At 69.5% G+C, this 55382-nt stretch carries 55 protein-coding genes and 2 riboswitches (1 of these 57 running past the window's edge); of the genes, 19 read left to right on the forward strand and 36 right to left on the reverse strand.

Annotated elements, in window-relative coordinates; translation table 11 throughout:
* Positions 1-168: 168 nt before the first annotated feature.
* A complete protein-coding gene (locus tag ACIBI9_RS24320; RefSeq protein ID WP_397224500.1) occupies positions 169-1200 on the forward strand; it encodes a DUF2293 domain-containing protein in 1032 nt (343 codons plus the stop codon).
* Positions 1197-1577 (forward strand): MmcQ/YjbR family DNA-binding protein, encoded by a 381-nt coding sequence (locus ACIBI9_RS24325; protein ID WP_397224502.1) that lies wholly within the window; start codon positions 1197-1199, stop codon positions 1575-1577. The genes ACIBI9_RS24320 and ACIBI9_RS24325 overlap by 4 nt, the downstream gene beginning before the upstream one ends.
* On the opposite strand, the gene kynU is transcribed toward ACIBI9_RS24325, so the two are convergent.
* Genes kynU through ACIBI9_RS24350 form a run of 5 tightly spaced genes read right to left on the reverse strand, consistent with a single transcriptional unit; the run spans position 1570 to position 6533 of the window.
* A complete protein-coding gene (gene kynU, locus ACIBI9_RS24330) occupies positions 1570-2781 on the reverse strand; it encodes a kynureninase (RefSeq protein WP_397224730.1) in 1212 nt (403 codons plus the stop codon). The genes ACIBI9_RS24325 and kynU overlap by 8 nt on opposite strands.
* Complete coding sequence (locus ACIBI9_RS24335) at positions 2782-3870, reverse strand: ABC transporter substrate-binding protein (protein ID WP_397224504.1); 1089 nt, start codon at positions 3868-3870, stop codon at positions 2782-2784. It lies immediately after the preceding gene.
* A gap of 35 nt (positions 3871-3905) precedes the next feature.
* Positions 3906-4337 carry a RidA family protein gene (locus ACIBI9_RS24340; RefSeq protein WP_397224506.1) on the reverse strand — a complete coding sequence of 144 codons (432 nt, stop codon included), beginning with the start codon at positions 4335-4337 and terminating at the stop codon, positions 3906-3908.
* A complete protein-coding gene (locus ACIBI9_RS24345) occupies positions 4334-5131 on the reverse strand; it encodes a 2-keto-4-pentenoate hydratase (RefSeq protein WP_397224508.1) in 798 nt (265 codons plus the stop codon). Before ACIBI9_RS24345 ends, ACIBI9_RS24340 begins: the two co-directional genes overlap by 4 nt.
* Positions 5124-6533 carry an aldehyde dehydrogenase family protein gene (locus ACIBI9_RS24350; RefSeq protein ID WP_397224510.1) on the reverse strand — a complete coding sequence of 470 codons (1410 nt, stop codon included), beginning with the start codon at positions 6531-6533 and terminating at the stop codon, positions 5124-5126. The genes ACIBI9_RS24345 and ACIBI9_RS24350 overlap by 8 nt, the downstream gene beginning before the upstream one ends.
* Before the next feature lie 124 nt (positions 6534-6657).
* Between ACIBI9_RS24350 and ACIBI9_RS24355 the strand changes: the two genes are divergently transcribed.
* The 3 genes from ACIBI9_RS24355 (at position 6658) to ACIBI9_RS24365 (ending at position 8859) form a co-directional block, all read left to right on the forward strand.
* On the forward strand, positions 6658-7371 hold the full coding sequence (locus ACIBI9_RS24355) for a dienelactone hydrolase family protein (protein ID WP_397224512.1): 714 nt from the start codon (positions 6658-6660) through the stop codon (positions 7369-7371).
* Between the two features lie 40 nt (positions 7372-7411).
* Entirely contained in the window at positions 7412-7954 is a 543-nt protein-coding gene (locus tag ACIBI9_RS24360; protein WP_397224513.1) for a VanZ family protein, read from the forward strand.
* A 152-nt stretch (positions 7955-8106) separates the two neighbouring features.
* Positions 8107-8859, forward strand: a complete 753-nt coding sequence (locus tag ACIBI9_RS24365) for a GntR family transcriptional regulator (RefSeq protein ID WP_397224514.1) — start codon at positions 8107-8109, stop codon at positions 8857-8859.
* A 44-nt stretch (positions 8860-8903) separates the two neighbouring features.
* Here ACIBI9_RS24365 and ACIBI9_RS24370 read toward each other — a convergent pair whose 3' ends face one another.
* The gene (locus ACIBI9_RS24370) at positions 8904-10457 is read right to left on the reverse strand and encodes a hypothetical protein (RefSeq protein WP_397224515.1); all 1554 of its coding nucleotides are present in this window, start codon (positions 10455-10457) and stop codon (positions 8904-8906) included.
* Positions 10458-10607: 150 nt separating this feature from the next.
* Between ACIBI9_RS24370 and ACIBI9_RS24375 the strand changes: the two genes are divergently transcribed.
* Positions 10608-11129, forward strand: coding sequence for a gamma carbonic anhydrase family protein (locus ACIBI9_RS24375; protein ID WP_397224517.1), 522 nt, complete (start codon positions 10608-10610; stop codon positions 11127-11129).
* On the opposite strand, the gene ACIBI9_RS24380 is transcribed toward ACIBI9_RS24375, so the two are convergent.
* Positions 11101-12003, reverse strand: a complete 903-nt coding sequence (locus ACIBI9_RS24380) for a hypothetical protein (protein ID WP_397224519.1) — start codon at positions 12001-12003, stop codon at positions 11101-11103. The genes ACIBI9_RS24375 and ACIBI9_RS24380 overlap by 29 nt on opposite strands.
* 53 nt (positions 12004-12056) lie before the next feature.
* Here ACIBI9_RS24380 and ACIBI9_RS24385 point away from each other — a divergent pair, with 53 nt between their 5' ends.
* Positions 12057-13382, forward strand: coding sequence for a hypothetical protein (locus ACIBI9_RS24385; protein ID WP_397224521.1), 1326 nt, complete (start codon positions 12057-12059; stop codon positions 13380-13382).
* Positions 13383-13865: 483 nt separating this feature from the next.
* On the opposite strand, the gene ACIBI9_RS24390 is transcribed toward ACIBI9_RS24385, so the two are convergent.
* The 7 genes from ACIBI9_RS24390 to ACIBI9_RS24420 all read right to left on the reverse strand — a co-directional run bounded on the left by ACIBI9_RS24390 (position 13866) and on the right by ACIBI9_RS24420 (position 20660).
* A complete protein-coding gene (locus ACIBI9_RS24390) occupies positions 13866-14147 on the reverse strand; it encodes a metal-sensitive transcriptional regulator (protein ID WP_138670633.1) in 282 nt (93 codons plus the stop codon).
* A gap of 42 nt (positions 14148-14189) precedes the next feature.
* A complete protein-coding gene (locus tag ACIBI9_RS24395; RefSeq protein WP_397224524.1) occupies positions 14190-15257 on the reverse strand; it encodes a glycosyltransferase in 1068 nt (355 codons plus the stop codon).
* A complete protein-coding gene (locus ACIBI9_RS24400; RefSeq protein ID WP_397224527.1) occupies positions 15254-16057 on the reverse strand; it encodes a hypothetical protein in 804 nt (267 codons plus the stop codon). Before ACIBI9_RS24400 ends, ACIBI9_RS24395 begins: the two co-directional genes overlap by 4 nt.
* A 147-nt stretch (positions 16058-16204) precedes the next feature.
* Positions 16205-18310: a (Fe-S)-binding protein gene (locus ACIBI9_RS24405; RefSeq protein ID WP_397224529.1), complete on the reverse strand. Its 2106-nt coding sequence runs from the start codon at positions 18308-18310 to the stop codon at positions 16205-16207.
* 139 nt (positions 18311-18449) lie between these two features.
* The gene (locus ACIBI9_RS24410) at positions 18450-19034 is read right to left on the reverse strand and encodes a TetR family transcriptional regulator (protein WP_397224532.1); all 585 of its coding nucleotides are present in this window, start codon (positions 19032-19034) and stop codon (positions 18450-18452) included.
* Positions 19035-19083: 49 nt separating this feature from the next.
* Positions 19084-19854, reverse strand: coding sequence for a class I SAM-dependent methyltransferase (locus ACIBI9_RS24415; RefSeq protein ID WP_397224534.1), 771 nt, complete (start codon positions 19852-19854; stop codon positions 19084-19086).
* The gene (locus tag ACIBI9_RS24420) at positions 19851-20660 is read right to left on the reverse strand and encodes a sugar phosphate isomerase/epimerase family protein (protein ID WP_397224536.1); all 810 of its coding nucleotides are present in this window, start codon (positions 20658-20660) and stop codon (positions 19851-19853) included. The genes ACIBI9_RS24415 and ACIBI9_RS24420 overlap by 4 nt, the downstream gene beginning before the upstream one ends.
* Positions 20661-20744: 84 nt before the next feature.
* On the opposite strand from ACIBI9_RS24420, the gene ACIBI9_RS24425 reads away from it, so the two are divergent.
* The 5 genes from ACIBI9_RS24425 (at position 20745) to disA (ending at position 24774) form a co-directional block, all read left to right on the forward strand.
* Positions 20745-21443, forward strand: coding sequence for a class I SAM-dependent methyltransferase (locus tag ACIBI9_RS24425; RefSeq protein WP_397224538.1), 699 nt, complete (start codon positions 20745-20747; stop codon positions 21441-21443).
* 75 nt (positions 21444-21518) lie between these two features.
* On the forward strand, positions 21519-21887 hold the full coding sequence (locus ACIBI9_RS24430; protein WP_350723717.1) for a MerR family transcriptional regulator: 369 nt from the start codon (positions 21519-21521) through the stop codon (positions 21885-21887).
* Positions 21888-21889: 2 nt separating this feature from the next.
* The gene (gene trxA, locus ACIBI9_RS24435) at positions 21890-22195 is read left to right on the forward strand and encodes a thioredoxin (protein WP_357738041.1); all 306 of its coding nucleotides are present in this window, start codon (positions 21890-21892) and stop codon (positions 22193-22195) included.
* 55 nt (positions 22196-22250) lie between these two features.
* Positions 22251-23657, forward strand: coding sequence for a DNA repair protein RadA (radA, locus tag ACIBI9_RS24440; RefSeq protein ID WP_397224541.1), 1407 nt, complete (start codon positions 22251-22253; stop codon positions 23655-23657).
* A gap of 40 nt (positions 23658-23697) precedes the next feature.
* Positions 23698-24774 (forward strand): DNA integrity scanning diadenylate cyclase DisA, encoded by a 1077-nt coding sequence (gene disA, locus ACIBI9_RS24445; RefSeq protein WP_397224543.1) that lies wholly within the window; start codon positions 23698-23700, stop codon positions 24772-24774.
* Between the two features lie 127 nt (positions 24775-24901).
* Here the strand turns inward: disA and ACIBI9_RS24450 are convergent, their stop codons facing one another.
* The 3 genes from ACIBI9_RS24450 to ACIBI9_RS24460 all read right to left on the reverse strand — a co-directional run bounded on the left by ACIBI9_RS24450 (position 24902) and on the right by ACIBI9_RS24460 (position 26673).
* Complete coding sequence (locus tag ACIBI9_RS24450) at positions 24902-25315, reverse strand: cytidine deaminase (protein ID WP_397224545.1); 414 nt, start codon at positions 25313-25315, stop codon at positions 24902-24904.
* A gap of 80 nt (positions 25316-25395) precedes the next feature.
* Complete coding sequence (locus tag ACIBI9_RS24455) at positions 25396-25911, reverse strand: hypothetical protein (RefSeq protein WP_397224547.1); 516 nt, start codon at positions 25909-25911, stop codon at positions 25396-25398.
* 87 nt (positions 25912-25998) lie between these two features.
* On the reverse strand, positions 25999-26673 hold the full coding sequence (locus ACIBI9_RS24460) for a hypothetical protein (protein ID WP_397224550.1): 675 nt from the start codon (positions 26671-26673) through the stop codon (positions 25999-26001).
* 79 nt (positions 26674-26752) lie between these two features.
* On the opposite strand from ACIBI9_RS24460, the gene ACIBI9_RS24465 reads away from it, so the two are divergent.
* Positions 26753-27634 carry an A/G-specific adenine glycosylase gene (locus ACIBI9_RS24465; protein ID WP_397224552.1) on the forward strand — a complete coding sequence of 294 codons (882 nt, stop codon included), beginning with the start codon at positions 26753-26755 and terminating at the stop codon, positions 27632-27634.
* On the opposite strand, the gene ACIBI9_RS24470 is transcribed toward ACIBI9_RS24465, so the two are convergent.
* Positions 27627-28043: a cupin domain-containing protein gene (locus ACIBI9_RS24470; protein WP_397224554.1), complete on the reverse strand. Its 417-nt coding sequence runs from the start codon at positions 28041-28043 to the stop codon at positions 27627-27629. The genes ACIBI9_RS24465 and ACIBI9_RS24470 overlap by 8 nt on opposite strands.
* A 60-nt stretch (positions 28044-28103) precedes the next feature.
* Between ACIBI9_RS24470 and ACIBI9_RS24475 the strand changes: the two genes are divergently transcribed.
* Positions 28104-28565 carry a MarR family winged helix-turn-helix transcriptional regulator gene (locus ACIBI9_RS24475; RefSeq protein WP_397224557.1) on the forward strand — a complete coding sequence of 154 codons (462 nt, stop codon included), beginning with the start codon at positions 28104-28106 and terminating at the stop codon, positions 28563-28565.
* A gap of 416 nt (positions 28566-28981) precedes the next feature.
* On the opposite strand, the gene ACIBI9_RS24480 is transcribed toward ACIBI9_RS24475, so the two are convergent.
* The 6 genes from ACIBI9_RS24480 to ACIBI9_RS24505 form a co-directional block, all read right to left on the reverse strand.
* Positions 28982-29920, reverse strand: a complete 939-nt coding sequence (locus ACIBI9_RS24480; RefSeq protein WP_397224559.1) for a sugar phosphate isomerase/epimerase family protein — start codon at positions 29918-29920, stop codon at positions 28982-28984.
* An 855-nt stretch (positions 29921-30775) separates the two neighbouring features.
* On the reverse strand, positions 30776-33277 hold the full coding sequence (locus ACIBI9_RS24485) for an ATP-dependent Clp protease ATP-binding subunit (RefSeq protein ID WP_366319174.1): 2502 nt from the start codon (positions 33275-33277) through the stop codon (positions 30776-30778).
* Positions 33278-34362: 1085 nt separating this feature from the next.
* Positions 34363-34695 carry an Lsr2 family protein gene (locus ACIBI9_RS24490; RefSeq protein ID WP_185069321.1) on the reverse strand — a complete coding sequence of 111 codons (333 nt, stop codon included), beginning with the start codon at positions 34693-34695 and terminating at the stop codon, positions 34363-34365.
* Positions 34696-35211: 516 nt separating this feature from the next.
* Positions 35212-35700, reverse strand: coding sequence for an RDD family protein (locus ACIBI9_RS24495; RefSeq protein ID WP_397224562.1), 489 nt, complete (start codon positions 35698-35700; stop codon positions 35212-35214).
* A gap of 110 nt (positions 35701-35810) precedes the next feature.
* On the reverse strand, positions 35811-37202 hold the full coding sequence (locus tag ACIBI9_RS24500; RefSeq protein WP_397224564.1) for an RDD family protein: 1392 nt from the start codon (positions 37200-37202) through the stop codon (positions 35811-35813).
* An 85-nt stretch (positions 37203-37287) separates the two neighbouring features.
* Positions 37288-37857, reverse strand: a complete 570-nt coding sequence (locus ACIBI9_RS24505) for an amino-acid N-acetyltransferase (protein ID WP_397224566.1) — start codon at positions 37855-37857, stop codon at positions 37288-37290.
* Between the two features lie 277 nt (positions 37858-38134).
* Positions 38135-38284, forward strand: a riboswitch (cyclic di-AMP (ydaO/yuaA leader).
* A gap of 95 nt (positions 38285-38379) precedes the next feature.
* On the opposite strand from ACIBI9_RS24505, the gene ACIBI9_RS24510 reads away from it, so the two are divergent.
* Positions 38380-39330 carry an NlpC/P60 family protein gene (locus ACIBI9_RS24510; RefSeq protein ID WP_397224568.1) on the forward strand — a complete coding sequence of 317 codons (951 nt, stop codon included), beginning with the start codon at positions 38380-38382 and terminating at the stop codon, positions 39328-39330.
* Positions 39331-39357: 27 nt separating this feature from the next.
* On the opposite strand, the gene ACIBI9_RS24515 is transcribed toward ACIBI9_RS24510, so the two are convergent.
* The 3 genes from ACIBI9_RS24515 to lysX form a co-directional block, all read right to left on the reverse strand.
* Complete coding sequence (locus ACIBI9_RS24515) at positions 39358-39570, reverse strand: LuxR C-terminal-related transcriptional regulator (protein ID WP_043615366.1); 213 nt, start codon at positions 39568-39570, stop codon at positions 39358-39360.
* A 642-nt stretch (positions 39571-40212) separates the two neighbouring features.
* Positions 40213-40614, reverse strand: a complete 402-nt coding sequence (locus ACIBI9_RS24520) for a winged helix-turn-helix transcriptional regulator (RefSeq protein WP_397224570.1) — start codon at positions 40612-40614, stop codon at positions 40213-40215.
* Positions 40615-40698: 84 nt separating this feature from the next.
* On the reverse strand, positions 40699-42180 hold the full coding sequence (gene lysX / locus ACIBI9_RS24525; protein ID WP_397224572.1) for a bifunctional lysylphosphatidylglycerol synthetase/lysine--tRNA ligase LysX: 1482 nt from the start codon (positions 42178-42180) through the stop codon (positions 40699-40701).
* Between the two features lie 146 nt (positions 42181-42326).
* Here lysX and ACIBI9_RS24530 point away from each other — a divergent pair, with 146 nt between their 5' ends.
* Positions 42327-42818, forward strand: coding sequence for a hypothetical protein (locus tag ACIBI9_RS24530; RefSeq protein WP_397224574.1), 492 nt, complete (start codon positions 42327-42329; stop codon positions 42816-42818).
* Between the two features lie 66 nt (positions 42819-42884).
* Here ACIBI9_RS24530 and ACIBI9_RS24535 read toward each other — a convergent pair whose 3' ends face one another.
* From ACIBI9_RS24535 to ACIBI9_RS24560, 6 genes are all read right to left on the reverse strand, one after another.
* Positions 42885-43667, reverse strand: a complete 783-nt coding sequence (locus ACIBI9_RS24535) for a type III pantothenate kinase (RefSeq protein ID WP_397224576.1) — start codon at positions 43665-43667, stop codon at positions 42885-42887.
* Between the two features lie 3 nt (positions 43668-43670).
* Positions 43671-46196, reverse strand: coding sequence for an L-aspartate oxidase (locus ACIBI9_RS24540; RefSeq protein ID WP_397224578.1), 2526 nt, complete (start codon positions 46194-46196; stop codon positions 43671-43673).
* Positions 46197-46259: 63 nt separating this feature from the next.
* A complete protein-coding gene (locus ACIBI9_RS24545; RefSeq protein WP_397224580.1) occupies positions 46260-46766 on the reverse strand; it encodes a DUF6624 domain-containing protein in 507 nt (168 codons plus the stop codon).
* A 19-nt stretch (positions 46767-46785) separates the two neighbouring features.
* Positions 46786-47622, reverse strand: a complete 837-nt coding sequence (gene panC / locus ACIBI9_RS24550) for a pantoate--beta-alanine ligase (protein WP_397224582.1) — start codon at positions 47620-47622, stop codon at positions 46786-46788.
* A gap of 22 nt (positions 47623-47644) precedes the next feature.
* A complete protein-coding gene (locus tag ACIBI9_RS24555; RefSeq protein WP_364833575.1) occupies positions 47645-48535 on the reverse strand; it encodes a DUF2520 domain-containing protein in 891 nt (296 codons plus the stop codon).
* 443 nt (positions 48536-48978) lie between these two features.
* On the reverse strand, positions 48979-49206 hold the full coding sequence (locus tag ACIBI9_RS24560; RefSeq protein WP_397224585.1) for a chaplin family protein: 228 nt from the start codon (positions 49204-49206) through the stop codon (positions 48979-48981).
* Between the two features lie 188 nt (positions 49207-49394).
* Between ACIBI9_RS24560 and ACIBI9_RS24565 the strand changes: the two genes are divergently transcribed.
* On the forward strand, positions 49395-50357 hold the full coding sequence (locus tag ACIBI9_RS24565) for an SAM-dependent methyltransferase (protein ID WP_397224587.1): 963 nt from the start codon (positions 49395-49397) through the stop codon (positions 50355-50357).
* Here ACIBI9_RS24565 and ACIBI9_RS24570 read toward each other — a convergent pair.
* Positions 50341-51534: a cytochrome P450 gene (locus ACIBI9_RS24570; RefSeq protein WP_397224589.1), complete on the reverse strand. Its 1194-nt coding sequence runs from the start codon at positions 51532-51534 to the stop codon at positions 50341-50343. The genes ACIBI9_RS24565 and ACIBI9_RS24570 overlap by 17 nt on opposite strands.
* A 9-nt stretch (positions 51535-51543) precedes the next feature.
* A complete protein-coding gene (locus ACIBI9_RS24575; protein WP_397224591.1) occupies positions 51544-52281 on the reverse strand; it encodes a TerC family protein in 738 nt (245 codons plus the stop codon).
* A gap of 112 nt (positions 52282-52393) precedes the next feature.
* A riboswitch (SAM riboswitch) is annotated at positions 52394-52509 on the forward strand.
* A 45-nt stretch (positions 52510-52554) separates the two neighbouring features.
* Between ACIBI9_RS24575 and ACIBI9_RS24580 the strand changes: the two genes are divergently transcribed.
* Positions 52555-53841: an aminotransferase class V-fold PLP-dependent enzyme gene (locus tag ACIBI9_RS24580; protein WP_397224593.1), complete on the forward strand. Its 1287-nt coding sequence runs from the start codon at positions 52555-52557 to the stop codon at positions 53839-53841.
* Here ACIBI9_RS24580 and ACIBI9_RS24585 read toward each other — a convergent pair.
* Positions 53838-54497, reverse strand: coding sequence for a DoxX family protein (locus ACIBI9_RS24585; RefSeq protein ID WP_397224595.1), 660 nt, complete (start codon positions 54495-54497; stop codon positions 53838-53840). The two genes, ACIBI9_RS24580 and ACIBI9_RS24585, sit on opposite strands and share 4 nt — an antisense overlap.
* 122 nt (positions 54498-54619) lie before the next feature.
* Between ACIBI9_RS24585 and ACIBI9_RS24590 the strand changes: the two genes are divergently transcribed.
* A protein-coding gene (locus ACIBI9_RS24590) for an NADH-quinone oxidoreductase subunit D (protein WP_397224597.1) crosses the window boundary here: on the forward strand, positions 54620-55382 show its 5' portion. It continues 383 nt past the right edge of the window; 763 of the gene's 1146 nt are visible here — the first part of the coding sequence; the start codon lies at positions 54620-54622; the stop codon falls past the right edge of the window.

The following is a 55382-nucleotide window of genomic DNA, read 5'->3' on the forward strand; positions in this document are numbered from 1 at the left end:
GCCTCACGGCCGGTGGTCCGAACGTGTTACTTGCCACAACGGGCAAAAGCAAAGCTGCCGGTCTCGCCATCTCACGACAAAGGCGCGGGAGACTTGAGCCGTGAGTGAGCGCAGCGAGCGAACCAATGGACACAGTGCAATGCGCACAGGGCCGACGAAGGAGGTCCTGTGAGCAAGCCCAACCTGGCACGCAGGGTCGCGGAGGCGGCCGAGATCGCGCTGACCACACGGAAGTACGTGACGTTCATCGACGTGGTGACGGGCCTGCGCTGGCTGCACTCCAGGCACGTGGACACCTGGCGGCAGGGCCGGGCAGGCACGCTGGCGGAGCTGGCGGCCGTCGACGAGGAGCGCCTGCTCACGACGGCCGGCCTGCTGCGGGAGTGGGCGCTGGCCAAGGGGCTCAGGCCGGTGGACACGCCGTACGTGGCCGGCACCCGCGACCACCGCGAGCTGCGCTTCACCTCCGGGCCCGGGCAGGAGCCGTTCCGCGTGCACTGGCTCTCGCCCGACCTCAGCGAGGCCAGGGTCCGCAAGCTGTCCGAGCCCAAGGTGCCCGACCTGGTGGCGGTGGCCCCGCTCGACGCCTGGACGTGCGCCTCCTGCGGCGACACCGGCCCCTACCTGATCATGGAGGAGGACCGGCCGCACTGCCTGACCTGCGCGGACATGGACCACCTGGTGTTCCTGCCGGCCGGCAACGCCGCGCTCAGCCGCCGCGCCAAGCAGGAGAGCGGCCTGTCGGCGGTGGTCGTGCGGTACAACCGGCGGCGCAAGGTCTACCAGCGCTTCGGCCTGCTGGTGGAGGAGGCCGCGCTGGCCGCCGCCGAGGAGCGGTGCCTGGCCGACGAGGAGGTACGCGAGCGCCGCCGCGAACGCGACCGCGTCCGCAGGGCCGAGCAGGACGTCGACTTCCAGGCCAGGATGGCGGCCGAGATCGCCAGGCTGTTCCCCGGCTGCCCCCGGGACCGGGCCCAGGAGATCGCCGAGCACGCCGCCCAGCGCGGCAGCGGCCGGGTGGGCAGGACGGCGGCGGCCAAGGCGCTCTCCGAAACTGTCATCACGCTGGCCGTCATCGCCTCCATCAGGCACCTCGACACCGACTACGACCGCCTGCTCATGTCCGGCGTGCCCAGGATGGAGGCCAGGGACAGGATCAGGGAAAGCATCGAGCGCAAACTGGAGGAGTTCCGCGGATGAGCGACTGGCACGACGTACGGGAAGAGCTGCGCGCCTTCGCACTCGGGCTGCCCGAGGCGCACGAGGACCACCCGTGGGGCGAGACCGTCATCAAGGCGAACAAGAAGGTCTTCCTCTTCCTCGGCATCGACGAGCAGACCGAGAAGTGGGACCCGATGTTCAGCGTGAAGCTGCTGTCGGAGGCGCACGGCCACGCGCTGACCGTGGAGGGGGCCGCGCCAACCGGCCACGGGCTCGGCAAGGCGGGGTGGGTGACGGTGCCGTTCCTGTCGGAGCTGCCCGAGACGGAGGTGCTGCTCGACTGGGTGGAGGAGAGCTACCGGGCCATCGCGCCCAAGCGGGCGGTCAAGCAGCTGGACGAGAACCCGGTCAGGTGACCGCGAGGCGCGTGGCGTACCGCTCGTCGCGCCACAGCTCCTTGCCCGTCGAGTCTGGCGCAAGCACTTCGAGCAGCGTGGCCGCCGCGTCGTGGACGTCGGCGTAGCCGATGTAGAGCGGCGCGAAGCCGAACCTGAGGACGTCCGGCGCGCGGAAGTCCCCGTGCACGCCCCGGTCGATCAGCGCGCGCATCACCGGGTAGCCGTGGGGGTGGCGGAAGCTCACCTGGCTGCCCCGGGCGGCGGCGTCGGCGGGCGAGACCAGCTCCAGCGCGTCGCCGACCAGGTCCACGAAGAGCGAGGTCAACGCCATGCTCTTGGCCCGCACCTGGTCCATCGGCACCCGCTCCCACACGTCGAGCGCCGCCTCCAGCGCCGCGAACGACAGCACGTGCGGGGTGCCCACCGCGAACCGCCGGACGCCCTCCGCCGGGCGGTAGTCGGCCTCGAACGCGAACGGCTCGGCGTGCCCGTGCCAGCCGGACAGCACGTTCTCGGCGGCGGCGTGGTGCCGCGGGTTGACGTAGAGGAAGGCGGGCGCGCCCGGCCCCGCGTTGAGGTACTTGTACGTGCACCCCACCGCGAAGTCGGCCCCCGAGACGTCCACGTCCATGGCCCCCACGCTGTGGCACACGTCCCAGACCATCAGCGCGCCGGCCTCGTGCACCCGGGCGGTGACCGACGGCACGTCGTGGCGGGCGCCGGTGCGGTAGTCGACCTCCGACAGCAGCACCACGGCCGCGTCGTCGAAGCGCCCCTGCGCGAAGTCGCGCACCTCGTAGCCGCCGAGCAGCCCGGCCAGCCCCTGGACCATGTAGTGGTCGGTGGGGAAGTTCCGGACGTCTGAGACGATCACCCGGCGGTCGGGACGCAGCCGCAGCGCCGCGGCCACCGCCTGGAAGACCGCGATCGAGGTGGTGTTGCCCACCACGACCTGCCCGGGGCCCGCGCCGATCAGCGGGGCCAGCCGGTCGCCCGCGGTCAGCGGCTGGGCGTACCAGCCGGCGTGGTTCCAGCCGCCGACGAGCTGCCTGCCCCATTCGTCCTCGACCGTCTGCCGCACCCGTTCGGCGGTGCGGCGGGGCAGCGCGCCGAGCGAGTTGCCGACGAGGTAGACGACCCCCTCCGGCAGCACGAACTCGTCCTTGAAAGCCCGCAGCGGGTCGTTCGCGTCGAGGGCGAGGCACTGGTCGCGGTCCACGATTCACTCCTGTTGCGGGGGGATGGTGGCGACTATCCGGTTCACGCCATTCTGGTACTCGCGGGCGTACCACTTCTGCACCGGGTTGTGGGTCGCGTCCAGCCGGAACGTCCCTCGCGGCCCGTCCAGCTCGCCCACCGCCGCCATTCCGCCGTTCGCGGATAATCCCCGGTCGATGAGCCGCATGGCGTCCCAGCCCTGGAGCGCGACCGAGGACGGGTTCCTGCCGGTCCTGGCCCGCCACCGGGCCACGAACGCGGCGTTGTCCGGGTTGTCCAGCGCGGGCGAGTACATGCCGACGGTGGTGACGCCCTCGGCCTCCCGGCCGACGGCTCGCAGCACGTCCTCGTCCGTGAGGTTCTGGCAGCCCAGTAACGCGATCTCGGAGGCGTGCTGCCGGTACCCCTTCAGGAACTCGACCGCCTCTCCCCCGGCGTAGAACGCGTACAGGAGCTTCGTCCCGGGCGGGATCTGGGCGAAGTACGGCTCCAGGTCCGTGACCCGGCCGTAGGGCGTCAGGATGCGTTTGAGGGGCTGCGCGCCGTATCCCTCGGCGAAGCCCCTGAGCGTTTCGACGCCCGCCGAGTAGTCGGAGGCCATGAGCACCACACCCTCCTTGCCGTACCGCTCGGCGGCGTACCGGCCGGCCGCGTAGCCGTGGGCGTGGTTGGTGTACGACACGCGGAAGACGTTCGGGCCGCCCAGCGCGTCGGCGCCCGCGTTGGCGATCACCACGGGAGTGCGGCCCGCCGCCTTGACCACCGACTCGGCGACGGGCGAGGAGATCAGCCCGGTGATCACGTTCACGCCCTCGTCCTCGATGAGCCGCCTGGCCTGCTTCTGGCCCTCCTCCGGGTTGCCGGCGTCGTCGGCCACGACCAGCCGGGCCGGCCGGTCGCCCAGGCGTCCCCCGTGGTCGTCCAGGTAGAGGCGCATGGCGGCCTCCATGTCGTCGCCGAGCGCGGCGTACACGCCGGTCTGCGAGATGATCGCGCCGACCTTGACCGGGGGATCGCCCTCGGCCAGCAGCGGCGCCGACCCGCCGCAACCGGCGGCCATCAGCACCACCAACCCCAGGACGGATACGCGCATGGCTCAGCCCGGGAACGCCTCTGCCGTACGGGGGGTCATGGCCGCTCCTGCGGACGGTAGGCGACGGCCTGCATCTCGATGAGCAGGTGGGGGTGCGGGAGCTGGTGCACCGCGACGGTGGCCCTTGTGGGCCCCTCCTCGTCGAAGAACTCGGCGTAGACCTCGTTGTAGCCCGTGAAGTCGTTCATGTTGACCAGATAGGCAGTGATTTGAACCAGGTCGCCGAGCGAGCCTCCGGCGGCCTTGAGGATGTCGCCGACGTTCTCGATGACCGCCCTGGTCTGAGCGCGGATGTCCAGGTTGGTCGCACCGTAGTCGTCCACTTCCACGCCCACGAAGGTGCCGTCGGTGCGCCGGCAGTTCGTGCCCGAGACGTACAGGAGGTCGCCTGCCCGCTTGACGTGCGGGAACCTGCCTCGGGGAGCGGCCTTGCCGGGCACCAGGAGCCCTTTGGTGCGTTCGATCACTTGGAGAACACCGCCCGGACGGAGCCCAGCCCCTCGATGCGCGCCTCGAACTCGTCCTCCGGGCCGGCGGGCACGACGGGGCCCAGCGCGCCGGTCAGCACCACGTCTCCGGCGCGCAGCGCGTAGTCGGTGCGGCCGAGCCGGGTGGCGAGCCAGACGGCGGCGTTGAGCGGGTTGCCCATGACCAGGTCGCCGGAGCCGGTCGAGACCTCCTCGCCGCGCCGGGTCATCGTCATCCGGACCGCCCGCAGGTCGAGCCCGGTCAGCGGGACGGGCGTGCTGCCCAGCACGAACGCGCCGGCCGAGGCGTTGTCCGCGACCGTGTCGGCCAGCGAGATGTCCCAGTCGGCGATCCGCGAGTCGGCGATCTCGATGGCGGGCAGCGCGAAGTCCACGGCCCTGAGCACATCGGCGGCCGTGAACGGCCCGCCGGCCAGGTCCTTGCCGAGCACCAGCGCGACCTCGGCCTCGGCCCGCGGCTGCAGGAAGGCGTCGACGGGCACGGGGAGCCCGTCGCAGTAGGACATGTCCGCGAAGAGCATGCCGAAGTCCGGCTGGTCGATGCCGAACTGCCGCTGCAGCACCACGTTGGTCACGCCGATCTTCCTGCCGACCAGCCGCCGCCCCGCTCCGAGCGCCCGCCGCGTGTTGATCTCCTGAATGGCGTACGCCTCGGCCACCGTGCTGACCAGGTCCCTGATCGGCGGGCACGGTTTGCCGGAACTCGCGGCATCGGCCAGCCGGTCGGCGACCTGGGACCGCGTGTCCACGGCCTCGGACCATTCGTCATGCATCGGGTTGCTCCAGTCTGATGGTGATCGTGGTGGGTTGAGAGTAGAAGTCGAGTGACTGGACGCCGCCCTCCCTGCCGATGCCCGACAGCTTCACGCCGCCGAACGGGGTGCGCAGGTCACGCAGATACCAAGTGTTCACCCAGACGAGCCCGGCCTCCAGCCGCTGCGCCACCCGGTGGGCGCGGTCGAGGTTACCCGTCCAGAGCGTGGCGGCCAGGCCGTACTCGCTGCCGTTGGCCAGATCGACCGCCTCGGCCTCGCTGTCGAAGGGCGCGACATGGCACACGGGGCCGAAGATCTCTTCTCTGTTGAACCTTGACCACTCCGACAAGCCTGCCACCACCGTCGGTTCCACGAAATATCCGGCATCGCGGTTGTCGCCGAACGCGGGGACGCCACCCCCCGTGAGCACCTTGGCTCCCTCCGAGCGGGCCAGGGCGTAGTAGGAGAGCACCTTCTCGCGGTGCTCCTTCGAGATCATGGGCTGCGGCTCGAATTCCTGCGCGCGGGCCGACAGCCGGGCGCAGAACTCCTCGAAGATCGACCGCTGCACGTAGACCCGCTCGGTGCACAGGCACACCTGCCCGCCGTTGGTGAAGACCGACTTCGCGGTCCCCTCGACGGCCCGGTCGAGCCGGCAGTCCTCGAAGATCAGCCCCGCGTTCTTGCCGCCCAGCTCGAACGAGATCGGCTTGACCCGGTCGGCCGCCGTGTTCATGATCGCGGTGCCGGTCCTGGTGGAGCCGGTGAACGTCACGGCGTCCACCCCCGGGTGCTCGACCAGGAGGTGGCCGGAGGAGCCGTACCCGAAGATGATGTTGACGACGCCCGCGGGCAGCCCGGTGTCGGCGCAGATCTCGGCGAAGACCGCCGCCGAGCCCGGCGTGTGCTCCGACGGCTTGACCACCACGGTGTTGCCGGCGACGAGGGCGGGCGCGAGCTTCCAGGTCATCAGCAGGAACGGCAGGTTCCACGGGACGATCACCGCGACCACGCCGAGCGGCCTGCGCACGGTGTAGCTGAGCACCCCGGACAGGTGGAAGGCGTCGTCCGGGCGCTGGGCGGCGATCTCGGCGAACGCGCGGAAGTTGGCGATGCCTCGCGGGACGTCGAGCGTGCGGGTCTGGTCGATCGGCTTGCCCGTGTCGGCGATCTCCGCGTCCACCAGGTCGTCGAAGCGGGACTCGATGCCCTCGGCCAGGCGCCGCATCCACCCGGCGCGCTCGCCGACGGGCATCGCCGCCCAGTCGCGGGCCGCCTCCCTGGCCGCGCGCACCGCCCGGTCCACGACTTCGGGGTCGGCCTCGTGCACCTGCCTGATCACCGCGCCCGTCACCGGGTCGTGGACGGGGAACGTCTTACCCGCGCCCACCGGCTCGCCACCGATGAAATGGGTCAGCACAACACTCTCCTCTTCTCCCCTGTATAGATCGCCGGGCGATGGGCGGACAACGGGTGCGTCGGGACCTTCCTGATCGCATCGTCTCCCCGGAACGCGGCCCGCGCTATGAGCGATGCTGTTGCACATGCGAACCAGAACCGATCAAGTGGCTGCCCACGACGGCAGCTTCGACGTCCGCCTGTGGTTCCCCGACGCCGGGACGGGCCCCGGCATCCTGCTCGTCCAGGAGATCTACGGGGTGGGGCCGTACATCGAGAAGGTCGCGCTGGACCTGGCCTCGCGCGGCTACGTGGTGGCCGCGCCGGACCTGTTCTGGCGCCTGCACCCCGGCTGGCTGGGCGAGCACACCCCCGAGGGCACGGCGGCCGCGATCGAGCTGGCCGGCGGGTTCGACTTCGCGCAGGGGGTGGCCGACTGCGCGCTCACGGTGGCCCACCTGGGCGAGTTGCCCGAGGTGGCGGGCGGGGTCGGCGCGGTCGGGTTCTGCCTGGGCGGCTCGATCGACTACATGCTGGCCACACAGGTGGAGCTGGCCGCGGTCCTGTCCTTCTACGGCTCCGCCGTGCCCGACTCGACCGGGCTCATGGAGCGCATCACCGCGCCGCTCCTGCTGGTCTTCGGCGGCAGCGACCCGTACATCCAGCGTGACCGGGTGGCCGTCGTCGAGCAGGCGGCGCAAGGCCGGCCGAACGTGGTCATGCACGTCGAGGAGGAGGCCGGGCACGCCTTCCACAACAGCGAGGCACCGATGTTCCACCACCCAGAGGCGGCCGCCCGCACCTGGGAGGTGGCGCTCACCTTCCTGTCCGAGCACCTCCCGGTGACCCTGTCCAGATAGACATCTTCCGGTACCCCTAGATCATCGCCATTATGGGCGGATGGCGCGGACGTGGGAATTGTGGGGAAACGTCATTATTGCTGGTACGTTTGCACTTCCCCTGGCCTTGCTAGCAATCTTGCTCCTCTCCCGTCACCGCGCTCGCGCCAGCCACCCGGCACCCCTGCGCACGTCGATCGCCGACGTCGGCATAGCGGTCGGCACGGCTCCGTGGATCTGGATGACCCTCACCCCGCGCAACGGTCAGACCGGAGTCAGTCCCGTCCCGTTCAAAGATCTCATCGACCTGGTCAGCGCGCCGTGGGAGGCGGTGTTGGTGCAGGTCGGAGGCAATCTGCTGGTGTTCGCCGCGCTCGGCGCGCTGCTCCCGGTGCGCAGCCGCGCGATGTCCTCTCTCCCGCGCGTTGCGGCGGTCGCGGCCGCATTTTCGGTCATCGTCGAGGTCCTGCAGTACGCCTTGCGACTAGGCCGTTTCTCCTCCGTCGACGATGTGCTCCTGAACACGGCAGGCGCCGTGATCTTCGCTTTGGTTACTCGGCGCTGGTGGGCCGATCGAGTACCGGCCGGGACCGTTCCACGATAACGGTCTGCTAAAACTCGCCGGAATTCACCACTCGGGCACGATCCGCTCAAAAGAAGGCCGCGACCAACCTTTCTATCTGTGCGATCGTGGACAAGACGGGGCAAGTTCTCTGGAGACGCCACAACCTGGTTGGTGACAGAGGGTGATCAAAGTTGTCTGAATCCCCGGTACCCCACGAGCCCCCTATCTATCGCCGCATCGCCGACGGCCTCCGCGCCCGGATCCTGTCCGGCGAACTGCGCGACGGGGACCGACTACCGGGCGAGAACGCGCTGATGGCCGAATACGCAATCGCACGAGCCACCGCCAGGCAGGCGCTTGCCGTACTGATCAACGAAGGGCTGGCGGTGCCCAAACGAGGCTCGGGGGTATACGTGCGGCTGTTCAAACCGATCCGCAGGCACGGCTCACGCCGCCTGTCGAGAGAGCAGTGGGGTCAGGGGCGGGCCATCTGGGACGCCGACACGCGTGGCCGGCCTTTCACCGTGGACCGGGTGGAAGTGGTGTTGGAGCGAGCCAGCGAGGAGGTGGCGGGCGTCCTCGAGAGCGGCGAGGTATGGGTACGTCGCCGCCGCTACTCGGTCGACACCAGGCCCGTGCAGCTGGCCACCTCGTATTTCCCGGCGCACCTGGTCGAAGGCAGCGCGATCACCCTCGCGGACACCGGACCGGGTGGCGTCTACGCCAGGCTGAGCGACCTGGGCGTCTCCCCCGCCCACTTCACCGAGGAGGTGCGGGCGCGGATGCCGTCACCCCGCGAGATCGCGCTGCTCGACCTGCCGGGGGGCACACCGGTGATCGTGATCGCCAGGACCGCCTACACCTCGGGCGGGCTGCCCGTCGAGCTCAACGAGATGGTGCTCGACTCCGCCGCGTACGTGCTCCAGTACGACTTCGATGCCTAGTTTGTCAAGGAAGGTGACCCTGTCCGGCACGATCATTGTGTTCTCTAGAGAAGTACCGCATCGTCGAAGGAGATGGAACCCTCGCCTGGGGCCGGGAAAGGCGAACAGCGATGTCCTTTGATCGGCATCTTGCCGAGATCGCCCGGGAGTATCCCCAATGGACCATCTGGCGGAGCGACGCGGGCCGCTGGTGGGCCACGAGACACCATCCGCTCAGCGCGGCGCAGCGCGATGCCGGATGTGCGATGACCATCGACGCGGACGACCCGGACGGCCTGCGCGGCCGGCTCCGGGACCAGGAGAGGCGGGCCGGTGGGCAGCACCCGCGGGCCGGCCCCGCACCTCCATGACGCCGGCCGTGGCGCGCCCCACGGCCGGCGCACAAGAGCAGCCCGGTGCCGTGTCCAGCGTCTCGGCGGCCCCGGCACCGGGCCACCAACAGGAGGGGCCACTGACGCGGAAGCCTCCGACCCGATCGGGGGCGGGGGCTTCCGCTCCGTGGACCGCCTGCACCGCCGGGCCGCGCACCCCTTCCCCAATCGCGCGGCCCCGCGGCTCTCACCGCCCGCTCGGCTGTGGGGCGGTCCCAGCCGGGGGGGGGCCCCCCCCCCCCCGGCCCCCCCCGGGGGGGGGGGCGGGGGGCCCAAGGCCACCCCGGCCAATTGGTTTTGGGGGTGGGTGGAGTAGCTCCCCACCACCACGGGGGTGTACTCCATAACAACCTCCTCGTCCACGATGACCCGCACGTCCTCCTGCGGCGAGACCGGGGCCGCGACCGCGTCGGGGACCAGCGGCCCGGCCGCCGACTCGGTGCGCATGAGGTCGCCGAGCACGGAGCTGATCTCGGTCAGCCGCCGCACGACCTCCGTGTGCGTGTTGGTCAGATATTCGACCCGCCGCCCCGTCTGCTCGTCGAGCGCGGCGGTGCGCTGCTGCGCGGAGGTCAGCATCGACTCCGAGTCGTTCCGCGCGCCCGTCACCAGCTGCTCGGCCTGCGCGTTGGCGGCCTGCATGATCTGCTCCGACTCCGACTGGGCGGCCGTGACCAGCCGCTCGGACTCGGCGCGCGAGTCGCGCAGCAGGTCCTCGGCCTCGGTGCGGGCGGCTGCGAGCTGCTCCTCCGCGTCCGAGCCCGCCTGGGCCAGCATCCGCTCCGCCGCCTGCGTGGCCTCGTTCACGCGCCGCTCCGCCTCCGCCTGGGCGGAGGTGAGGATCTTGTCGGCGGTCTCGCGGGACGACGTCAGCAGCCGGTCGGCCTCCGACTTGGCCGCGTCCCGCACGCTGGCGGCCTCGGCCACGGCGTCCTCCCGCTTGGCCGCGGCCTCCTCCTCGCCGAGCCGGAGGATCTGGGCGAGTCTCGGGCTCAGGTCGTCGTAGCTCTGCGGCGCCTCGACCATGCGCCGCCTGGCCTCCGCGAGCTCGATGCGGCCCTGCTCTGCCTGGTCGATGGCCCGGGCCAGCCGCTCTTCCAGATCCCTTACCTGGTTGCGGGTTCGGATCATGTAGTCGTGAACCTGACGGCGGTTGTAGCCGCGCATCACGACCTCGAAGGTGTCCTCTTGCATCAGATCGGGAATGCTCTCGTGCTGGTTCATCATGGGGGTTACCTAAGGGTGGTTTGCGTGAGGCGGGGGAAAATTGCGGGTTGTGAGGGTCTGACAACGAGACGTCAGGAAACGACTTTCCTGCCATCTGCCCACGTCCGCAACCGGAACGCCTCAGCCGGACGGGGAATTACGATGGCTCGGATGTACATCGCATCGTTGGATAACGGGGCAGTCCCGGACATACACCCTGAGGCCTTCATAGCCCCTGGCGCCGTCGTGGTCGGCAGAGTGCGAGTGGGCCGGGCGTCCAGCATCTGGTACGGCTCCGTTCTCCGAGGGGACGACGAGCGGATCGAGATCGGCGAGGAGTGCAACGTACAGGATCTGAGCTGCTTGCACGCCGATCCCGGCGAGCCGGCGATCCTGGAGGACCGGGTCAGCCTGGGCCACAAGGCCATGGTCCACGGCGCCCATGTGGAGACCGGCGCGCTGATCGGAATCGGCGCGATCGTGCTGGGCGGCGCCCGCATCGGTGCGGGCACCCTGGTGGCCGCCGGCGCGCTCGTCGGACCGGGCAAGAAGATCCCGTCCGGCGTGCTGGTGGCCGGTGTGCCCGGAAAAATCGTACGCGAACTCACCGACGACGACCGGGCGTCCTTCGCCCGCACGCCGGACAACTACATGGCCAAGGCGCTCAGGCACCGGCAGGCGTCATCGCTTTGATCAGGACCTCGTCCGACACCGAGGCGGTGTTGAGCGCGTCCGCGTACTCGGGCAGCTCGGGGCGTAAAAACCGGACGAAGTCGACGGTCAGCTTCAGGTCGGGCACGCCCTTGACCAGCTTGGCGTTGGCCTTGGTCGCGTCCTTCTTGAGCAGGTTGTAGCTGTCCCAGTCGGTGTAGGCGGTGATGCCCCACTGGAGCACGTCGGGGAGGTTGGACGGCCAGCGCCGGCCGACCTTCCACTTGCCGCCGTCCTCCCTGTAGAGCGCGACGAAGACGCGGCCCACCCGGCCGAGCGCCAGGTCCACCCAGCCGGTCTTGACGGCTAGCTCCTGAGGTTTGGAGCTGCCGTCCTGGGTGTACTTCACCTCGACCTTGCCGCTCTGTTCGGCCGTGCCGGTGGTGACCGACACCCAGTTGGGCTTGGCGTACGAGCCGGGCTGGCGGGCCATCAGGCCCCCGAGCGAGAACTTCCGCTTGGGCTGCCCGCCCTTCTTGCCCTCGACCTTGACCCTGGCGTACATGAGCACGTCGCCCGCCAGCTCCTGGTACACGAAGGGGCCGCGGAAGCCGTCGAACCAGGCCGAGGTCCTGGGCTCCAGATACAGGGAGCCCTTGACGGTCTTGTTGATGTCGAGCTTGCCGATCCGGTCGACGTCCTTCTCCGTCTCGCTCAGCTTGGTCCACATGGACATGTCCGTCGCGTTCTGGAACTCCGTGGACGCCTCGCCCACCTCACCGCCGGGCTCCGGCGCCGTGGCCTTGTCCAGTGTGAGCACCCCCGGCCCCGTCGGGGACGGCTGCGCCGTCGTGGCCGTACCGCAAGCGGAGAGCGCGCCGACCACCGCCAGCACCCCTGCAACCTTCGCCCTCATAACGGTCATTGTGCCGTGAAATGCCGGTGGATGATTTGGACGCTCCCAGTACGATGGCGCCCGTGCGACCCTGGGATGCGTTCACCTCCGCCGAGGCGGAGGTACGGGCGATGGTCGCGGACCCGCGCTGGCAAGGGCTTTCCGTCCCCGATCGGGCCCACGTACTGGCCGCCAGAATACTTGTGACCCCAGATGGCGACAGATGGCTCTTCGGGCTGCACGCGCGCTGGCATCTGCACGATCCGGCCGACGGCCGCTGGCACCTCGCGCCGCCTCCGAGGGGCACCCGGGCGCGCCAGGTGCAGCATCCCGCGGCTGTGCTGCCGGACGACGTGGTCCCGTACGGGGCCGACTTCCACGCCGAGCCCGGCTCCACCCAGGCGTTCATCGGCCCCGACGTCTCCGAGAGCCTCACCGAGCGGCTCAGGGTGCTGCTGCGGTCCAGCGGGCTCAAGTCGGAGCTGGAGTACCCGCTGACGGCGTTCGACGAGATCTTCGGCTCCGACGTGCCGAGCACGGTGGCGGCCGTCTGGGGCGCGATCATGTGGTGCGCGTACGCGCCCGCGTTCGACGGCAACGAGCGGCTGATCACGGTGTTCGGCGAGTATCTGCGCCGCCCGCTGCCCGGCGACGAGTGGGTGCGCTGGCTGCCCGCGCCGCCGCTGCTCGACCTCGCCACGCTCGTCGCCGAGCGACAGCGGGCGGGGCAGTCGCGGGCCGCGCTCAGGCTCGCCGCCACCATGGCGGACGCGGCCCAGATCCTGATGTCCGACACCCGCTTCAGGCCGCGGGCGCTCGCCCTGCTGACGATGGTCGAGCCCATGCTGCGCCGGCCGGGGCTCGACGACGCTCGCATGGACGCCGAGGCCCTGCGGGCGGCCTGGCTGGAGCGTTGCCCGCCGCGGCTGTGCCGGGCCCTGCTCGTCGAGAACGACCTGGAGGCGGACTTCTCGCACGCCGTCTACGACCTGGTGGAGGCGCTGGCCTTCATGCCCGACCCGCCCATGGCCGCCGCCACGTTCCTGGCCGACCTGTCGGACTCCAAGGGGCGGCTGCCGGCCCGGCTGGACCACCGGCTCAGGCGCGCGTACGAGGAGCTGGAGCGCGCCGGGCTGACCGGCACCTCAGCGAGCGAGTCGACCGAGCCGGACGGCTTCCCCGTGCCCGGTCAGGTGCTGACCAAGCCCGCGGCGGCGCTGGAGATCACGCCGCCGGACCGGGCGAGCACCGCGGCCGTGCTCGGGGCCGCGTACGCGACGGGGCTCGCGTGGGGCAGGCTGACGGGGGCCAAGGTGCCGGAGCGGGGACTGGCCGGGCAGACGGCGCTCGTGCGCAGACTCATCCACGAACGCGACGACAACCACACAGACCACACCTAAACCACAAATATCGTTATTTAACCCTTACTCCGCCTATATCGATCTAACGCTCAGGTAACAGGCAATTCTCCGAATTGTGATCTCTGATTCGGGAAATGATCGCCACGGGGCCCCGCGGTTCGGAAAGGAATGACTCCGATGGGCCATGTTGCCAGAAGGGTCTCCGCCGTAACCTCGTAGAGGGTGTGGGCTGCGGAAGGAAGGACGACGCGGTGGGGCACGATGACCTGGACTCTCGGGTCCATGACCGTGTCGCGTTGGACGAGATTGCGCTCTACGCCGAGGTGCTCACGGCCGTGGCTGTCAGCGAGCGGCGGCTGACCTTGGACGAACTCGACGACGCGCTCGGATTGCGGACTTCGGCGAGCCGCTGAAGGATCAACTCGATTACTAGCCCCGGAGACCTAGTTAGAAGGTTTCCGGGGTTTCCCATAACTAGTTAATCCCTCGGTACGACCTCCTTCTGAAGGAGGACCGCCGCGCCTATGAGCGGACGAGGCGCGCGATGGCCGCCGAGGCCTCCTTGACCTTCGCGTCGGCCTCCGGCCCGCCACTGTTGATCGCGTCCGCCACGCAGTGGGAGATGTGCTCCTCCAGCAGCCCCAGCGCCACCGCCTGGAGCGCCCGCGTGGCCGCGGAGACCTGGGTGAGCACGTCGATGCAGTAGGCGTCGTCATCGACCATGCGCTGCAGGCCCCTGATCTGACCCTCGATCCGCCTGAGACGCGTCAGATATGCCTGCTTGTCTCCGCTGTACCCATGCATGCTTCTAAGGTACCCGTAACGGGTGGGGGGTGCCCGGGTCGCTCAGCGGAGGTCGCCGATGAGCTTCTCCCACTGCTCGGCCACCTCGCCGGCCGCGTGGCGCACCGCGGTGTCCAGGGCCCCCGCCGCGAGCGAGCGCCGCCTGCGCTCGTCGTCGATCAGCGCCAGCAGGGCCGCCGCGAACAGCTCCAGGTCGCCCTCGGTCTCCGGCACCAGCACGCCGTTGTAGCCCGTCGCCACGAACTCCCTCGGCCCCCTGGCCCCGTCGAAGGCCACCACGGGCACGCCGCAGCCCATGGCCTCCAGCACCGACATGCCGAGGTCCTCGGTGAGCGAGGTGGTGGCCACGATCGACGCCTTGGCGAACTCGCCCGCCAGGTCGGGCGTCGTGCCCATGAAGTAGACGTGGTTGTGCAGGCTGAGCTCGCGGACCAGCGCGCGCAGCCGCCGCTCCTCCGGCCCGCCGCCGTACAGGCGCAGCCGCCAGTCGGGGCGCTTGTCCGCCACGATCGCGAACGCCTTGATCAGCCGGTCGTACGCCTTGACCGGCACCCACCGGCCGCCGGCGGCCACGATCCGGTTGTCCATCCGCGAGCGCGGCCACGGCCCGTCGGGCAGCGCGTCCAGCAGAGAGGTCACAGGGGGCCCGTCGGTGAGGAGCTTGCTCCACTCCTCCTGGGCCGACTCCGTGGCCGTCACGACAGCGTTCAGGCGCGGATAGAACCGTTTCACCGGCCCGGGGACGGCCGGCCTCCCCCACTCCCTGGCGATCTTCAGGGTCTCGCGGGGAGCGTGCCTCGCGGCCTGGACGCCGAGCCCCGGCCGCGTCGTGATCAGCACGTCGGACTTGAGGTTGCGCAGCAGCCGCCACAGCGCCACCTCGGCGCGCACCTGCCCGCGCGGGAACAGGTGCCTGACGCCCGGCCTGGCGTCGATCAGGCTGCGCATGGTCACCTTGGGCCCGACGGGGAAGAACGGCTTCTCCTTCTGCCGCCGGACGCTGATCACCTCGACGTCGTGCCGGTCGGACAGGGCGGTGGCGAGGTTCAGCGTGGCGCGGACGTCGCCTCTCATCGCGTACGCGGAGGCGAGGACCATGCTGACCTTCATCCGCCCACCTCGATCCGCAGCTCGTCGTCGGCGGTGTAGCAGGGTCTGATGGGGACGCCGTCGACCGTGGCCGAGGGATAGTGCAGCCGGCGTCTCTTGCCGTCGACGTCGTCGAGCCGCGAGCCCAGCTTGAGCGGCGTGGGCACGCCCTCGACCTCCAGGGCGGGCTCCCACGTGCCGGAGCTCGCCACGGCGTCGGGATCGGCGCCCACCACGTCCACGAGCGACACGGCGGCGTGGAAGCGCACGCCCTGCACGGTGGCGGTGGCCGACAGCCGCGCGTTGGTCTGTCTGCGGTCCAGTCTCAGCACGGCCTCATGGCGGGAGTCGTCGTCCTCGAGCCCGGTGTACGCCAGCAGGCCCATCACCTCGAAGCGCCCCTCCCTGAACCAGATCGAGCGGACCTCGGCCACCGGCTCGGCGTCGGAGATCTTCAGCGCCAGGAACCCGTTGCGCGTGCGGTACGAGCGGTAGGCGAGGGTCCGCCTGCACAGGGCGTACGCGTCGAGGTGGTCGAGCGAGAAGCCCGGATCCACGCTGCGCAGCCGGCTGCGCTTGCCCTCGCGACGCAGGTAGGCGTCCCAGCGCCCGGCGCTGAGCTCCAGCGGCGCGAGCGAGACCGCGACCGTGGCCTCGCGCGCCCGGGCGCCCGGCGTGCCGAGCCGCACGTCGCGTTCCACCCCCGTGGTGCGATGCCTGAGCACGAGTTCGGTGCCGTCTTCCAGTGGTGCGTCGATGGCGAGCCGGAGGGCGAGGACGTCGGCCAGAGTGACTTCGGCGTCCGTGACGACGACGCCCATCACGAGCCCCCTCCCCGTCGAATAGAGCCATGCGACGTTGAGGTTACCGTGATTTTCCCGTTATGTGGATGCTGGATTTCGTGCACTTGACCCGCTGACGTGCGGAACTCCTCCACAGGGGCTGTGAAGGAGTCCGACAATAGGCGGTCAGGAAGCGCCCTTGACCGATTTGATCAACAGCTGGGCCACGTCCACGACTTCGAGCGACTCCTTGGCCTCGCCGTTGTTCTTCTTCTCGTTGATCGCGTCGCCGAGCATCACCATGCAGAACGGGCAGGCGGTGGAGACGGTGTCGGGGTTGGTGGTCAGCGCCTCGTCCACGCGTTCGGTGTTGATGCGCTTGCCGATGCGCTCCTCCATCCACATGCGCGCGCCGCCGGCGCCGCAGCAGAACCCGCGGTCCTTGTGGCGGTGCATCTCCTGGGTCTGCACGCCCGGCACCTTGGACATGATGTCGCGGGGCTGGGAGTAGACCTTGTTGTGGCGGCCCAGGAAGCACGGGTCGTGGTAGGTGATCTTCTCCTCGATCGGGGTGATCGGGGTGAGCAGGCCCTCGTCCACCAGCTTCGACAGCAGCTGCGTGTGGTGCACCACCTCGTACGTGCCGCCGAGCTGCGGATATTCGTTGGCCAGGGTGTTGAAGCAGTGGGGGCAGGTGGCGACGATCTTCTTGACGCCGGCCTCGTTGAGGGTCTCGATGTTCTGCTGGGCGAGCATGTTGAACAGGTATTCCATGCCCAGGCGGCGGGCCGGGTCACCGGTGCACGCCTCCATCGGGCCGAGCACCGCGAACTTCACGCCCGCGATGTGCAGCAGCTCCGCCACGGCCTTGGTGGTCTTCTTGGCCCGGTCTTCGAGCGCGCCCGCGCAGCCCACCCAGAACAGGTATTCGGCGTCCTCGGGCATCTTGTCCTCGACGACCTCGACCTCGAAGTCGAGCTCCTCGATCCAGTCGGCCCGCTTCATCTCGGACATGCCCCACGGGTTGCCCTTGTTCTCCAGGTTCTTCACCATCACCCCCGCCTCGGACGGGAACGACGACTCCACCATCACCTGGTAGCGGCGCATGTCGAGGATGTGGTCGATGTGCTCGATGTCCACCGGGCACTGCTCGACGCAGGCGCCGCAGTTGGTGCACGACCAGAGCACGTCGGGGTGGATCACGCCGTCCTCGCCGACCAGCGGCTTCTCGAGCAACGCGAGCACGTCGGTGTCCTTGTGCTCGACGCCCTGCTGGGCGGCCAGCAGGTACGGGGCCACCTTGAAGGCGTGGTCACGCTGGTCGAGGATGAGCATCTTCGGCGAGAGCGGCTTGTCGGTGTTCCACGCCGGGCACTGCGACTGGCAGCGGCCGCACTCCGTGCAGGAGTAGAAGTCCAGGAAGCCCTTCCACGTGGTGTCGGCGATCTTGCCGCGACCGAGCTTCTCCGGGTCGAGGTCCTCGTCCTCGAAGTCGACGACCTTGCCGGCCACCCGCATCTCCGGCGCGCCGCCGAGGCCGTCGGGGCGGCGCGAGAAGAGCACGTTGAGGGGCGCGGTGAAGATGTGCAGGTGCTTGGAGTTGACCACGATGACCAGGAACACCAGCATGAAGCCGATGTGCAGCAGCAACGCGATCTCCTCCAGCAGCGCGCTGTCCGGCAGCACGTCGCCGAGCGCGAGCGAGACGAACGCGCCGGAAGAATAGGGGAAGTTGCCGTTGGCCGCCGACGCGCCCCTGGCCAGGAACAACGTCCAGATGATGTTGAAGATCATGAACAGGACGAGCCACGCGCCGCCGAGGTGGGAACCGGAGAAGCGGGAGCGGCGGCCGAGCTTGTCAGGGGAGTTCTTGATCCGGATAACCGCGAAGGCGATCAGGCCGAGCACGCAGGCGACCGCGATGAAGTCCTGCAGGAAGCCGAGCACGGCCCAGGTGCCGATCAGCGGGATGTGGAAGTCGGGCGTGCCGGTGATCGCGCCCTGGATGATCGCGCCGTACGCCTCGATGTAGACGGTCAGCAGGATGAAGAACGCCCACATGACGAAGAAGTGCGCGACGCCGGACGGCGTCCACTTCAGCAGCTTCTTCTGCCCGAACACCTCGACCAGCTGGGCCTTCATCTCGTCGGCCGCATGGGTCTTGGCGTAATCGATCCGCTCGGGCGCGGGCGGCCCCACGGTCGCCAGCTTGAACAGGAACAGCGCCCTGCGGCCGGCGACGGCCACCGCGAGGACGGTCATCACGAGCCCGATGATGGCTACCCAGAGCACAGGGTCCTCCCACAGAACGACGTTGGCTGTCAGCGTACGGTCACCCGTCGCACAGACCGCTACCCACATCCTACCGGCGAGTAACATTTCCGGCGTACGCGACATACCCTATGGTCATCGCCTTGCGCAGAACAATGCTCTAGCCGGTGAAGTACCTCTGGATGGTCGGCGCGAGCACCTCCACGAGCTCGTCGTGACTTGCGCTCGCCATCGGCTCCAGCTTGATCACGTAACGGGCCATGACCATGCCGAACATCTGCGCGAACGCCGCCTCGATCCGCAGGTGCGGCACCTTCATCCGGTCGGCCACCTGGTAGAGGAGCGCGTTCGTGAAGAACTCGCGGACCATCGTGACCGCCTGCTCGTTCGTCATGGCCGAGCGGATCAGCGCCAGCATCGGCTCGCGTGTCTCCGGCGAGGCGGTGACCTGCAGGATCAGGCGTGCGAGCCGCTCGCCGACCTCCTCGCGCGGGCCCTCGACCAGCACCCGGACGATGTTCTCAGGAGAGAACGGCAGCTGCATGGCCGCCGCGAACATGCCATCCTTCGTCTCGAAGTAGTGGTGCACGAGGGCGGGGTCGACCTTGGCCTCGCGGGCGATGCCGCGCACGGTGGCCTTGTCGAACCCCTTCTCCGCGAACACCTTCCTGGCCGCCGCGAGGATCTCCCCCCGAGTGTCAGCCGACCCGGGCCGACGCCCCGGCCGCTTCTTGTCCGTGCTCATGGCCTCCGCTCCGCAGAGGCGGCTCGGTCGCTGGGGAGCCGCCCGAGCGTCACCTACCCACCGCCAGGTAGACCCGCATGGGGACGGAGAGCACGCCTTCGGGGAACTCCCTGCGCAGCTCGCCGCGCTGCCGCTCGACCAGCTCGTCGGTGACCTCCGGCGGCAGGGCCGCCATGTAGGAGTGGGAGCGCAGGTCGAGCAGGAAGTCCTCGATGCCGACCAGCCGGGTCCAGGGGATCCAGCGCTCCTCGATCACCTCGAAGGCGGCGGCGATGGGCGGCGCCGACCACTGCTCGACCGCCGGCCCGTAGTAGGACGGCACCGCCTCCGCCAGGCGGGCCTCGTAGGCGGCCAGCCAGTCGGCCTGGGCCGCGTGATTGAAGTTCCAGCAGCCCACGATGGCACCCTGGGGCCGCAGCACCCGCCGGGCCTCGGCGATCGACGCCACGGGGTCGAGCCAGTGCCACGACTGCGCGTACGTCACCAGGTCGGCCACGCCGTCGGCCAGCGGCAGCGCGTTGCCGTCGGCCAGCACGGCCGCGACGGAGGGCGTCCCGCTCTCCGACCGGGAGACCAGGCGGGCCAGCATCTCCGCGCCCGGGTCGACCGCGATGACGTGGGAGCCGCGGGCCCTGAGCGCGCGCGTCATGATGCCGGTGCCCGCGCCGACGTCCACCGTGGTGGCGCCGTCGAGGTCGACGCCGGTCACCTCGGCCAGGGCGCGGTACATCTCGTCGGGATAGTGCGGCCGGCCCGCGTCGTACGCGTCGGCCACCCGCTCGAACATCCTGCCCAGACCCCTGATCGGCCCTATGTTCATGAGGTCGCCGCCAGGTGCAGCCGGGCGAACGCCAGTCCCTCCGCCAGGTCGTCGATCCGCTCGGTGCGGCTGGCCGCCTTGCGGGTGTTGATCTCCAGCACCACCAGCCCCGTGTAGCCGGTGTTGGCCAGGCGCTCCAGCATCGGGGCGCACGGCTGGTTGCCCCTGCCGGGCACGAGGTGCTCGTCCTTGTTGGTCACCCCTAGGCCGTCGGCCAGGTGGAGGTGGGCCAGCCGGTCGCCGAGCTTGACGGCCATCTCCATGGCGTCGGAGCCGGACACGGCCGTGTGCGACAGGTCGAGCGTGACCTGCGGGAAGTCGTAGTCGATCGGGTTCCAGTCGGGCGAGTAAGGCACCACGTCGTTGCCCCTGGCCTTCAGGGGGAACATGTTCTCGACGGCGAACGTGACGTCGGTCTCGTCACGCATCCTGGCCAGCCCCGTCTCGAACTCGCGGGCATAGTCGCGCTGCCAGCGGAACGGCGGGTGGACCACGACCGTCGCGGCGCCCAGCCGTTCGGCGGCCTTCTGCGCCTTCACCAGTTTGGCCCAGGGATCACGGCCCCAGACGCGCTGGGTGACCAGCAGGCAGGGCGCGTGGATGGCCAGCACGGGGACCTGATAGTGGTCGGACAGCCGCTCGATCACGTCGATGTCCTGACTCACGGGGTCTGCGCCCACCATGATCTCGACACCGTCGTAACCCAGGCGCGCGGCCAGCTCGAACGCGTCGGGAGTGCGTTCCGGATATACCGAAGCAGTGGACAATGCGATCTTCGCATTGGGCACGCGGATGACATCAGCCACGCTGCCAGCCTAAGCCGGTGGAGCCGTTCTGGCGCGAAAGCCCCTTTGGTGAGCCGCGTCCGGCGGCTGGCTTAACTTTGGGGCATGCCACGGATAGCGAAAGGTGCGATCCCGAGCCCGAACATCTGGAACACGCCCCAGATCTACGAGCTGGAGAACCGCGCCGTCGACCCCCAAGGCGCGGCCGACGCGGCGATGCGCGCCCTGCGCCCCTGGAACGGCGCCACCGTGCTCGACATCGGCTGCGGCACCGGGTTCCACCTGCCCGCGCTGGCGTCCGAGGCCGCGCAGGTGGTCGGCGTGGAGCCGCACGGCGACCTGGCCGCGCTCGCCGTGCGCCGCTGCGCCGCGCTGGGCAACGTGGCCGTCCACGCCGCCGCGGCCCAGGACCTGCCGCTGCCCGACGCGAGCGTGGACGTGGCCATCGCGCGCTGGGCGTACTTCTTCGGCCCCGGCTGCGAGCCGGGCCTGCGCGAGCTGACCCGCGTGGTACGTCGTGGCGGCGCGGCCTTCGTCCTCGACCTCGACGCCACGCGGGGGGCGTTCGGCCGCTGGTTCTCGCGTACGGTGCCGACGTACTCCGTCAGGGAGGTCGAGTCGTTCTGGGACCGCCAGGGCTGGCAGCGGCGGCCTCTGGACCTCAGGATGGTCTTCGAGCGGCGGGCGGACCTGGAGGCGGTGCTGCGCATCGAGTTCACGCCCGAGGTGGCCGAGCAGGCCATCGCCGAGACGCCCGGCCTGGAGCTCCCCTATCCGAACGTGCTGCGCTGGCGCTACTACTGAGTTGATGGCCTCAGTCCAGGCGGCGGCGCTTTCTCGCTTGACATTGACGTCGGTGTCAACGTTTACCGTGAAGGCATGCGCATCGGAGAGCTGGCGGAACGAACGGGGGTGAGCACCCGCTCACTTCGCTATTACGAGCAGCACGGCCTGCTCAGAGCCCGTCGCGGGTCCAACGGCTACCGTGACTACAGCGAGGACGACGTCAGGCTGGTGTCCGAGATCCGGGCGCTGCTCAGCATCGGGTTCACGCTGGAGGACACCCGGCCGTTCATCGACTGCCTGCGCCGGGGGCACAGCTCGGGAGGCTCGTGCGCGGAGTCGGTCGAGGTCTACGAGCGCAAGCTCAACGAGATCGACGAGGAGATCCGCGTCCTGCTCGCCCGCCGTGCCGAGGTCGCCGCCCAGCTCGCGCAATCTTGCCCAGGTTGCTTCGTAAGGGGATAGACATGATCACGCTGACCACCGAGAACTTCGAGGAGCAGGTGCTCAAGAGCGACAAGCCGGTGCTGGTCGAGTTCTGGGCGGAGTGGTGCGGGCCGTGCCGCATGGTGGCGCCGGTGCTGGACCAGATCGAGGCGGAGCACGGGCTGACCATCGGCAAGCTCAACACCGACGAAAATCCCGAGACCATGGCCCGCTACGGCGTGATGGGCATCCCGACGATGCTGCTGTTCGAGAACGGCGAGCCGGTCAAGCAGATCGTCGGCGCCAAGCCCAAGCGCATGCTGGTCTCCGAGCTCGGCCTGGCGTAGCGCCGGGGCCCGCGCCTGTCGAGGATTGTCGGCGCGTCCCGCTAGCCTGCTCGACATGGCCAAGACTGCCCAGAAGCCCGGATACCGCTGCGCCGAGTGCGGGTGGCGCACCACCAAGTGGGTGGGCAGGTGCGGCGAGTGCCAGGCGTGGGGCACGGTCGAGGAGGAGGGCTCGCGCGCCGGCGCCAATGTCGTCCAGGCCGGCGCCATCACCTCGCCCGCGGTGCCGATCGGGCAGGTCAAGGCCGAGGTGGCGGCCGCGCGCACGACCGGCGTCGGCGAGCTCGACCGGGTGCTCGGCGGCGGCCTGGTGCCGGGGGCGGTGGTGCTGCTCGCGGGCGAGCCGGGCATCGGCAAGTCCACGCTCCTGCTCGAGGCCGCGGCCCGCATCGCCGAGCGCGAGACCGTCCTCTACGTGACGGGCGAGGAGTCGGCGGCCCAGGTGCGGCTGCGGGCCGACCGCATCGGCGCGATCCGCGACCGCCTCTTCCTCGCGGCCGAGACCGAGCTGTCGGCCCTGATCGCCCACGTGGAGAAGGTCGAGCCCACGCTGCTCGTGGTCGACTCGGTGCAGACGATCGGCTCGGCGCAGGCCACCGGCGTGCCCGGCGGGGTGACGCAGGTGCGCGAGGTGGCCGCCAACCTGGTCCGCCTGGCCAAGGAGCGCAACATGGCCACCGTGCTGGTCGGCCATGTCACCAAGGAGGGCTCGATCGCGGGCCCGCGCACGCTGGAGCACCTGGTCGACGTCGTGCTCAACTTCGAGGGCGACCGCCACTCCAGGCTGCGCATGGTGCGCGCGATCAAAAACCGGTTCGGGCCGACCGACGAGGTCGGCTGCTTCGACCTGCACGAGCGCGGCATCGAGGGCATCACCGACCCGAGCGGCCTGTTCGTCTCGCGGCGCAGCGAGCCGGTGGCCGGCACCTGCGTCACCGTCACGGTCGAGGGCACCCGCCCGCTTCCCGCCGAGGTCCAGGCGCTGGTCGCCCGCACCGAGGCGCAGCAGCCCAGACGCACGTCGTCGGGCCTCGACACCTACCGCGTCCAGATGATCCTCGCGGTGCTGGAGCGCCGGCTCAACGCCCGGCTGGGCGGCTGCGACGTGTTCACCGCGACCGTGGGCGGCATCAAGCTGGCCGACCCGGCCGTCGACCTGTCGGTCATGCTCGCCGTCGCGAGCGCCGCCGGCGACAAGCCGCTGCCGCCGGGCCTGGTGGCGCTCGGCGAGGTGGGCCTGGCCGGCGAGCTGCGCCCGGTCAAGGACGTACGCAGGAGGCTGACGGAGGCGGCCAGGCTCGGTTTCAAGCGGGCCCTCGTGCCGACCGGATCGCTCGAAGAAGCCGGCCGCAAGCGTAACGGACAGCGTGCTCTGGTGCCTGTGGGGCCGGTGGCGTTCGCACCGGGGTTCGAGGTGGTGCAGGCGGAGAACGTCTGGGACGCCCTGACGCACGTGACCTAGCGCGGCTAAGCTGAGCGTGACCGATCGACACGGGGGTCAGGTGGATAGGAGTCTGGACGACCGCCGTCGCGAGGCCTTGGCCGCGGTGGCCCCGGGCACGCCTCTGCGCGACGGCCTGGAGCGGATCCTGCGCGGGCAGACCGGCGGGCTGATCGTGCTCGGCTACAACACGGTCGTCGAGGAGCTGTGCAGCGGCGGTTTCGAGCTCGACGTCGACTTCTCCGCCACCAGGCTGCGCGAGCTGGCCAAGATGGACGGCGCCATCGTGCTGAGCGGCGACCACAAGATCGTACGCGCCGCCGTGCACCTGGTGCCCGACCCGTCCATCCCCACCGACGAGTCCGGCACCCGCCACCGCACCGCCCAGCGCGTGGCCCGGCAGACCGGCCTGCCCATCATCGCCATCAGCAAGTCGATGCGCATCATCGCCCTCTACCTCGACGGCATCCGCTACGTGCTGGAGGAGTCGGCGGCCATCCTCTCCAAGGCCAACCAGGCCCTGGCCACCCTAGAGCGCTACAAGCACCGCCTCGACGAGGTCTCCGGCACCCTGTCGGCGCTGGAGATCGAGGACCTGGTCACGGTCAGAGACGTGTCCGCGGTGGCCCAGCGGCTGGAGATGGTCCGCCGGATCTCCGACGAGATCAAGGGCTACGTGGTGGAGCTGGGCACGGACGGCCGCCTGCTCTCCCTGCAGCTGGACGAGCTGGTAGCGGGGGTCGACTCGGAGCGGGAACTGGTCATCCGCGACTACCTCCCCGCCCCCTCGGGCCGCCGCCAGCGCCGCCTGGTCGAGGCGGTGCACGACCTCGACAAGCTGTCGGGCAGCGAGCTGCTCGACCTCTCGGCCGTCGCCCACGTCCTGGGCCACACCGGCGCCGACAAACTGGAAAGCCCGGTCAGCCCCCGCGGCTTCCGCCTCCTCGCCAAGGTCCCCCGCCTCCCGGCCACGGTGGTCGACCGCCTGGTCAACCATTTCGGCGGCCTGCAGAAGCTGCTGGCGGCGAGCATCGACGACCTGCAGGCGGTTGGCGGGGTCGGCGAGTCACGCGCCCGCAGCGTCCGCGAGGGCCTCTCCCGCCTCGCCGAATCCTCCATCCTGGAGCGCTACGTCTAGCATTACGGGGACGCTACGAAGCAGCGACAGGACGGCCTTCTCGCGCATCCACGCCTGGGAGGTCGGGGCCTGGTGCCGCACGCCCTGTTGTCGACTGACGGTGTCAGCCCGTGCTGAGTGGCGCGGTCTACTCGGCGTCGAGCTGGTGGTCGGCCCAGACGTAGCTTTCGGGTAGCAAATCGGTGATGAGGACCGTTCGGATGCGGTCGTCTTTGCCGACGATGACCTTGAGGGCGGGGAAGTAGTCGAGAAGGACCTGACGGCAGCGGCCGCATGGGGGGACGATGCCTCGGTCGCGGTCGCCCACGGCGACGATCGTGTCCAGCTCGTAGGCGCCCTGGGCGGCTGCCGTGCCGATGAGGACCAGCTCGGCGCAGGGTCCTCCCGTGAAGTGGTAGGCGTTCATCGCGGTGACGATCCGGCCGTCCCTGGCACGGGCTGCGGCTGCCATGGTGTGGTTGTCACCCCGGCAGCGCGTGCGGGCCACGTGCGCCGCGGCCTGGATGAGTTCGTGGTCGACGTGGTGGGTCTGCGTGGTCATCTTCTCTGCCTTCGTCAGATGTCAGGCGACGTCGACAAGAGCGACGAGGGCGCGTCGGGTCAGTTACATCTGACGTGGCCCTAGTTGACTCTGAGGCAATCCTGCTTGGCCACCACGAGGCTCATCTCGACCACTTCGCCCTTGCGCTCGTTGAAGAGGTAGTACGCCTTCTTGTTGCCGGGCACGGTGGCGGCGGGGTAGCCGCCCGGGCCGCGCCGCAGCTTGCGGTAGGAGGCCTTGAGCTGGGCGCTGGTGGAGCCTATACCGATGCCCTGAGGGGTCCTGGCGCCGGGGGGCGCGACGATCACGACCACGCCGAGCTTCTTCGAGATGTACATCCCCACGCGGTACTCGGGGTACGGGTTCTCCTTGAGGTCCCACGTCGTGCACCTGGCGGAGTCTCCGTCGGGCTTGTGCACGATCCTCCCGGTCGCCTTCGCCTTCGCGGCGGTCATCCCGAGCCTCAGGTTGCCGTACCCGAACGGCCCGAAGGCCGGCTTGCGCTCGGCGGCGACGGACGCGGACGCGACACCGACCGGCAGCAAGCCCGCGGCCAGCACCGCCACCAGAACCGAACGGCCGATCGTCTGCCTCATAACGACTCCTCCATGATCACATGACCGGCTCACTCTACTGTGAGTCCGGATCATGAGTGGAGAAATCACGACATATGTGCAGGCCCCTCAGCGGAGGTGGAAGACGCCCTTGACGGTGCGGAGCTGGCCCATGCGCACGGTGGCCACGTACGTGCCGGGCAGCGCGGTGGCCGGCGTCGAACGGCAGTCGGCGCTGGAGCGGCGCCGGTCCCACACCAGGGAACGGACGTACGGCACCCCGCGATGCAGTTCCTTGACCTCCGAGCCCGCCCCGCTGACGCAGTCGGCGGTCGACCAGATGCGGTCGGCCCCCGAGGTGATGCGGATCTCCATGGCGCGCGGTCCCACGTCGGCGGTGCACATCACGGAGCCCGTGTTCACCAGGGTGACCATGAACGTGGGCCGGCTGTCGCCCGTGTAGATCGGCTCCCTGCCGCCCTGCATGCTCAGCACCAGGTCCTGCTCGGTGCACGGGTCGCCGGGGTGCCTGGGGAGCGCCGCGGGGGTCGGCCTGGGGGTGGACGAGGACGGGGACGGGCTGGCAGTGCCCATCGCGAGCGTACGCAGCCCCGCCAGCAGGGGATCGACGGCGGGTGTCGCACTCGGTGAAGACTTCGCGCTGGACGTGCGTTCCGGCCCGCTGCCCCCGCTGGAACACGCCCACGCCACGACGGCCACCACGACGAGCACCGCCACCAGCACGCTCATCCGGCGCCGCCAGTAGACGTCACCGCCGTCGCCGCGCATAGTATCCGGATCCATAGGCACAGGATGGTAGCCATGCGGCTACAACGAGTGACGACACGCCGAGGGGTCGTCTTCTCCGAATACGCTTGACCGCGTGGTTGAGCCGAACCTCCTGCACGCCCCCGTTCTGGACTGGTACGAGGACAACGCCCGAGACCTCCCGTGGCGCACCCCCGACGCGACCCCGTGGGGCGTGCTGGTGAGCGAGATCATGCTCCAGCAGACCCCGGTCGTCCGCGTCCTGCCCATCTGGCACGAGTGGATGGACCGCTGGCCCACCCCCGCGGCGCTGGCCGCCGAGCAGCCGGGAGAGGCCGTACGCCACTGGGGGCGGCTCGGCTACCCGCGCCGGGCGCTGCGCCTGCACGCCTGCGCCAAGGCCATCACCGAGGAGCACGGCGGCGAGGTGCCGTCCGACCACGAGACCCTGCTGTCCCTGCCCGGCATCGGCGAATACACCGCCGCCGCGGTCGCCAGCTTCGCGTACGGCGGCCGCCACGCCGTTCTGGACACCAATGTCCGGCGGGTCTTCGCCAGGGCGGTACGCGCGGAGGAATACCCTCCCACGGCCACCTCAGCGGCCGAGCGGCGGCTGGCGGAGGCCCTGCTGCCTGAGCTGGGCGCGGCCCGCTGGGGCGTGGCCGTGATGGAACTGGGCGCCCTCGTCTGCACGGCCCGCGCCCCGCGCTGCGCCGACTGCCCGATCACCCACGTGTGCGCCTGGCGCCTTGCGGGCAAGCCGCCGCACGCCGGCCCCGCACGCAAGGGCCAGACGTACGCGGGCACCGACCGGCAGTGCCGGGGCCGCCTGCTGGAGGTGCTGCGGAAGGCCCACGGCCCCGTCCCCAAGGCGGCCCTGGACGTGGTGTGGGACGACGCCGTCCAGCGCGAGCGCGCCCTCGACGGCCTGATCGCCGACGGCCTGGCCGAGCACCTGGACGACGGCACCTACCGCCTCCCCCACGCGACTACCTGACCCAGAGCGGCACGATGCGCTCCAAGTCCTTGGGCGCCAGGTCGCAGGCGTCCGGCTCCGACACCCCGCTCGGGTTGTAGGCCCGCGCCCCGGCGGGGGCGGCCACGATGGACACGAACCCGCGCTCCGGGTCCGCGAACATCTGGCGGCTCACGTCCGCCGGCAGCACCATGGTGTCCCCCGGGCCCACCTCGACCCGCTCGCCACCCAGCTCGACGACGGCGGACCCTTCGAGCCAGGTCCACACCAGCTCGACGTCGAACGCGTGCACCGGCCCGACCATGCCCGGATTGGCGTCCACCCGCCACATGGCCTGCCCTGCCCCGCCCTGGGTCGGAGAGGCGAGCGTGGTCATGACGCCATTGGGCGTCTCGGTCTTGCGGGAATCGGCGGCCATGACAACAGACATCGATGAACTCCTTTAAGATGGGCAACTACGTTGTCTATATAGTTAACCAGGTTGTCTATCATGTCAAGCCCAGGCTTCGAACTTCCGCTGCGCCTCCTGCTGGCGTTCAGGGTGCTGATCGACGAGCTCCACGCCGAGCTCGCCCGGCAGGGGCATCCGGACCTACGGCCCATGCACGGATTCGTCATGCAGGCGATCGGCCCGGGCACCACGGCCGTCGAGCTGGGCCGCACGCTCGGGGTGTCCAAACAGGCGGCGGGCAAGACCATCGACACCCTGGAACGCATCGGCTACGTGGAACGAACCGCCGATCCCCACGACACCAGACGCAAGATCGTCCGGCTCACGCCGTACGGGATGGACGCCCTCAACCGGTCGGCCCGCATCTTCGACACGCTGCGCGACCGCTGGGCCGCCGAACTCGGCGAGGACCGCCTGCAGGCCCTGGAGTCGGACCTGCGCAGGATGACCCCGGCCAACCTCTGGCGCCTCGACATCCCGGGCTGGTTCGGCGGCCTGTGACGAACCCGTCCCTGCAGCCCACCGACACGCGCCGGTCGGACAGCCCTGCGACGACACTTGCCCTTACCGGCTCGACAGCCGCCGGACGGGCCCTGCCCTAGCCATTCAGCATCCCTGAGGGCGGGGCTGAGGCGAGCGCCGCCCAGGCGAAGGGGGCTCAGACGGCGGATATTCAGGCGCGGCGCTGAGACGGCTGGCCCCTTGGCGAGCGGCCGCCCAGACGGACGGCGCTGGGACGAGCTGCGCCCAGAGAGCCGGCGCTCGGGCGGGCAGCACCCAGACGGGCGCCACTAAGCCCGGGCAGTCCTAAGCCCGAGTGGTGCTCAGTCCGGGCAGTCCTAAGCCCGGGCCCGTGCTCAGCCCGAGCGGTGCTCAGCCCGAGCGGTGCTCAGCCCGGGCGGTGCTCAGCCCGGCTGTCAGGCGGCCAGCTGGAGGCCCAGGCTGGTCAGGTTCGTACGGGCCCAGGCCAGCTCTTCGGCCAGCAGCGACACCAGCGCCCCTGGCCCCTTGGCCCGCCCCGGCACGGTCAGGTTGTGCGTCTCGACCTCGATGTGCGCACTGCCGCTCACCGCGCCCGACAGCATGGCCGTCAGCGTGTCGTGCAGTACGGCCCCCGTGCTCGGCGTCTCCCCCGTGTGGTTGTGCACGTGCCCCAGCTTGACCACCGGCGCACCGGCCTCGGCCAGCCCCTTCAGGGCCGCGCCCGGCTCCTCGGCCCCGCAGGCGAGGTGGCAGGCGTCCAGGCACACACCCAGGTGCTCGGAGTCGATGCCGCCCACCCGCTCAAGGGCCTGCTCGGTGGTCTCCAGCACGCACCCGGGCCAGGGCTCGAACCCGACCCTGATCGTCTTCCCCGTCACGCTGTAGATGCCGCGCAGCTCGCGCGCCAGGCGCTCCAGCCGCCGGGTGGCGATCGTGTGCAGGTCGGCGGGCCAGTCGCGGCGCCATCCGATCGGGATCGTCGAGATGCTCCCGAACCGCACGTCCTCCGGCAGCAGGAACGCCAGGATCTTGGCCAGGGCCATGGTGTAGCGATAACGCTCGGGCTTGGCCCAGTCGGGGCCGGGGACCTCCTGGTTGCGGCCGCCGGTGCCATTGAGGCTCACGACCTCCAGGCCGCGCTCCTCCAGGGAGCGGCGCAGCCGTACGAGCTCGATACGGTCGGCCGTGAGGTGGTCGGCGACGCTCGGCGAGAGCCACAACCCGATGCCCATCCGCTCCACGCCCAGCCGCTTGCGCACCGGGACCGCGTAGCGGGTCAGGTGGGCGATCAGGTTCTCCAGGTCCTCGGCAGGGTGGATGCCTGCGTTGTAGGCGAGGTGAACGAGCGTTCCGTCATTGTGACGCAGGCGCATCGGTTTCCTCCACGGCTTGCTCTTTGTGTTCCGTCGCCCGCCTTGGACGATGCTGACCCTTGAGAGCATGGCTGCTCGTTCGAGGGTCGCGCGTCCGCCCAGAGTTGATTTCGCGCTACTCCCCAGGGAGCAGGCCTCAGCCTAGGAACACGATCTTGTGATTCGCTTGGATGCGACTTGGCGATGCTCTACGCAGTGTAGTACTACTCGCGGTGGCGGCACACCCGGTACCCCAACAATTACGCAACGACCGAGTGGAACCCCCTCCCGACCGCCGACCGGGCCTGAGGCCCCCAGGGAGAAACGGACCTGACCCAACCCCCTCCCGCCCGCCGACCAGGGCTGAGGTCCCCAGGGAGAAACGGGTCTGACCGAGCCGCCTCCCGCCCGCCGACCGGGGCTGCTGAGGTGTCCAAGGAAAAGGGCCTGTCCAACGCCGCCACGGCAACCGTGGAGGACCAGAGAGACCAGGCGGGCCAAGGTGCCGGTCGCCCACACCCAGCGTCGAGGAGCGGCATCGGCGTCGCTCGAGCGGCGGGGTGCGTGATGGGGCAAGGGCCGGGGTGGTGGGCACCACCCCAGCGGCGGGGCGGGGATGGGCGAGGGCCCAAAGTCGGCACTCCCAGGCGTGGGAGCGTGACGAGCCGAGGGCCGCAGCCAGCATCGCCCCACAGGCGTGGAGCGTGACGGGACGACAGCCACAGCCAACACCACCCCACACGCGTGGAGCGCGACGGGACGACAGCTACGGTCGTCAGCGCCCCAGAAGCGTGGGGCGCCCCAGCTGCGTGCAGCGCAGGGGTGGAAATGGAAAACCCCCGTGTGAGGGATTCACACGGGGGTTTCCGGGATCCGTCAGTGCTGGATCGGGGCCGCGATGGCGGCGGCCGAGTCGGGGACCTTGGAGGCGGACTCGCCCTTGAAGATGAACTTGGCGTTGTCGCCTTCACCCTCGATGGTCACCTTGACGACCTGCCCCGGCCGGAGCTCGCCGTACAGGATCTTCTCCGACAGCGAGTCCTCGAGCTCGCGCTGGATCGTACGGCGGAGCGGACGGGCGCCCATGACCGGGTCGTAGCCCCGGTCGGCCAGCAGCTGCTTGGCCTCGGGCGAGACGTCGAGCCCCATGTCGCGGTCCTTGAGCCGAGCGTCCACCTGGGCGAGCATCAGATCCACGATCTGGATGATCTCCTTCGGCGTGAGCTGGTGGAAGACCACGATGTCGTCGACACGGTTGAGGAACTCGGGCCGGAAGTGCTGCTTGAGCTCCTCCTGCACCTTGGCCTTCATCCGGTCGTAGTTGGAGTCGGCGTCATTCGACTTCGCGAACCCGACCCCGATGCCCTTGGAGATGTCGCGGGTGCCGAGGTTGGTGGTCATGATGATGACCGTGTTCTTGAAGTCGACCACGCGGCCCTGGGCGTCGGTCAGGCGACCGTCTTCCAGGATCTGCAGCAGCGAGTTGAAGATGTCGGGGTGGGCCTTCTCGATCTCGTCGAAGAGGACCACGGAGAACGGCTTGCGCCGCACCTTCTCGGTGAGCTGACCGCCCTCCTCGTAGCCGACGTAGCCGGGAGGCGAGCCGAACAGCCTGGAGACGGTGTGCTTCTCCATGAACTCCGACATGTCCAGGCTGATCAGAGCGTCTTCGTCGCCGAAGAGGAACTCCGCCAGAGCCTTGGACAGCTCGGTCTTACCGACACCGGAGGGACCCGCGAAGATGAACGAGCCACCGGGACGGCGCGGGTCCTTCAGACCGGCGCGGGTGCGCCGGATGGAGCGCGACAGGCCCTTGATGGCGTCGTCCTGGCCGATGATCCGCTTGTGGAGCTCGTCCTCCATGCGGAGCAGGCGCTGCGACTCCTCCTCGGTCAGCTTGAAGACCGGGATGCCGGTGGCGGTCGCCAGGACCTCGGCGATGAGCTCCTGAGTGACCTCGGCCACGACGTCCATGTCGCCGGCCTTCCACTCCTTCTCCCGCCGCTCGCGCTTGAGCTGGAGCTGCTTCTCCTGGTCACGGAGGGCAGCGGCCTTCTCGAAGTCCTGCGCGTCGATCGCGGACTCCTTGTCGCGACGGACGTTGGCGATCTTCTCGTCGTATTCGCGCAGATCCGGCGGAGCGGTCATCCTGCGGATGCGCATCCGGGAACCGGCCTCGTCGATGAGGTCGATGGCCTTGTCGGGAAGGTAGCGGTCGCTGATGTAGCGGTCGGCCAGCTGCGCGGCGGCCACCAGCGCGTCGTCGGTGATGGATACGCGGTGGTGCGCCTCGTAGCGGTCGCGCAGACCCTTGAGGATCTCGATCGTGTGGCTGAGCGAGGGCTCGGCCACCTGGATCGGCTGGAACCGGCGCTCCAGCGCGGCGTCCTTTTCGAGGTACTTGCGGTACTCGTCGAGCGTGGTCGCGCCGATCGTCTGCAGCTCGCCGCGCGCCAGCATGGGCTTGAGGATGCTGGCCGCGTCGATCGCGCCCTCCGCGGCGCCCGCGCCGACGAGCGTGTGCAGCTCGTCGATGAACAGGATGATGTCGCCGCGCGTGCGGATCTCCTTGAGCACCTTCTTCAGGCGCTCCTCGAAGTCACCGCGGTAGCGGGAGCCGGCGACCAGGGCGCCGAGGTCAAGCGTGTAGAGCTGCTTGTCCTTCAGCGTCTCGGGCACCTCGCCCCTGACGATCTTCTGCGACAGGCCCTCGACGACGGCGGTCTTGCCGACGCCGGGCTCGCCGATGAGAACCGGGTTGTTCTTGGTCCTCCGGGAGAGGACCTGCATGACCCGCTCGATCTCCTTCTCGCGGCCGATGACCGGATCCAGCTTGCCCTCGCGGGCCGCCTGGGTCAGGTTGCGGCCGAACTGGTCGAGCACCAGGGAGGTCGACGGGGCCGACTCCTGCGGGCCGCCTGCCGCGGCCGGCTCCTTGCCCTGGTAACCGTGGAGCAACTGGATGACCTGCTGCCGGACACGGTTGAGATCAGCTCCAAGCTTGACCAGCACCTGGGCGGCCACACCCTCACCCTCGCGGATGAGCCCGAGCAGGATGTGCTCGGTGCCGATGTAGTTGTGGCCCAGCTGCAAAGCCTCACGGAGCGACAGCTCGAGGACCTTCTTGGCCCGCGGGGTGAACGGAATGTGCCCCGACGGAGCCGACTGGCCCTGGCCGATGATCTCCTCGACCTGCTGGCGCACACCCTCAAGGCTGATCCCGAGGCTCTCCAGAGCCTTGGCGGCCACGCCCTCACCTTCGTGGATCAAACCAAGAAGTATGTGCTCAGTGCCGATGTAGTTGTGGTTGAGCATCCTGGCCTCTTCTTGGGCCAAGACGACAACACGCCTCGCTCGGTCGGTGAACCTCTCGAACATCTCGTCGCTCCTCACAGAGCGGTCAGTCAGGTCCGGTAAATCCGGGCCCGTCATCCCGCATGCTAGCCCTGGCTCGGCGAACCGTGCCCACTGCCACTGACACGCTCTATAGCAGAGACGTTCCCCGAGAGCAGGGCGTTCACCCTCCATCCAACTACTGTTCGGGGGTGACGTGTTCCCGATACGCCGCAAGCGAACGATGTTTAGGACGCTTCGCGGAAGCGTCAAAAAATTGCCCCCTGCGGCGCACGCGGTACACACGGATCGGCCATCGGACGCGCCGGGGCGGAGTCAGCGTTGGGGCGCCACTTCGCCCGCACATCTCAGATGCCGCGTCCGTATCGTTACGTAATCATCCTACGGAGGGGAGGGCCGCCGTCCAAACCGCCGCTCTACGCCCTGAGCACAACGCGGCACGAGCGGCACACCAAGGGAATCTTGCATCCGGTCAGCCCGGTTACCAACTTCATCTCGCATGATGAGACCCCGCCTCGCTCAGCGCGCGGGATTCGCGGCACTTCTGCGCAGTTGAGAAGGCACGGCATTGTGTGTAGATGCCGGGGAACGGGGATTGTCCGAGCCCTGCTCGGGTTCGCGGGTTTTGCCCGCCGGCGGGGATCCCGGCGCCCGCGGTATTGCCCGCCGCCGCACATCCCGCCCGTCACCGCTTTACCTTGCAGCCGGTCGCGGGTTTACGCTCGGTGAGATCACCCGTATACAACCGGCGGCGCCCGTAGATCGCTTCCGGGCTATACGGCGCCGGGTTTTCCGTCATGGCGCGTTCCATGAGCGCGTGGGGTCACTCGTGACGTACGCACGCGAGCGTACGTTGAATGAGGTATGGCCGCCCCACCCGGCTTTCGGCGCGCGACTGCGGCACCGTCACATATGTGGACGAGCGCCGGTGAAACAGCGCCGCGGGCGAAGCCGAACCCGCAGCCAAAACGCCCGCATATGTGCACACGGAAGATCACAGTCCGGGCGTCCGGCTTTCGAGTTCCGGGCCCGGATAACGATCATGCGCTTATGGCGGCCGCCGGGGTCCTAGGCGAACGGCATAAGCGCATGGTCGATCGTCGGCTTGCTCAGTGGGCCGCTTCGTACTTCTCCACGACCGTGGAGGCGATCCGCCCGCGCTCGCTGACCGGCAGGCCGTGAGCCTTGGCCCACTGCCGGATCTCCGAGCTCTTCTCGCGGCTCATCGCCCTGCTGCCGCCGCGACCGCGGCGACGCGTGGTGACGGCGCCTGCCCTGCGCGCATGCTGCACGAAAGGCGTGAGCGCGTCCCTCAGCTTCTTCGCGTTAAGGTCGCTGAGGTCAATCTCATAGGACGAGCCGTCAATAGCGAAGCTGACCGTCTCATTGGCCTCGCCCCCATCGAGGTCATCGATGAGAATCTCCTGGATCTGCTTGGCCATCTACGCAATCCTTTCGCGGAGCATTGTTTCATTCGCCTGCCCAAACATATACCCGGAAAGGCGCGGAGACAATTCAGCGCAGCGGGGATTCGGCTGACTGGCCGATCAGTTCTGCCGCTCGGCCTGATCCTCGCGGTTTCGGCGGCCTCCCAGGGCCTCGGATCGGACCAACTTCACTACGCCAAAGATGAAGGCACCACCGACCACCGCCGGGGGGATGAGCGCTGACAATACGTCTGTTAGGGCTTCCATTCGTCCTCGCCTCCACGGCTTGCGGGGTTTCCGGGGCGCATTATGCGGATGGGAGCGCGCCCAGGAGGGGCGTTGCGGCCCTCACGACGCGCTAGGTGACTGCCGTTGGCACCTGACCATAGCGGCGCTCAGATGCCCTGCGCCTCGCAGGGCACCAACATCCGGCAACCCGGATGCCCCATAGCCTAATGCCAGTCTCTCCAGGCTCCTTACCGGATCAAGAGAAAATTTTTGGAATTGGCGTCCTGCCAGGCACGGGATGGGTCAGCGAAGATCTTTTACCACGCGTGTTCCGGCCAGCCTGTCGTGCGGCCCGCGTTCCAGGGGCTTGTCGATCAGGATGAGCAGCCCCACGCAGAACAGGAGCATTCCGGCGACCAGATTCACCACGGGAATGCCCATCAGCATGACCGGGCCCGGATAGACCAGGGACCGTTTGAGCAGCGCCCTGGAGGCGACGTGGGGCGGCGCCAGGCGAATCCCCATGATCGCCTTGCCGAACGTCCTGCCGCGCCGGTAATGGGCCCACCAGTCGTAGCCCGTATAAGCCAGCCCCGCCGCCAGCCACGCGAACACACCGGGCAGCCGGCCGTCCAACGCCTCCAGCATCCCGACAGTTCGGAAGATGCCCCACAGCGCGATGAACAGAATGTAATAGAGCACCCCGAAGACGAACGCCTCAATCGCCCGGGCGGCGAGCCGTTCCCACCATTCCGCGGGCGGCGCGTCCGCCTGCGGCGGCGACCCGGCCATAACCCCCACCTCGCGTCATCAGCGGCTCAGGTTCCCCATTTTGGTACGGCCCGTGCACACAAAACAGGGGCCGACGCGAAGCCGGCCCCTGCTTTTACCTGACGCTTGGACTACTTGATCTTCACCACCACGGTGTTCGCGAACTTGTCCGCGAACGTCTGCTGCAGCGGCTTGTCCCACAGCTGCGAGGCGCCGTTGACGCCCACGGCGGCGTAGGCGAGCAGCGTGCCGATGAAGCTCAGCGGGAGGGCACCGAGCACGTAGCCGCCCCAGGTGACGCCGGCGCGCTTGAGCGCCGCGTCGGTCGCCAGGCCGCCCGGCGGCAGGCCCTGGCCCACAGGGACGACCTTGATGCCCATGACCATCTTGCCGACGGTCTGGCCCTTCGCCTTCAGCAGGAAGAAGTCATAACCGACCCATATGGCGGTCACGATGATCGTCGCCAGGATGGCCACGATCACGCTCGAGAAGACACCGCTGCTGGCGCCGCTGCTCGAGACGTAGCTGGCCACGAAGATCGCCGTCATGATGGCGGTGATGACCATGTTCACGATGAAGAGGATGACACCGTCGATGAGCCTGGCCACCAGGCGCTGCCACCACTCCGCCAGGGGGGCCGGAGCGCCGGGCGGCTGCACGCCCACGGGACCGGGCTGGCCGTAGGCCTGACCGTAGCCGGGCTGGCCGTACTGCTGCGCCTGGCCGTAGCCCTGCTGCCCGTACTGCTGCTGGCCGTACTGCTGGTCGCCGTAGCCCTGCTGGGCGTAGCCGGGCTGGGACTGCTGCTGCTGTCCGTAGCCCTGCTGGCCGTACTGCTGCTGGCCGTAGTCGGGCTGCGACTGGGGCTGCTGCCCGTACTGCTGGCCGTAGTCCGGCTGGGACTGCGGCTGCTGGCCGTACTGCTGCTGGCCGTAGTCCGGCTGCGACTGGGGTTGCTGGCCGTACTGCTGGCCCGAGGGCTGCTGCTGGCCGTAGCCCTGCTGCCCGTAACCAGGCTGGGACTGGGCCTGCTGGCCGTAGCCGGGCTGCGACTGCTGCTGCTGCCCGTACTGCTGGCCATAGCCCTGCTGGCCCGACTGTGGCTGCTGGCCGTAGCCCTGCTGCTGCCCGTACTGCTGACCGTAGTCAGGCTGGGACTGCTGCTGCTGGCCGTAGTCCGGCTGGGACTGGGGTTGCTGGCCGTACTGGGGCTGCTGGCCGTAGCCCTGCTGGGCCTGCTGGCCGTAGCCGGGCTGGGACTGCTGCTGCTGTCCGTACTGGGGTTGCTGGCCGTACTGCTGCTGGCCGTACTGGGGTTGCTGACCGTACTGCTGTTGCTGACCGTACTGGGGCTGCTGGCCATAGCCCTGCTGCCCATAGGCGTCGTCCGCCCGGTAGCCGATCACAGTCGCGTCCGGGTCGGGCTCGCCGGGGTGGCGGCCCTGGTTCTGCTGCCCGTAATAGGGAGGCGCAGAGTTGTCGCCGGATTCGTCCTGTGGATACGGCGGCTGTCCGGTGCTCACCGTGTCACCTCGCTTCGAGTGCGCATGTGGCACGTGTCAGGACACATGCCTGTGCTGCCCAACGTATCGACATAGGTATCAACAATCACCTTTCCATCTGGTCAAGGTCCACGTCACCCGATGTCAGGTGGAGCAGCATGCGGGTGTTTCCCAGCGTGTTCGGCTTGACGTGTTCAAGATCCAAAAACTCCGCCACACCCTCGTCGTACGAGGCCAGCAGTTCGGCGTAGACCTCGGGCGAGACCGGTGTGCCCTGAATCGGGCGGAACCCGAGCCGCGCGAAGAAGTCGACCTCAAAAGTCAGACAGAATACACGTCGCAGACCCAAATCCTTAGCCTGCTGGATGAGCGCGGAGACGATCCGGTAGCCGACGCCCATCCCCCGGCACTCGGGATCCACCGCCACCGTGCGGACCTCGGCGAGGTCCTCCCAGAGCACGTGGAGCGCGCCGCAGCCGACGACCTGCCCGCCTCGCTCGGCCACCCAGAACTCCTGTACGTCCTCGTACAGGGTCACCGTGGCCTTCTCAAGGAGCCGCGGCCCCGCCCCCGCGTAGGTGTCGACCAGGCGCCTGACCATGCGCACGTCGGGCGTGCGGGCACGCCGGACCACCACCGCGGTCTCGGGCACTGTCAGCTCGGCCACCTGCTCCATGGTTCTCCAGGGTACAGATCTCATTACGGCTCAGCCCTAACTCCCATGTCTCGGCCCATCTTGTTACATCTCGTGGTCAGATCGGCACGGGGTGGGCGCGGCCAGCTCGCGCCCGCCGAAAGCGCGGACAAATGGGGCATAGGGCCTGTTCTGCACGGGTGCCCACGAGATCACCTTGTGACCCTTCGGTTGTGAAACCTCTACAGACTTGGCAGTTCTGGTTGAGCACGAACCCGGAGTGCATTAGTGTCCAGCGACAATGTTCCCCGCGTGTCGCGCGGGAGACACGCCCAATTCTCGCAAGGGAAGCCGGGGAACCGCCGGTGGCGACCTCCGACGCCACCACTGGGGTGAATCCGAGTCTCTCGGTAGGGCTGCTCCGGCCCGAACCCGTCAGCTAACCCGGTAGGCGTCGACGAGAGGAGCTGGTTGGTGAAGCCCACGCTCAGCGGTGGGGGGAAGTCGGCGGGCAAGCACGCCCGCCCTCCGGAACGGGCTCGGCGACCGCGCCGCTTCGGTGTGGTGAGTCTCACAGTCGCCGCGCTGCTGTTCGCCATCCCCGTCGGTTCGGCGTCCGCGGATCCCGAACCCACGCTGAAAGAGCTCGCCGACCAGGCCACGAAGCTGCACACCGACATCGAGACGCTGACCGAGCAGTACAACGGCCAGCGGGAGAAGCTCAAGACCGCCAAGAAGGCCGCTGAGTCCGCGCAGAAGACGTTGACGAGCAGCGAGTCGGATCTGGCCGCCAAGCGCGCGAAGGCCGTCGCGCTGGCCCAGAACGCCTACATCACCGGTGGCCTGAAGACCCTCGCCTTCGCCACCTCCGACGACCCCGAGGGCTTCCTCAACCGCGCCGCGACCTCGTACGCGCTGCAGACCGAGCAGGGCGAGGAGATCAACCAGCTCACCAAGGCGATGGACACGGCCACCCGCGCCAAGGAGAGCGCCACGGCCCGCATCGACGAGGTCCAGAAGCTCGTCACCGAGCTCGACACCAAGCGCGACAAGATCACGAAGCTGGTGGCGAAGGTCGAGAGCAGCCTGTTCAGGCGGGCCCTGGGCGAGGCCGGACGCCCCGGCACGCGTGCCGTGCGCGTCAACCTGCCGATCCCGGGCTCGGGGAAGGCCGCGGAGGCCGCGCGCTGGGCGCTCACGCAGCAGCTCAAGCCGTACGTCTGGGGCGCCGAGGGCCCCGGCTCCTACGACTGCTCCGGGCTCGTCATGGCCGCGTTCCAGCGGGTGGGCATCTCGCTGCCGCACTACACCGGCGACCAGTGGACGGCCGGCCGGCACATCTCGCGCGAGGAACTCCGGCCGGGCGATCTGGTGTTCTTCTACAGCGACCTGCACCACGTGGGCATCTACATCGGCGGGGGCATGATGGTGCACGCCCCGCAGACGGGTGACGTCGTACGGATCGCGTCGATCGCGAGGCGGCCGTTCGCCGGCGCGGTGCGCATCGCCGACTGAGCGCGGCACCCCGGCGGTCCGCCGCGGCTAGATCAGCTGGCGGCGGGCTGCCCAGGCCACGGCCTCGATCGCCGTGGCCACGCCTATGCGATCGCAGATGCCCCGCAGCCTTCGGCGTACCGTGCGCCCGCTGATATCCAGCCGCCGCCCTACCCGATCGACCGTGACTCCCTTGGCCAACTCCGCCAGCAGCGCCAAATCAGCATGGCTGAGCTCAACGCCTTCAGTGAGCACATCCATCGGGAGCCCTCCCCCCAACAGCAGAACTCGGACCTCACAGACGGGCCGAAGCCGCTCCTCGCAGACGGTAAACGCATCCTGGAAAGGTCGTCAAGCATGACAATCGCCGCACTTGACGAGCGCTATTGACATGATCCGCTATATATGACGCACTCGCGATATGTCAGAACGTAGAGTGATCACATTGGGGCTTCCGGAATAGCCCTGACCAGCGTTCCAGTTTTCGATCAGTTCGCCATGGATATTCCACATGATCGATACCCTCGTTATCGCTGGGCACGCGTCCGCGGCGCGATCTTTCCGGCGCACGGCGAGCCACCAATCGCTCGCTTTGTACGACGTCACCACACGATCCGACAACCCAGGTCAGGCAGTTGATTAAGGCAATTGGATCAATCCGCCGGGACAATTGCCACCGCGGGTTGCGACCGGCAGCCGGCCGCGCGGCGGGCGTCCCACTCCACCCGCCGGGCCGGACGATCTCGTTTCCGGGTACGCGTACCAGGCACGATCACGGAGGTGGCCTGGGCGCGGCGGACGCTCCCGGCCCCATGCCTCGGCGGCCTTGACGCGATGCTTACAAGCGGCTTCGGATCGGAAACCGGGCGGCCCGGAAGCCGGATTCGCGACGGCGATGATCGCTCAGGCGTTGGTGGCGTCGTAGCGGTCCCTGGCGGCCTCGACGTCCTCCATGTGCGTCTCGGCCCAGCTCTTGATCGCGGCCACCAACGGCATCAGGCTCTCGCCCAGCGGGGTGAGCGCGTAGTCCACGCGTACCGGCACCGACGGGGTGAGCGTGCGGGAGATCAGACCGTCACGCTCAAGGCCGCGCAGCGTCTGCGTGAGCATCTTCTGGCTGACCCCCGCGACGCGCCTGGACAGGTCGCTGTAGCGGCGCGGGCCCTCCGACAGCGCGGTCAGCAGGAGGGTGACCCACTTGTCGCTGAGGGTGTCGAGCAGCTTCCTGGAAGGGCACTGGGCGAAGTAGGCGTCGAAGGCCCGCCTGGCCTCGTCACGCTGCTCCGCCGCCGTCTTGGTGGCCACCCGCTCGCCCCTTTCCGCTCCTTACTTACCAGGAGAGAGTAGGGCGCCCGCGGCGGGCGCTCCAAGACGGCGGTCGGACGCGGGTCAGTGGGTGGGCTTGACCAGCGGGAACAGGATGGTCTCGCGGATGTTCCTGCCGGTGAAGGCCATGATCATCCGGTCGATCCCCGCGCCCATGCCACCCGTGGGCGGCATCGCGTACTCGAGGGCCTGCAGGAAGTCCTCGTCCAGCTGCATCGCCTCGAGGTCGCCCCCGGCGGCCAGCAGGGACTGCTCCACCAGGCGGCGGCGCTGCTCGATCGGGTCGATCAGCTCCGAGTAGGCGGTGCCCAGCTCCGTGCCGAAACCGATCAGGTCCCACTTCTCGGTCAGCAGCGGGTTGTCCCGGTGCTGGCGGGTCAGCGGCGAGGTCTCCAGCGGGTAGTCCATGACGAACGTGGGCTGGACGAGCGTGTGCTCCACCAGGGCCTCGAAGAGCTCCTGCACGAGCTTGCCCTGGCCCCACTTCGGGTCCCAGTGGATCTCGCGCCGGTCGGCGATCTTGCGGAGCTCCTCCAGGCCGGTCGAGGTGGTGATCTCCTCGCCCACGGCCTCCGACACCGCGCCGTACAGGGTGATGCGCGGCCACCGGGCGATCCCGAGGTCGACCTCCACCCCGTCGTGGACGACCACCGTGGTGTCCAGGGCGGCCACGACGGCCTTCTGGTACATCCGCTGGGTCAGGTCGGCCATGTCGTTGTAGTCGAGGTAGGTGCCGTAGGCCTCGAGCATCGTGAACTCGGGGTTGTGCGTGGAGTCGGCGCCTTCGTTGCGGAAGTTGCGGTTGATCTCGAAGACCTTCTCGATGCCCCCGACGACGAGCCGCTTGAGGTAGAGCTCGATCGCGATGCGAAGGTAGAGCTCCATGTCGTAGGCGTTGATGTGGGTCTTGAAGGGCCGGGCCGCCGCGCCGCCGTGGATGGGCTGCAGCATGGGGGTCTCGACCTCGAGGTAGCCCTCCTCGTGCCAGAAGTCGCGCACCGCGCGAACCGTGGCACTGCGCAGGCGGGCCATCTTCCGCGACTCGTCGTTGACGATGAGGTCGACGTAGCGCTGGCGGACGCGCGCCTCCGGGTCGGTGAGCCCGACGTGCTTCTCCGGCAGCGGGCGCAGGCACTTGGCGGTGATCTGCCAGCTGTCGGCGAGGATGGACAGCTCGCCGCGCCGCGAGGTGATGACCTCGCCGGTCACGCCCACGTGGTCGCCCAGGTCGACGTCGCGCTTCCACGCGGCCAGCGACTCCTCGCCCACCTTGTCGAGCGAGATCATGACCTGCAGGTCGGCACCGCCGTCGCGGAGCGTGGCGAAGCAGAGCTTGCCGCCCACGCGGTTGAGCATGACGCGCCCCGCGACCGCGACCGTGTCACCGGTGGCGGTGTCGGGCTCCAGGCCCTGGTATTTCTCCCGGACCTCGGCGTTGGTGGCCGTACGGGGGAAATTCACCGGGTAAGGGTCGACGCCCTCGCTGCGAAGGCGGTCGAGCTTCTCCCTCCGGATGCGCATCTGCTCGGGAAGTTCGTCGCTCACAAGAACAAAGGGTAGGGGATATGGCGACCTGCAAGGGTTCGTCGGCACGCTGCAGGACCTCTGCAAGAGCCCTCTTCTATCAATGTCTCACGAGCTCAGGGGGGAACCGGTAGGGAGCCGGTCCAAGGGGAGCTCAAGGAGAGAAGATGTTGAAGAAGATCGCGACAGGCTTCCTCGCCGTCGCCGCCACCAGCGCCGTGGCCCTGTCGCTGCCTTCCGCCGCCAGCGCCAGTACGGCCGGCGCCGCGAGCTACGACGACGACTACTCCGACTACTGGGGCTCCGTCTACTCCAAGAACGGCCTCGCGAGGTCGCAGGGCTGGATCGGCGTCAGCTGGGACGAGGACGGCGAGTCGAACGAGGTCACCGTCAGGGGCCGGCTCTACGACCTGGACAACCGCGACGAGGACGAGGGCGGCAAGTGCGCATTCGTGAAGTTCGAGGCCAGCGACTTCGACCACGACTGGTCGCCGGTCTACTCCAAGAAGTACTGCGGCTTCCCCGGCTACAAGAAGTTCTCCTTCTCGGAGAACGACGTCTTCAGCATGCGGGTGAAGGTCTGCCAGATCGGCCAGTACAGCAAGTACCCCACGAAGTGCGGCCCCTGGGAGTACCTCTACACCGCCGAGAGCGAGTGACGAGTCGTCCCCGGACGCGCGAGCGGCCTCCCACCCGGGCGGGAGGCCGCTTTTTCCTGTCGGGGATCAGGTGGTGTTCCTGTTGTAGATCAGGCGCAGGCCGATGAGCGTCAGCCAGGGCTCGTGCACGTCGATGGAGCGCGACTCGCCCACCACCAGCGCCGCGTGCCCGCCCGTGGCCACCACCGTCACCTCGTCGGGGTCGTCGGCCAGCTCGGCCGCCATCCGCTCCACGATCCCGTCCACCTGGCCCGCGAAGCCGTAGATGATGCCGGCCTGCAGGGCCTCCACCGTGTTCTTGGCGATCACCGAGCGCGGCCTGACCAGCTCCACCTTGTGCAGCTGGGCCCCGGCGGCGGCCAGGGCGTCGACCGAGATCTCGATGCCGGGGGCGGTCACCGCGCCGACGTACTCGCCCTTGGCCGACACCGCGTCGAACGAGGTCGCGGTGCCGAAGTCGACGATGATGCAGGGGCCGCCGTACTGGGCGATGGCCGCCAGCGCGTTCACGATGCGGTCGCTGCCGACCTCCTTGGGGTTGTCCATGCGCACGGGCACCCCGGTGCGGATGCCCGGCTCCACGATCACCGCCGTCACGTCGCCGTAGTAGCGGCGGCACATCTCACGCATCTCGTTGAGCACGCTCGGAACGGTCGAACAAATGGCGATGCCGTCGATGTCGGCTCCCTTGAGCAGCGGCGACTGCGCCAGCAACCCTTGGAGGACGACCGCGATCTCGTCGGCGGTGCGGCGGGCGTCGGTGGCCAGCCGCCAATGCTCGATGACGTCCTCGCCCTCGAACAGCCCGAGCATCGTGTGCGTGTTGCCGACGTCGATCGTGAGCAGCATCAATTACCCCCGCAGATCCAAGGCGATGTCCAGAGCCGGCGCAGAGTGCGTTAGCGCTCCCACCGCCAGATAGTCAACGCCAGTTTCGGCCACGCGACGAGCCGATTCCAAGGTCAATCCCCCGCTGGCTTCGAGCGCAATCCTCTTCCCTGCCCGATTTTTCACGACATGTACGGCGCGGGCGGTGTCCTCGATCGTGAAGTTGTCCAGCAGGATCTCCTCGGCCCCTTCGTCGAGCACGGCCTCCAGTTGGTCGAGCCGGTCGATCTCCACCTCGATCGGCAGGTCGGGGTAGCGCTCCCTGACCGCCCTGAACGCCTCGGCCACCCCGCCGGCCGCCACGACGTGGTTGTCCTTGATCAGCGCGGCGTCCGACAGCGACATCCGGTGGTTCACCCCGCCGCCGCAGCGCACCGCGTACTTCTCCAGCGCCCGCAGCCCGGGCAGCGTCTTGCGGCTGTCACGCACGCGCGCCGTCGTACCGCTGATCGCCTCCACCCACCTGCCGGTCAGCGTGGCCACCCCGGACAGGTGCGTGAGCAGGTTGAGCGCGGTGCGCTCGGCCGTCAGCAGGGCCCGTACCGGCCCCTCGACTGTCATCAGCACGTCTCCGGCCCGCACGCGCTCGCCGTCCTTGGCCCTCCTCTCGGTACGGGCGGCGCCCAGCCGGACGAACACCGCCTCCGCGACCGCCAGCCCGGCCACCACGCCGTCCTTGCGGGCCACCACGTCGGCCGCCGAACGCTGCTCCGCCGGGATCGTGGCCAGGCTCGTCACGTCGCCGGCCTCCTGCAGGTCCTCGGCCAGCGCCCGGTCGATCAGCGCGTCCACCTCGGCCGGGTCCAGCCCGGCGGCGGTCAGCTCCTGCGCCAGGCGCGGCGGCATCGCGGCGCCGTGCGGCGTGTACGTCATGCGGGGGCCCTCCTCGGTCAGGGTCACGTCCAGGTGGCCCAGCCATTCGTTGTCGTCACGGGTGTCGTAGTCCTCGCGCCAGTGCGAGCCGCGGGTCTCGAGCCTGGCCGCCGCCGCGCCGGTGAGCACGGTGGCGACGGTGAGCAGGTTGGTGGCCTCCCAGGACTCGGTGCAGGCGGGCACCTCGACCGGCGTCCAGCGGGCGTCGCGCAGCGCCCTGGCCGTGGCCAGCAGCGACTCGCGGCTGCGCAGCACGCTCGCCCCGGTGCTCATGTGCGCCTGGATCCTGGGCCTGACTCTCGGGTCCACCAACCCGGAGTCCGCGCCGCTCTCGACCGGCTCGCCCGGCGAGGGGCGTACCGCCTGGATGTCCTCAGCGATGCGCTCGGCGAAGACGAGCCCTTCGAGCAGGGAGTTGGAGGCCAGCCGGTTGGCGCCGTGCACGCCGGTGCAGGCCACCTCGCCGCACGCGTACAGGCCCTCGATCGAGGTACGGCCGCGCAGGTCCGTCATGACGCCGCCGCTCGCGTAATGGGCGGCCGGGGCCACGGGGATCGGCTCGGTGGCCGGGTCGATGCCGTGCTCGCGGCAGATGGCGTAGATCGTGGGGAAGCGGGTCTCCCACTTCTCGCGGCCGAAGTGGCGGCCGTCGAGGTACATGTGGTCGCGGCCCGTCTCGCGCATCCTGCGCATGATCGCCTTGGCCACGACGTCGCGCGGCGCCAGGTCGGCCAGCTCGTGCGCGTCCTGCATGAACCTGACGCCCTCGTGGTCGACCAGGTACGCGCCCTCGCCCCTGACCGCCTCCGAGATCAGCGACTGCTGGCCCGTCGAGCCCTCGCCGAGCCACAGCACGGTCGGGTGGAACTGTACGAACTCGATGTCGCGCACCACGGCCCCGGCCCGCAGCGCGAGCGCGACCCCGTCGCCGGTGGAGACGGCGGGGTTGGTGGTGGCCGAGTAGACCTGGCCCATGCCGCCGGTGGCCAGCACCACCGCCCTGGCGCGCACCGCGCCCACCCCGTCACGGGCGCCCTCGCCCATGACGTGCAGCGTCACTCCCCTGGCCCGGCCCTTGGCGTCCTTGAGCAGATCGAGCACCAGCGCGTGCTCGATCACCTCGATCTGCGAGGCGCGCACGGCCTCGATGAGCGCCCGCTGCACCTCGGCGCCCGTGGCGTCGCCGCCCGCGTGCACGATCCGGTGCCGCCGGTGCCCGCCTTCCCTGGTGAGCTGGAGCTCCCCGTCGAGGGTGCGGTCGAAACGGGCGCCGCGCGCGATGAGCCGCCGCAGCGCGCCGGGCCCCTCCGTGACGAGCGCGCGCACCGCCCGCACGTCGCACAGCCCCACCCCGGCGATCAACGTGTCGTTCAGGTGCTCATCGGGGGTGTCACGGGGATCCAGCACGGCCGCGATGCCGCCCTGGGCCCACCGGGTGGAGCCCGCCGACAGCACGTCCTTGGTGACGACCAGCACCTTGGCGGACGGCTCGAGCTCCGCGTGGCGCAGCGCCACGGTCAGGCCCGCGATACCGGAACCGACGACGACCACGTCCGCCTCGACGGTCCAGCCGGGCGCGGGCGCGGTCAACCGCAGGGGAATCGCCGGTGCACTCATCAGGGATCTCCTCACTGAGGGATTTCGTCAATATGACGATAACGCCTCGTGCGGAGTGATGAGTCAGCGGCCCTCTGTTTTCCGGATGAACGCCTCGTACTCGGCGAACGGCTCCAGCCCCACGGCCGCGCGGCGCTCGTCGAGCAGGCCGGGGTCCTCGATCGGCATGGGCTCCAAGCCGTCGGCGCCGTCGTGGAACTGGGTCCCGTAGAGCTGGGGGCGGCCTGAACGTACGCGTACCCGGTCCTCCAGGTACGCGAAGTCGCGTGGCGAGGCCTCCTCGCGCTCGACCGCGTCGGCCATCGCCTCGTGGAGGACCCGCTGCGCCCGGCGGGAGGTGGCGTGCTGGGCCAGCAGCCAGGCCGCCCGCGCGGCCCGCTGCCCGACCTGCGAGACCAGCGGCCAGCCGCGGGTGGCGACCACGGAGTAGAACCAGGCGGTGTTGCCCTCGTCGAGCTTCTGCAGCCGCACCAGCTGCCTGTCGTCGGGAGAACCCTTGGCCGGGTCGCGCATCGCCTGGTCCATTTCCATGCGCCGGAGCAACTCGTCCCGCAGCTCCTCGTCGGTCATGACCCGACGGTAGTCCGCCTCAGGCGGGATTCAAGGTGAGGGTGACGTTGTCGATCAACCGGGTGGTGCCCACCGTGGCGGCGACCGCGAGCACGGCCATCCCCGCGTACGACTCGTCCACCTCGGCGAACGTCGCCGGATCGACCAGCGCCAGATAGTCGGTCGCGAGGCGGGGTCCGGCCGCGTCGAGCACCTCCTGGGCCACCGCGCGGACCCTGGCCGGGGTGAGCTCGGCCGCGCCCGCCCGCAGGGCGCGGGAGAGCGCCAGCGCCACCTGGCGGTCGTCGTCGGACAGGTAGCGGTTGCGGCTCGACAGGGCCAGGCCGTCGGGCTCGCGTACGGTCGGCGCCCCCAGGATCTCGATGGGCAGGTCGAGGTCGGCGACCATGCGGCGGATGAGGGCGAGCTGCTGGGCGTCCTTCTGGCCGAAGACCGCCAGGTCGGGCTGGACCAGGTTGAACAGCTTGAGCACGACCGTCAGCACGCCGTCGAAGTGGCCGGGCCGGAAGGCGCCCTCGACGATCGAGCCCATGTGGCCCGCGGAGACGCTCACCTGGCGGTCGGGCGCGTACATCTCAGCGGCGTCCGGGTGGAAGACGACGTCCACGCCTTCAGCCCGGCACACGTCCAGGTCGGCGTCGAATGTACGGGGATAGCGTGAAAAATCCTCGCTTGGACCGAATTGCAGGGGGTTGACGAAGATGCTGACCACGACCTGATCGGCGCGGACGCGGGCCTGCCTGATCAGCGACCTGTGCCCCTCGTGCAGCGCGCCCATGGTGGGAACGAGAGCCACCTCACCACCACGACGCGCCTTGACCAGGTCTTCCCGACCCCTGGCAACGATCAGTTCCATAACAGCCCTCCGAACGCGACGTTCACGTCCATATATTGCCCCCCAGCGCGTCGAGGAGCCGCTCCGCCTCCTCCGGTTTGAGCAGCCCCGCGGCCAACGCGCGGTCGGCCGTGAGCCGGGCCAGCGCGATGTAGGCGTCGGCCGCCTCGGGCGCCGCCAGGATCAGCGCGTCCACGTGCTTGCGCACGGTGCCGGCGTCACCGCGGACGACCGGGCCGGTCAGCCCCGCGATGCCCAGCCGCAGCACGTTGTCGAGCGCGGCGCCGAGCAGCGGGCCCAGCATCCGCCCCGGATGCTCGACGCCGATGCGCCCCAGCAGCTCCTGCGACTCGGCGATGAGGGTGACCATGTGGTTGGCGGCCCCGGCCAGCGCCGCGTGGTAGAGCGCGCGGTCGGCGTCGGCGATCCAGACCGGCTCGCCGCCCATCTCGATCACCAGGGCCTCGGCGATCGGCCGCAGCACGTCGGGGGCGGTCACGCCGTACGAGATGCCGGTGAGCTTGTTGAGGTCGTCGTCCCTGCCCGTGAAGGTCATCACCGGGTGCAGCGCGAGCGGCAGCGCGCCGGCCTTGGCCGCCGGTTCGAGCACGGACAGCCCGTACGCCCCGCTGGTGTGCACCAGCAGCTTGCCGTTGAGGTCGGCTCCCGTCGTGGCCAGCCCGTTGACGAGGTCGGGCAGCGCGTCGTCGGGCACGGTGAGCAGGATGAGCTGGGCCGCCGCGACCACCTCGTCGGGCCTGGACGGCTTGACGCCGAGCCGGTCGGCCGCCCATCGCTGTGAGTTGTCCGACACCCCGCTCGCGGCCGCGATCCGGTGCCCGGCCTGAGCCAGTGCGGCACCGAGGGCCGAGCCGACCTTGCCCGCCCCGAGTACGCCGACAGTCAGCCGTGCCGGGCGATCCCCTGCGTCCATGACGTCACACCCCTGTCGACCTGCTGATGAGAAGCCTGACGGGCGGACTGCCGCCCTGGCCTCAACCAGGCACGACGAGCAGGGCTCCGGTCCGACGAGCAGGCTTCTGTTGTGGCACTGCCGACCAGCGTAACGGCCTCTCAGGGCTGCGGACTGTAGGGCAGGTCCCGCGACTCGCCCGGGGGCTCCTCCGTGACCGCGGTTTTGCCGCCCGTTGAGTTAACGACAAATGCGACAAGGGCATACAAAACGTGCACCCCCTGTCGGAAGAGATGAGGAGAGGGGTTTCATCGCATGGCAGCGGGCGCCGAGTCCCTTCATCCAGGACCCGACGCCCGCAGGATGGGACCTCTTTGGAGGTGCGACCGGCTGGCCGCTCGCCGACCGACCAGCCGGAGTTGGAGCCCGGGCCGGACGAATGCCGGCCCGGGCTCTTTCTTCTTTCAGTGGTGGCTCGGCACGTAGGCGTTGGCGCCACCCTTGCAGCCGGCGAACGCGGCGCCGATGACGGCCACGGCGTTGCCACAGACGTTGATCGGGATCGCGATGGGAAGGTGCAGCTGGTTGCCGCCGAGCACGCTGCCGTTGCCGCTGGTCGTGTCGGCGTGCGCCGGGGCCGCGAGCGACAGCATGGCGACGGCTCCTGTGACGACCATGACCTTCTTCAGCACGAGGGCTCCTCTCAGTTTGGCGGCCCGGGGCCGCTGGTGCTTGCTCGGGAGCGGCCGGTCGCACCAAACGAGGGATGACGCAACGCGACTGCTCGATGACATTAGGTAAACGTACCGCAAGTCGGCGACAATGAGTAGCCAAATGATGACGATGCGTGTCACACGAAAGTCATGAGATAGTCCTGGACATGTGGCTCACCTGGCGCGCCGCGATGGAGCGTGCGCTGTACGGCGAGGAGGGCTTCTACCTTCGCGAACGCCCTTCAGGCCACTTCCGGACCTCGGTCAGCGCCTCCCCGGCGTTCGCCGACGCGGTGCTGGCGCTGCTGTCGGAGGTGGACACCGAGCTCGGCGGTCCTGACGTGCTCGACCTGGTCGACATCGGCGCAGGCGAGGGCACGTTGGTCGCCCAGGTGCTGGAGGCCGCCGAGCCCGCGCTGCGCGACCGGCTCCGCGTCACCGCCGTCGACCTCTCCCCCAGGCCGGAGGGCCTGCCCGAGCGGATCGCCTGGCGGCGGAGCGTGCCCACCGGCATCACGGGCCTGGCCGTCGCCAACGAGTGGCTCGACAACGTGCCGCTCGACGTGGCGGAGCAGACCGCCGACGGGCCGCGCCTCATCATGGTGAACGTCCGCACCGGCGAGGAGCGCCTCGGCGAGCCGCTGCCACCGGACGACCGCGCCTGGCTCGACCGGTGGTGGCCGCTGACCCGGGTGGGCTCGCGCGCGGAGATCGGCCGCCCCCGCGACGAGGCGTGGGCCTCTGTTGTGGGACGCCTCACAAAGGGCCGAGCGATTGCCGCGGATTATGCACACCCTGTGGATAACCGGCCCCTCTGTGGCACGTTGACCGGTTACCGCGACGGTGCGGTCGTTGCCCCGATCCCCGATGGGACCTGCGATATCACGGCTCATGTCGCGCTTGACGCGTGTGCCGAGGCCGGGCGCCAGGCCGGCGCGATATCCACAGCCTTGTCCACACAGCGCGACGCGCTGAGGGCTTTGGGGATCACCGGCACCCGGCCCCCGATCGACCTGGCCCGCACCGAACCGCGTGCTTACATCCGGGCGCTGGCCAGGGCGTCGGAGGAGGGTGAGCTGATCGACCCGGCGGGGCTCGGCGGGTTCGGCTGGCTCAGCCAGCGGCGGTGACCTCCAGCGACCGCAGCCCTCTGATGATGTAGCCGGGCTTCCAGCTCGGCTCCTCCCGCAGTTCGAGCTTGGCCGCCCGGTCCAGGAGCGCGCCGTACGACTCCATGAGCTCGATGCGGGCCAGCGGCGCGCCCAGGCAGAAGTGGATCCCGGCCCCGAACGAGATGTGCGGATTGTCGACCCGCCCCACGTCGAGCCGGTCGGGGTCCTCGAACACCGCCGGGTCGCGGTTGGCCGAGCCGAACAGCAGCGCCACCTCCGACCCGCGCGGGATCTCCACGCCGTGCACCTCGATGTCCTCCAGCACCCAGCGCTCGAACATCTGCAGCGGCGTGTCCCAGCGCATCACCTCCTCGACGGCCGTGGGCAGCAGCGAGCGGTCCTCGCGCAGCCGCGCCAGTTCGGAGGGGTTGCGGAACAGGGCCCACCAGCCGTTGCCCGTCACGTTCACGGTGGCCTCGTGGCCGGCGTTGAGCAGCAGCACGCAGGTGCCGACCAGCTCGTCCTCGGTCAGCTCGTCGATCTGCGCCAGCGCGCTGACCAGGTCGTCGCCGGGAGCCCGGCGGCGCTCCGCGGCCAGGGCCTTGAGGTAGTCGGCGAACTCCGACGCCGCCCGTACCGCCGTGTGCTGGTCCTCGAGGCTCGGGTTGAGCTCGTACATGCCGCAGATCTCCGCCGACCATGGGCGCAGCAGGTGGCGGTCGGCGTGGGGGATGCCGAGCATCTCCGCGATCACCGTCACCGGGAGCGGCTCGGCGACCTCGGCGAGGAGGTCGCCGCCGCCCTTCTCCACGAACGCGTCCACCAGGCCCTCGGCGATGGCGCGCACCCGGGGACGCAGGGACTCGACCATGCGCGGCGTGAACGCCTTGGAGACCAGCCGGCGCAGCCTGGTGTGCACCGGCGGCTCCACGTCGAGCATGCCCGCCCTGATCACCCGCCAGAACGGCTCCTGGAACTCCGGCTCCGGCGGCCTGCCGAACTCCTCGTGGGTTGCCACATGGAGGTAGGACCGCCCCAGGCGGCGGTCTCTGAGCAGGGCGTTCACGTCTGCATGACGTGAGATCAGCCACTGGTTCGTCGGCTCGAAGTAACTGACCGGCGCCTCGCGCCTCAGCTCGTCGTACACCCGGTACGGGTGAGCCACGAAATCCGGATCCCAAGGGTCAAATCGCACTATTTCATCTTATGGAGTGGCATCCTCCTGTGGCGCCGGTCGCTTGCTCCGCATCCGGATGTTCAGCAGCTCGACGACGAGCGAGAACGCCATCGCGAAGTAGATGTAGCCCTTGGGGATGTGCTGGCCGAAGCCCTCGGCGATGAGCACCACGCCGATCAGCACCAGGAACGCCAGCGCCAGCATCTTGATGCTCGGGTGCCGGTCCACGAACCTGCTGATCGGCCCCGAGGCGAACAGCATCACCAGCACCGCCACCACGACCGCCGCGATCATCACGCCGAGCTCGTCGACCATGCCGACGGCGGTGATGACGGAGTCGAGCGAGAACACGATGTCCAGCACCATGATCTGGACGATCACCGCGGCGAAGGAGGCGGCCGCGGCCTTCTTGCCGTCCTTGCCCACGGGGCCGTCCATGCTGTGGCCGATCTCGGTGACGCTCTTGCCCAGCAGGAACAGGCCGCCGAGCAAAAGGATCAGGTCGCGTCCCGATATTTCGTGACCGAAGACGGCGAACAGCGGCTCGGTGAGCTGCACCACCCACGACAGGCCGAGCAGCAGGAGCAGCCGGGTGATCAGGGCCGCGCCCAGCCCCAGCACCCGGGCTCTGTCCCGTTGTTCGGGAGGTAGTTTCCCGGCCAGGATGGAGATGAAGATGATGTTGTCGATCCCCAGCACGATCTCCAGGGCGACCAGGGTGAAGAAACCGATCCAGATTTGAGGGTCGGTCACCCAGTCGAACATCTGCGCACCTCCATGACACGTGGGCGGGATTTCCGGTAGCAACGAGTCAGGGGGCGAATAAGTTCACCGACTTGCGATCGGTGGCGGGGATTGGGTTATAGTCTGCGCCGTAGGTCATGAGTGCCAGCGACAAGCCCCGGCTAGCTGGCCGGCAACCCTCGCGTCCGCGGCGGGGTGCCCCGGGTGAAGACCTGGTCCGCCACGAGGTGTGGCGGGCAAGCGCGGGCTCCATGGCTGCTTCCAGGGGTCCGATGACCCTGAGGGAGATGTGCCGTGTCCACGTTGACGATCTTCAGCTCCGTCCCCGCTCGCGCCGCCGAGGCGGTTCCGGCCGCCACGAGCAGGCCGATCCCCGCCGTGCTCGGGGCCGATCTCGAGGTGCCGGTCAAGGGCGGCAGGCTCGTCGGCTACGCCAACCTCGACTACGCCGCCAGCGCCCCCTGTCTCGAGCCGGTCAGCGCCGCCGTCAGCGCCGCGCTCCCGGCCTACTCCAGCGTCCACCGGGGCGCGGGCTACGCCTCGCAGCTCACCACCGCCCGCTACGAGCAGGCCCGCCACACGGTCCGGGCGTTCGTCGGGGCCCGCCCGGACGACGCCGTGATCTTCACCCGCAACACCACCGACGCCACGAACCTCCTGGCCCGCTGCCTGCCCGCCGGCACGACCACCGTGGTCTTCGACACCGAGCACCACGCCTCCCTCCTCCCCTGGCAGAAGTCCGTACGGCTGGCGCCGCCCGCCTTCCCCGGCGAGGCCGTCCGCGCCGCCGACGAGGCCCTGGCCGGCATCGAGGGGCCCAAGCTGCTCGTGGTCACCGCCGCCTCCAACGTCACCGGAGAGCTCTGGCCCATCGCCGCGCTGGCCCACGTCGCGCACCGGCACGGCGCCCGCATCCTGGTGGACGCCGCCCAGCTCGTACCGCACCGGCGGCTCAACCTGACCGCGCTCGACCTGGACTACGTGGCCTTCTCCGGGCACAAGCTGTACGCGCCGTTCGGCGCAGGGGTGTTGGTCGGGCGGCGGGACTGGCTCGCGGAGGGCGAGCCGTACCTGAAGGGCGGCGGCGCGGTGCGCGCCGTGGGCGACGGCACCGAGTGGCACGACGACCCGGAGCCGCGGCACGAGGCGGGCACCCCGAACGTGCTGGGCGCCATCGCCCTGGCCGCCGCCTGCGACGCGCTCACGGCCACCGGCTGGACCGCGCTGGTGCGGGAGGAGGAGCGGCTGATCGCGCGCCTGCGCTCGGGGCTGGCCTCGATCGAGGGCGTACGGGAGCTGTCGCTGTGGGGGGATGACCACCCGCGCGTCGGCATCGTGTCGTTCACCGTGGACGGCTACTCGGCCCGCGAGGTGGCCGAGGTGCTGTCCAGCGAGTACGGCATCGGCGTGCGCGACGGCAAGTTCTGCGCGCACCCGTTCGTCCGGCATCTTCTTGGAGAGACCGACGGTGGGTGTGAGGACGGGACCGCCTCCGCGGTGCGGGCCTCCATCGGCATCGGCACCACGCAGGAGCACGTGGACCGGCTGGTCGAGGCCCTGCGGGACCTCGTGAACCGCTAGACGGCGTCGGAGCGGTTCGGCGGCTTGCGGTGCGGCGGCGGCTCGTCGGAGACCAGGGCGTCGATGTCCCTCATGTCGTCGTCGTTGACCACGCCGGCCCGGTGCTCGGTCGGCTGCCTGGGCACCCGAGGCGCCTCGGCGGTCGGCCCGGGCGTCGCGGGGCCGGCGGTCCTGGTCGTGACGTTCGACGGCTCCGGACGCTGCGGCTGCGTGGCGCCTTCCTCCTCGGCGGCCCGGCGTGCCTTGCGGCGGCCGAACATCGCGGCGAAGATCCCGTCGATCCCGATCCGGCCGCCCCCGAGCGCGAGGAACAGCAGGGCCAGCGCCCCGAGCGCGCCGGGCAGCTCCCAGCCACCGGCGCTGGACAGCACCCCGTGCCCCGCGTGCACGTACGCGATGGCGCCCAGCATGTTGACCAGCAGCAGGAGCCCTACAAGGCGTACCAGCAGGCCCAGGATGAGGAAAAGGCCGCCGACGGTCTCGATGACGGTCGCGAACGCGGCGGCGAGCTCCGGCATCGGGATCCCCATGCCCTTGAACGCCTGCCCCGTGGCGCCAAGGCCGCCTTGCCACTTCTGCGCGCCGTGCGCCACGAAGATCACGCCGGTCACCAACCGTGCGATCAGCACCGCGACATCAAACACAACTCTCTTCATGGTGTTATCTCCCCCCGTTCCTGGTATTCCTCCCCGTGTCCGAGTTAGGGATGCGTTTCCGTACCATTCCTTGACCCGGCCCCGCCCTGGATCGGCAACCGGCGCGGTGGCAGCATTGCCATATGACGGAACGTGTGGTCGGGATCGGCGCGGGTGCGAAAGAGCTGGCCACCGAGGACATGATCCTCAACATCGGCCCGCAGCATCCGTCGACCCACGGGGTGCTCCGGCTCAGGCTGACGCTCGACGGCGAACGCATCACCGCCGCCGAGCCGATCATCGGCTACATGCACAGGGGCGCGGAGAAGCTGTTCGAGGTCCGCGACTACCGTCAGATCATCATGCTGGCCAACCGGCACGACTGGCTGTCGGGGTTCGCCAACGAGCTGGGCGTGGTGCTCGCCGCCGAACGCCTGCTCGGCATGGAGCCCCCGGTCCGGGCCGTGTGGGCGCGCACGTTGCTGGCCGAGCTCAACCGGGTGCTCAACCACCTGATGTTCCTCGGCTCCTATCCCCTGGAGCTCGGCGCGATCACGCCGCTGTTCTACTCGTTCAACGAGCGCGAGCGCATCCAGGCGGTCATGGAGGAGATCTCCGGCGGCCGCATGCACTACATGTTCAACCGGGTCGGGGGCCTCAAGGAGGACCTGCCGCTCGGCTGGCTCGACCGGGTGTCGGAGGCCGTCGCGGAGACCCGCCGCCGCGTGCCCGACATCGAGAACCTCATCCTGCACAACGAGATCTTCATCGCCCGCACCAAGGGCGTCGGCGTGCTCTCCCGCGAGCAGATCACGCAGTACGGCGTCAGCGGCCCCATCGCCAGGGCCTCCGGGGTGGACTTCGACCTGCGCCGCGACGACCCGTACCTCGCCTACCCCGAGCTGC

The organism is Nonomuraea sp. NPDC050451, from assembly GCF_044458585.1.

Excerpts from the sequence above, each read along its gene's own strand:
- ACIBI9_RS24515 (WP_043615366.1), bottom strand. The coding sequence starts at position 39,570 with ATGGATGTGCTCACTGAAGGCGTTGAGCTCAGCCATGCTGATTTGGCG.
- ACIBI9_RS24410 (WP_397224532.1), bottom strand. The coding sequence starts at position 19,034 with ATGAGCACGGACAAGAAGCGGCCGGGGCGTCGGCCCGGGTCGGCTGAC.
- ACIBI9_RS24380 (WP_397224519.1), bottom strand. The coding sequence starts at position 12,003 with ATGAGGGCGAAGGTTGCAGGGGTGCTGGCGGTGGTCGGCGCGCTCTCC.
- ACIBI9_RS24555 (WP_364833575.1), bottom strand. The coding sequence starts at position 48,535 with ATGGACGCAGGGGATCGCCCGGCACGGCTGACTGTCGGCGTACTCGGG.
- ACIBI9_RS24395 (WP_397224524.1), bottom strand. The coding sequence starts at position 15,257 with ATGAAGGTCAGCATGGTCCTCGCCTCCGCGTACGCGATGAGAGGCGAC.
- ACIBI9_RS24400 (WP_397224527.1), bottom strand. The coding sequence starts at position 16,057 with ATGGGCGTCGTCGTCACGGACGCCGAAGTCACTCTGGCCGACGTCCTC.
- ACIBI9_RS24530 (WP_397224574.1), top strand. The coding sequence starts at position 42,327 with ATGTTGAAGAAGATCGCGACAGGCTTCCTCGCCGTCGCCGCCACCAGC.
- ACIBI9_RS24390 (WP_138670633.1), bottom strand. The coding sequence starts at position 14,147 with ATGCATGGGTACAGCGGAGACAAGCAGGCATATCTGACGCGTCTCAGG.
- ACIBI9_RS24460 (WP_397224550.1), bottom strand. The coding sequence starts at position 26,673 with ATGGATCCGGATACTATGCGCGGCGACGGCGGTGACGTCTACTGGCGG.
- ACIBI9_RS24540 (WP_397224578.1), bottom strand. The coding sequence starts at position 46,196 with ATGAGTGCACCGGCGATTCCCCTGCGGTTGACCGCGCCCGCGCCCGGC.
- ACIBI9_RS24385 (WP_397224521.1), top strand. The coding sequence starts at position 12,057 with ATGGCGCCCGTGCGACCCTGGGATGCGTTCACCTCCGCCGAGGCGGAG.
- ACIBI9_RS24325 (WP_397224502.1), top strand. The coding sequence starts at position 1,197 with ATGAGCGACTGGCACGACGTACGGGAAGAGCTGCGCGCCTTCGCACTC.
- ACIBI9_RS24455 (WP_397224547.1), bottom strand. The coding sequence starts at position 25,911 with ATGAGGCAGACGATCGGCCGTTCGGTTCTGGTGGCGGTGCTGGCCGCG.
- ACIBI9_RS24485 (WP_366319174.1), bottom strand. The coding sequence starts at position 33,277 with ATGTTCGAGAGGTTCACCGACCGAGCGAGGCGTGTTGTCGTCTTGGCC.
- ACIBI9_RS24475 (WP_397224557.1), top strand. The coding sequence starts at position 28,104 with ATGTCAAGCCCAGGCTTCGAACTTCCGCTGCGCCTCCTGCTGGCGTTC.
- panC (WP_397224582.1), bottom strand. The coding sequence starts at position 47,622 with ATGGAACTGATCGTTGCCAGGGGTCGGGAAGACCTGGTCAAGGCGCGT.
- ACIBI9_RS24370 (WP_397224515.1), bottom strand. The coding sequence starts at position 10,457 with ATGATGAACCAGCACGAGAGCATTCCCGATCTGATGCAAGAGGACACC.
- ACIBI9_RS24490 (WP_185069321.1), bottom strand. The coding sequence starts at position 34,695 with ATGGCCAAGCAGATCCAGGAGATTCTCATCGATGACCTCGATGGGGGC.
- radA (WP_397224541.1), top strand. The coding sequence starts at position 22,251 with ATGGCCAAGACTGCCCAGAAGCCCGGATACCGCTGCGCCGAGTGCGGG.
- ACIBI9_RS24355 (WP_397224512.1), top strand. The coding sequence starts at position 6,658 with ATGCGAACCAGAACCGATCAAGTGGCTGCCCACGACGGCAGCTTCGAC.
- ACIBI9_RS24375 (WP_397224517.1), top strand. The coding sequence starts at position 10,608 with ATGTACATCGCATCGTTGGATAACGGGGCAGTCCCGGACATACACCCT.
- ACIBI9_RS24470 (WP_397224554.1), bottom strand. The coding sequence starts at position 28,043 with ATGTCTGTTGTCATGGCCGCCGATTCCCGCAAGACCGAGACGCCCAAT.
- ACIBI9_RS24545 (WP_397224580.1), bottom strand. The coding sequence starts at position 46,766 with ATGACCGACGAGGAGCTGCGGGACGAGTTGCTCCGGCGCATGGAAATG.
- ACIBI9_RS24505 (WP_397224566.1), bottom strand. The coding sequence starts at position 37,857 with ATGGAGCAGGTGGCCGAGCTGACAGTGCCCGAGACCGCGGTGGTGGTC.
- ACIBI9_RS24575 (WP_397224591.1), bottom strand. The coding sequence starts at position 52,281 with ATGTTCGACTGGGTGACCGACCCTCAAATCTGGATCGGTTTCTTCACC.
- ACIBI9_RS24585 (WP_397224595.1), bottom strand. The coding sequence starts at position 54,497 with ATGAAGAGAGTTGTGTTTGATGTCGCGGTGCTGATCGCACGGTTGGTG.
- trxA (WP_357738041.1), top strand. The coding sequence starts at position 21,890 with ATGATCACGCTGACCACCGAGAACTTCGAGGAGCAGGTGCTCAAGAGC.
- ACIBI9_RS24535 (WP_397224576.1), bottom strand. The coding sequence starts at position 43,667 with ATGCTGCTCACGATCGACGTCGGCAACACGCACACGATGCTCGGGCTG.
- ACIBI9_RS24495 (WP_397224562.1), bottom strand. The coding sequence starts at position 35,700 with ATGGCCGGGTCGCCGCCGCAGGCGGACGCGCCGCCCGCGGAATGGTGG.
- ACIBI9_RS24360 (WP_397224513.1), top strand. The coding sequence starts at position 7,412 with ATGGCGCGGACGTGGGAATTGTGGGGAAACGTCATTATTGCTGGTACG.
- ACIBI9_RS24415 (WP_397224534.1), bottom strand. The coding sequence starts at position 19,854 with ATGAACATAGGGCCGATCAGGGGTCTGGGCAGGATGTTCGAGCGGGTG.
- ACIBI9_RS24450 (WP_397224545.1), bottom strand. The coding sequence starts at position 25,315 with ATGACCACGCAGACCCACCACGTCGACCACGAACTCATCCAGGCCGCG.
- ACIBI9_RS24335 (WP_397224504.1), bottom strand. The coding sequence starts at position 3,870 with ATGCGCGTATCCGTCCTGGGGTTGGTGGTGCTGATGGCCGCCGGTTGC.
- ACIBI9_RS24480 (WP_397224559.1), bottom strand. The coding sequence starts at position 29,920 with ATGCGCCTGCGTCACAATGACGGAACGCTCGTTCACCTCGCCTACAAC.
- ACIBI9_RS24565 (WP_397224587.1), top strand. The coding sequence starts at position 49,395 with ATGTGGCTCACCTGGCGCGCCGCGATGGAGCGTGCGCTGTACGGCGAG.
- ACIBI9_RS24425 (WP_397224538.1), top strand. The coding sequence starts at position 20,745 with ATGCCACGGATAGCGAAAGGTGCGATCCCGAGCCCGAACATCTGGAAC.
- ACIBI9_RS24345 (WP_397224508.1), bottom strand. The coding sequence starts at position 5,131 with ATGCATGACGAATGGTCCGAGGCCGTGGACACGCGGTCCCAGGTCGCC.
- ACIBI9_RS24430 (WP_350723717.1), top strand. The coding sequence starts at position 21,519 with ATGCGCATCGGAGAGCTGGCGGAACGAACGGGGGTGAGCACCCGCTCA.